The sequence below is a fragment of the Hungatella hominis genome, from assembly GCF_014288005.1.
In the GTDB taxonomy this organism is placed as follows: domain Bacteria; phylum Bacillota; class Clostridia; order Lachnospirales; family Lachnospiraceae; genus Hungatella; species Hungatella effluvii.
On sequence record NZ_JACOPB010000022.1, the window covers coordinates 1 to 57671 of the forward strand.

Annotated in this window: 44 protein-coding genes, 1 pseudogene and 1 riboswitch; of the genes and pseudogenes, 10 read left to right on the forward strand and 35 right to left on the reverse strand. The window is 48.5% G+C overall.

The genetic code is table 11. The annotated features are described in order from the left end of the window. From H8S75_RS28035 to H8S75_RS28045, 3 genes are all read right to left on the reverse strand, one after another. Nucleotides 1-5797: InlB B-repeat-containing protein (locus H8S75_RS28035; protein WP_187024337.1), on the reverse strand; the 5797-nt coding region annotated here is incomplete at its 3' end. A gap of 13 nt (nt 5798-5810) precedes the next feature. Continuing rightward, the gene (locus H8S75_RS28040; RefSeq protein ID WP_187024338.1) at nt 5811-6704 is read right to left on the reverse strand and encodes a hypothetical protein; all 894 of its coding nucleotides are present in this window, start codon (nt 6702-6704) and stop codon (nt 5811-5813) included. 331 nt (nt 6705-7035) lie between these two features. Next, nucleotides 7036-8226: a phosphopentomutase gene (locus H8S75_RS28045; protein WP_187024339.1), complete on the reverse strand. Its 1191-nt coding sequence runs from the start codon at nt 8224-8226 to the stop codon at nt 7036-7038. Nucleotides 8227-8854: 628 nt separating this feature from the next. Between H8S75_RS28045 and H8S75_RS28050 the strand changes: the two genes are divergently transcribed. The 7 genes from H8S75_RS28050 to H8S75_RS28080 all read left to right on the forward strand — a co-directional run bounded on the left by H8S75_RS28050 (nt 8855) and on the right by H8S75_RS28080 (nt 15409). Next, nucleotides 8855-9580: a phosphatase gene (locus tag H8S75_RS28050; RefSeq protein WP_187024340.1), complete on the forward strand. Its 726-nt coding sequence runs from the start codon at nt 8855-8857 to the stop codon at nt 9578-9580. Further along, on the forward strand, nt 9577-10515 hold the full coding sequence (locus tag H8S75_RS28055; protein WP_002605220.1) for a LysR family transcriptional regulator: 939 nt from the start codon (nt 9577-9579) through the stop codon (nt 10513-10515). The genes H8S75_RS28050 and H8S75_RS28055 overlap by 4 nt, the downstream gene beginning before the upstream one ends. A gap of 139 nt (nt 10516-10654) precedes the next feature. Beyond that, nucleotides 10655-11050, forward strand: a complete 396-nt coding sequence (locus tag H8S75_RS28060; RefSeq protein ID WP_187024341.1) for a Fur family transcriptional regulator — start codon at nt 10655-10657, stop codon at nt 11048-11050. A gap of 118 nt (nt 11051-11168) precedes the next feature. Further along, a complete protein-coding gene (locus H8S75_RS28065) occupies nt 11169-11711 on the forward strand; it encodes an NADH peroxidase (protein WP_002605222.1) in 543 nt (180 codons plus the stop codon). 158 nt (nt 11712-11869) lie between these two features. Further along, nucleotides 11870-12406: a rubrerythrin gene (rbr, locus tag H8S75_RS28070; RefSeq protein WP_187024398.1), complete on the forward strand. Its 537-nt coding sequence runs from the start codon at nt 11870-11872 to the stop codon at nt 12404-12406. A gap of 210 nt (nt 12407-12616) precedes the next feature. Beyond that, nucleotides 12617-12793, forward strand: a complete 177-nt coding sequence (locus H8S75_RS28075) for a DUF6774 domain-containing protein (RefSeq protein ID WP_187024342.1) — start codon at nt 12617-12619, stop codon at nt 12791-12793. Between the two features lie 99 nt (nt 12794-12892). After that, nucleotides 12893-15409 carry a PSP family protein gene (locus H8S75_RS28080; RefSeq protein ID WP_243270499.1) on the forward strand — a complete coding sequence of 839 codons (2517 nt, stop codon included), beginning with the start codon at nt 12893-12895 and terminating at the stop codon, nt 15407-15409. Between the two features lie 745 nt (nt 15410-16154). Here H8S75_RS28080 and H8S75_RS28085 read toward each other — a convergent pair. The 17 genes and pseudogenes from H8S75_RS28085 to H8S75_RS28165 all read right to left on the reverse strand — a co-directional run. After that, nucleotides 16155-17349: pseudogene (locus H8S75_RS28085) on the reverse strand (cation:proton antiporter); the annotation flags it as partial. 174 nt (nt 17350-17523) lie between these two features. Further along, a complete protein-coding gene (locus tag H8S75_RS28090; RefSeq protein WP_187024344.1) occupies nt 17524-18420 on the reverse strand; it encodes a fumarylacetoacetate hydrolase family protein in 897 nt (298 codons plus the stop codon). Between the two features lie 307 nt (nt 18421-18727). Further along, nucleotides 18728-19456, reverse strand: a complete 729-nt coding sequence (locus tag H8S75_RS28095; RefSeq protein ID WP_187024345.1) for a glycerophosphodiester phosphodiesterase — start codon at nt 19454-19456, stop codon at nt 18728-18730. Between the two features lie 18 nt (nt 19457-19474). Beyond that, on the reverse strand, nt 19475-20356 hold the full coding sequence (locus H8S75_RS28100; protein WP_187024346.1) for a carbohydrate ABC transporter permease: 882 nt from the start codon (nt 20354-20356) through the stop codon (nt 19475-19477). 10 nt (nt 20357-20366) lie between these two features. Then, entirely contained in the window at nt 20367-21275 is a 909-nt protein-coding gene (locus tag H8S75_RS28105; protein WP_002605240.1) for a carbohydrate ABC transporter permease, read from the reverse strand. A gap of 22 nt (nt 21276-21297) precedes the next feature. Continuing rightward, nucleotides 21298-22650 (reverse strand): ABC transporter substrate-binding protein, encoded by a 1353-nt coding sequence (locus H8S75_RS28110; protein ID WP_187024347.1) that lies wholly within the window; start codon nt 22648-22650, stop codon nt 21298-21300. A 314-nt stretch (nt 22651-22964) separates the two neighbouring features. Next, nucleotides 22965-23594 (reverse strand): YesL family protein, encoded by a 630-nt coding sequence (locus H8S75_RS28115; RefSeq protein ID WP_187024348.1) that lies wholly within the window; start codon nt 23592-23594, stop codon nt 22965-22967. 32 nt (nt 23595-23626) lie between these two features. Beyond that, nucleotides 23627-23995, reverse strand: a complete 369-nt coding sequence (locus H8S75_RS28120; RefSeq protein ID WP_055660154.1) for a DUF1667 domain-containing protein — start codon at nt 23993-23995, stop codon at nt 23627-23629. A 1-nt stretch (nt 23996) separates the two neighbouring features. Then, a complete protein-coding gene (locus tag H8S75_RS28125) occupies nt 23997-25262 on the reverse strand; it encodes an NAD(P)/FAD-dependent oxidoreductase (protein WP_187024349.1) in 1266 nt (421 codons plus the stop codon). Nucleotides 25263-25275: 13 nt separating this feature from the next. Then, complete coding sequence (locus tag H8S75_RS28130; protein ID WP_187024350.1) at nt 25276-26712, reverse strand: NAD(P)/FAD-dependent oxidoreductase; 1437 nt, start codon at nt 26710-26712, stop codon at nt 25276-25278. Between the two features lie 203 nt (nt 26713-26915). After that, a complete protein-coding gene (gene glpK / locus H8S75_RS28135; RefSeq protein ID WP_187024351.1) occupies nt 26916-28412 on the reverse strand; it encodes a glycerol kinase GlpK in 1497 nt (498 codons plus the stop codon). A 305-nt stretch (nt 28413-28717) separates the two neighbouring features. Then, nucleotides 28718-29710 (reverse strand): ABC transporter ATP-binding protein, encoded by a 993-nt coding sequence (locus tag H8S75_RS28140; protein ID WP_187024352.1) that lies wholly within the window; start codon nt 29708-29710, stop codon nt 28718-28720. Then, nucleotides 29700-30677 carry an ABC transporter ATP-binding protein gene (locus H8S75_RS28145; RefSeq protein ID WP_187024353.1) on the reverse strand — a complete coding sequence of 326 codons (978 nt, stop codon included), beginning with the start codon at nt 30675-30677 and terminating at the stop codon, nt 29700-29702. Before H8S75_RS28145 ends, H8S75_RS28140 begins: the two co-directional genes overlap by 11 nt. 35 nt (nt 30678-30712) lie before the next feature. After that, nucleotides 30713-32392, reverse strand: a complete 1680-nt coding sequence (locus H8S75_RS28150) for an ABC transporter substrate-binding protein (RefSeq protein WP_187024354.1) — start codon at nt 32390-32392, stop codon at nt 30713-30715. Between the two features lie 42 nt (nt 32393-32434). Beyond that, a complete protein-coding gene (locus H8S75_RS28155; protein WP_055660142.1) occupies nt 32435-33298 on the reverse strand; it encodes an ABC transporter permease in 864 nt (287 codons plus the stop codon). A 12-nt stretch (nt 33299-33310) separates the two neighbouring features. Further along, the gene (locus H8S75_RS28160) at nt 33311-34267 is read right to left on the reverse strand and encodes an ABC transporter permease (protein ID WP_002605251.1); all 957 of its coding nucleotides are present in this window, start codon (nt 34265-34267) and stop codon (nt 33311-33313) included. Nucleotides 34268-34616: 349 nt separating this feature from the next. After that, nucleotides 34617-37223, reverse strand: a complete 2607-nt coding sequence (locus tag H8S75_RS28165) for a cation-translocating P-type ATPase (RefSeq protein WP_187024355.1) — start codon at nt 37221-37223, stop codon at nt 34617-34619. Between the two features lie 160 nt (nt 37224-37383). Here H8S75_RS28165 and H8S75_RS28170 point away from each other — a divergent pair, with 160 nt between their 5' ends. Beyond that, the gene (locus tag H8S75_RS28170) at nt 37384-37866 is read left to right on the forward strand and encodes an S-ribosylhomocysteine lyase (RefSeq protein ID WP_187024356.1); all 483 of its coding nucleotides are present in this window, start codon (nt 37384-37386) and stop codon (nt 37864-37866) included. Nucleotides 37867-37957: 91 nt separating this feature from the next. Here the strand turns inward: H8S75_RS28170 and H8S75_RS28175 are convergent, their stop codons facing one another. From H8S75_RS28175 to H8S75_RS28185, 3 genes are all read right to left on the reverse strand, one after another. Beyond that, complete coding sequence (locus H8S75_RS28175; protein WP_187024357.1) at nt 37958-39826, reverse strand: alpha amylase C-terminal domain-containing protein; 1869 nt, start codon at nt 39824-39826, stop codon at nt 37958-37960. 65 nt (nt 39827-39891) lie between these two features. Beyond that, nucleotides 39892-41712 carry an ABC-F family ATP-binding cassette domain-containing protein gene (locus H8S75_RS28180; RefSeq protein ID WP_187024358.1) on the reverse strand — a complete coding sequence of 607 codons (1821 nt, stop codon included), beginning with the start codon at nt 41710-41712 and terminating at the stop codon, nt 39892-39894. 53 nt (nt 41713-41765) lie between these two features. Then, nucleotides 41766-42521 (reverse strand): exodeoxyribonuclease III, encoded by a 756-nt coding sequence (locus H8S75_RS28185; protein ID WP_055660132.1) that lies wholly within the window; start codon nt 42519-42521, stop codon nt 41766-41768. Between the two features lie 193 nt (nt 42522-42714). On the opposite strand from H8S75_RS28185, the gene H8S75_RS28190 reads away from it, so the two are divergent. Then, nucleotides 42715-43296, forward strand: a complete 582-nt coding sequence (locus tag H8S75_RS28190) for a hypothetical protein (protein WP_187024359.1) — start codon at nt 42715-42717, stop codon at nt 43294-43296. Nucleotides 43297-43385: 89 nt separating this feature from the next. Here the strand turns inward: H8S75_RS28190 and H8S75_RS28195 are convergent, their stop codons facing one another. The 12 genes from H8S75_RS28195 to H8S75_RS28250 all read right to left on the reverse strand — a co-directional run bounded on the left by H8S75_RS28195 (nt 43386) and on the right by H8S75_RS28250 (nt 56185). Continuing rightward, complete coding sequence (locus tag H8S75_RS28195) at nt 43386-44357, reverse strand: AraC family transcriptional regulator (protein WP_349769007.1); 972 nt, start codon at nt 44355-44357, stop codon at nt 43386-43388. 220 nt (nt 44358-44577) lie between these two features. Beyond that, the gene (locus H8S75_RS28200) at nt 44578-44901 is read right to left on the reverse strand and encodes an energy-coupling factor ABC transporter substrate-binding protein (RefSeq protein ID WP_187024361.1); all 324 of its coding nucleotides are present in this window, start codon (nt 44899-44901) and stop codon (nt 44578-44580) included. Nucleotide 44902: 1 nt separating this feature from the next. After that, the gene (locus H8S75_RS28205) at nt 44903-45652 is read right to left on the reverse strand and encodes an energy-coupling factor ABC transporter permease (RefSeq protein ID WP_187024362.1); all 750 of its coding nucleotides are present in this window, start codon (nt 45650-45652) and stop codon (nt 44903-44905) included. A gap of 170 nt (nt 45653-45822) precedes the next feature. Then, nucleotides 45823-46007, reverse strand: a riboswitch (cobalamin riboswitch). A 22-nt stretch (nt 46008-46029) separates the two neighbouring features. Then, on the reverse strand, nt 46030-46917 hold the full coding sequence (locus H8S75_RS28210; RefSeq protein WP_187024363.1) for an energy-coupling factor ABC transporter ATP-binding protein: 888 nt from the start codon (nt 46915-46917) through the stop codon (nt 46030-46032). A gap of 49 nt (nt 46918-46966) precedes the next feature. Beyond that, a complete protein-coding gene (cbiQ, locus tag H8S75_RS28215; protein WP_187024364.1) occupies nt 46967-47791 on the reverse strand; it encodes a cobalt ECF transporter T component CbiQ in 825 nt (274 codons plus the stop codon). Nucleotides 47792-47848: 57 nt separating this feature from the next. Further along, the gene (locus tag H8S75_RS28220) at nt 47849-49201 is read right to left on the reverse strand and encodes an MATE family efflux transporter (RefSeq protein ID WP_187024365.1); all 1353 of its coding nucleotides are present in this window, start codon (nt 49199-49201) and stop codon (nt 47849-47851) included. Between the two features lie 13 nt (nt 49202-49214). After that, on the reverse strand, nt 49215-49634 hold the full coding sequence (locus H8S75_RS28225) for a MarR family winged helix-turn-helix transcriptional regulator (RefSeq protein WP_187024366.1): 420 nt from the start codon (nt 49632-49634) through the stop codon (nt 49215-49217). Nucleotides 49635-49912: 278 nt separating this feature from the next. Continuing rightward, the gene (locus H8S75_RS28230) at nt 49913-51547 is read right to left on the reverse strand and encodes an AAA family ATPase (protein ID WP_187024367.1); all 1635 of its coding nucleotides are present in this window, start codon (nt 51545-51547) and stop codon (nt 49913-49915) included. 182 nt (nt 51548-51729) lie between these two features. Then, nucleotides 51730-52722 carry a LacI family DNA-binding transcriptional regulator gene (locus H8S75_RS28235; RefSeq protein WP_002605266.1) on the reverse strand — a complete coding sequence of 331 codons (993 nt, stop codon included), beginning with the start codon at nt 52720-52722 and terminating at the stop codon, nt 51730-51732. 200 nt (nt 52723-52922) lie between these two features. Next, nucleotides 52923-53780, reverse strand: coding sequence for a carbohydrate ABC transporter permease (locus H8S75_RS28240; protein ID WP_187024368.1), 858 nt, complete (start codon nt 53778-53780; stop codon nt 52923-52925). 6 nt (nt 53781-53786) lie between these two features. Further along, a complete protein-coding gene (locus H8S75_RS28245) occupies nt 53787-54716 on the reverse strand; it encodes a carbohydrate ABC transporter permease (RefSeq protein ID WP_243270500.1) in 930 nt (309 codons plus the stop codon). A 62-nt stretch (nt 54717-54778) separates the two neighbouring features. Further along, nucleotides 54779-56185, reverse strand: a complete 1407-nt coding sequence (locus H8S75_RS28250) for an ABC transporter substrate-binding protein (RefSeq protein ID WP_187024369.1) — start codon at nt 56183-56185, stop codon at nt 54779-54781. A gap of 331 nt (nt 56186-56516) precedes the next feature. Between H8S75_RS28250 and H8S75_RS28255 the strand changes: the two genes are divergently transcribed. Further along, nucleotides 56517-57641, forward strand: a complete 1125-nt coding sequence (locus H8S75_RS28255) for a glycoside hydrolase family 88/105 protein (RefSeq protein ID WP_187024370.1) — start codon at nt 56517-56519, stop codon at nt 57639-57641. Nucleotides 57642-57671 lie beyond the last annotated feature (30 nt).

The window sequence follows — 57671 nt, forward strand, 5'->3', positions numbered from 1 at the left end:
AATTCAGATTCTTTGCCCTTACATAAACCGGATATCCGCCTTCTTTATATTCCGTAAACTGCGGGATTGTTCCGCTCCAGGTTCTGCCGTTAGTGGAATACTCAATGGTCGTTCCCTTTATGTCACTTGCTTCGGCCGCTTTGATTCCATGGCCTGCTCCGTCATATACATGGCTTAGGCTTTCCGCATCTACCTTGATTTTAAGGTCATCTCTCTTATTAATTATCAACAGTCCCGTTTCAAGACTTACTACATAGTTCTCCGTTACATTAGTTTCTCCTGACAGTATCCTTACGCTGTCCTCTGCTACTCTTACCACCTGCTCTCCGGCTTCAGTTCTCTTATTATTTTCCAGAACTGCACTTACCTTATGATCCTTTAAAGCTCCGGCTGTATTTTCTTCATTCGATACAGTATAAGTAATTTTTGTTACTTCTTTCTCACTTCCGTCATAATCTTCTGTCAGCGATCCCGCATAAACAGTAATTGGGCGTTTTAAAATAACTGCCCTGATTACAGTTTGCGTTTCTTTAAACTTATCCTTTTTAGCCTTAATTCTAACGGAATATTCTCCTGCCTCAATTTCCGATGGATTTTTTGTGACCTTATAACTTCCAATTATATTATTTGTAATCTTAGCTACTTCATAAGTATAATTAGGAGTTATTTCTATTCCACTCCCATTGATTTGAGTAGTCAGACTCTCAATTAAATTTTGTGGTTCTCCATTATAAATGCGGGTAGCGCCTGTTGCATTAATACTCATCGTTGAATCCAAATAAATCTGATATCTTGTCTCGTATCCTGCACACAGCTTTACATTTTCCAGTGATTCATCACTACCAGATGTATATAGAGTCTTCCAGCCTTTTTTTCCATTTGGTAAATCTATTTCTTGAACTATGTTAAAGGATTTATAAGATAAATTGTCCCAACCTGTGTTATCTCTATATATTCCTAGTATTTGATTCGCCAGTTCTTCTATATCATTTACACTATAGGGAACCGACTTATTATTGCTATCCATGCCATTCCATGATAATCTGGTAATCCATTCATCACCACTCATTTGATAATTTTCCTGATTCTGATCATTGATCAAATCAGTAATTTGAATTCCATTAAACCAAACGGTATAGGCAGCCCTTTTTGTGTAAGTCACATAGATAATATCCATGTTTTCCTTAAACACTTTAGGATTATTTTTGTCTATTACAAGACTCAGGTCATAATCTTGAATACTTTTTTCTGGTATATTATATATAGTTCCAAAAGTACCTGTCAATTTCTCGGATTTTGCCAGCTCCTCAGCAGCACTATAATCAGCATCATCAGATACATACTCTACATATTTTACCTCTACAGACAAATTTGTCTTTCTATCATAATAAAGCTTAATGATAAGACTTCCATCTCCAGCAATAATCGGAGAATCCTGTGGTTGTGATGATTTTCCGACAAAGTACTCATCTTTATCATTCTGATACTCAAAACCATCAAAACTCTCAGCATTTATCTGTACTCTATCTCCTGTTTTTCCTTTTCCACTCTCCTCTTTAACTTTTGTATATCGAACTTCTGCTCCCGGCAAATTCTCCTGGTAATGTTCTATCTTATAATTTGCATCTTCACTCTTTGTCTTTACATATACATCAATATTTTCTTTGACATTTGACATCGCATAACTCGTAGCATCAGATGCTACTTTTACGGGTACACGATTAACTGTAACTTCTGATATACTATAACCTTCATCTATAATCCAGCTTCCTGTGGCATTACTACCCCAATCAACATATATAGGTGAGTCACTGGTTATATTTACATGATCATCTCCTGTTATTGCTATCGTATACTGTAATTTAAAGTATACCTTTAATACCAGCTTTCCATCGCCGCTTATCGTTCCCTGCCAACTTTTTATCTGTGAATTATCCAGTATATAACCAGCTTTTTCCGCGATTTTGTCATCTTTGTCTATTTCAACTAATGTCCCGGTAACTCCTGTACGTGTATCATCACGCAGCCTTGTATCTTCTACAAATTTACCATTATCTGAATTCTGATAATAATATGCAACACTATATTTTGTATTCTTATCAGGTGTCCACTGTGCATACAGAATATTATCTCCTGCTAACAATTTATACTGTGAACCTGGAGTATAATAAGTTCCGGTACCCTCTCGCTCAGTATTCCACCCGGAAAAAGAATAGCCAACTCTTGTAAAAGCATTGGAGGCAACGGTTACATTTCTATTAACACTGCCTTTCGTTGGTGTCATTACACCTGTACCGCCATTTGCATCATATGCAAGCTGTCCTGGCTTTAATACTTGAACATATCGGCCATAAAAAGTAGTATTTTCTGTAATACGACCTTCTGTAAACGACGCTTTAATCGTACACTCTCTATCTTTATACCAACCATCAAATTTATATTGATCACCGTCCACAGTTTTATCCGCTACTACAGGTACATTTAAATCCTTTATATTTGTATTCTTTTTTATATTTATTGGATACGATTCAACTGGTCTAAAGTTCTCATCTCCAACCTCTTGAACATCAAAGCTCACCGTACAATTTGTCTCTTCTACTAAGACGGCATAGCCATCAACGTGATAACAAGGTCCTATTTTGTGCTCTTCTGTACCTATGTTATAACCATCACTGCGTATTATATAGGACCAATTAACCGTATATGTGCCTTCACCGCCATCTTCATCATATACGTAAGACTTACCCGCTTTTGTAATAACAGGATATGATTTTGGAAACAGTTTTATATTGCTAACATCAAATTTTGTATTACCCGCTACATTATTGGGGTTGGGTATGTTTATAACGGTACCTGTATTTGAATATTCCCATGTAACTGTATATTTTTGATCTTCAGTACTATCTGGTCTCCAAATATAAAAATACGCTGTTGTATCGTTTGTAACTATAACTTTAAATGTTTCCTGAGTCCCCCTTTTAATAGTAGCCTCACCCTTGTTCACTCCAGAAATAACAACTGAATTCCCCCTATTACTTCCACTAATCTTTGCTATATTAGAATTGCTTGTTGTCCATGTTCCAGAGTTTAATTCGGAATTTAGTGTAATGGACTCTGCCTTGTTGATAGTTACTTCTTTATATACCTTCTTGGCAGCTATTATTGCATATATAGAAAAATGGCTTGCATCGAAAGATATATCTGATACGCTCTTATCTCCCGAAATATCAACAGCTTCAGAGACAGTTTCTACCCCCTGTACCTGATCCGCTTCTACTACCTTAATACTTCTTTCTGTAACATCAAGAGAACCTGTATCTACGTGTACAATCTCTAAACTTTCAGCTTCCGCACTCTTCTCTTCAATTGCCTTACCTGCAAATGTAACTTCTACATATCCATTTTCACTCCAGCTATTATCCAGAGCCTCCAGTTCGCCTGCTTCATTATCCACAAATAGCTTAATATCATAAGCCAGAACCGTATTTGCTGAAGTATCTTCACCAGTCTCCTCTGCCGTCTTTTCCTTAACAGCCTCCTCAACCTTCTCCGTAACTTCCGTCACCTTCGCCACAGTTCCTGCCGGCAGAATTCCTTCTTCTGCATGAAGGCTCACGACTACATCGCCCAGAGTCTTGCTGAAATTAAATTCCGGATGCTCCCCGGTCTCCGCCATCACCACAACGATTTCCTGTTCTTCCTCAATCTCCGGAACAACAAACCGTTTTACGCCTGTATCTGCATTAGAAACAGTAGCTTCGTCATCTTCTACAGCTTCAAGGCTTTCTCCATTTGCAGTTACATGGTCAATAACATAGCCAACCTGTGGTTTTACGGCAAATGTTAAATCTTTTCCTTCTTCTACATTCTTAGCGCCCTTTACAGCAGCCGTACCAACTGGTGTAACCGCATAAGTAACGGCATAGCCTTCTTTAGACACGTCGATATGCAGCTTATCCAAAGTAGTAACATAGGCCTTTGCATAATAGGACTCATCCAATACTACCTGGCCATAGGTCTTGCCGCTGGTGGTTCCTGTTTTCGATACTTCTTCTTTTTCGTCAGCTTCAGGATCCACTACCAGAGAATCGTTCTTCTTTCCGTCTTCTCCGTTAGCAGCATGATCCTTTCCATCAACTGTTGTATCGTCTGCCTTATTATCTTCCGCAGCATTTTTGTCTGCATTATCCTTATCAGAATTATCATCAATTACAGCATCGCCCTGGCCGTCGTCCGGTTTGGATACTTCGCCCTGGTCATCTGCCTTAGCATCAGAAGAATCCTGGTATTCTCCATTGTCAGGAGTCACAGCATCTGCCTTATTGTCCTCACCAGCGCTGTTCCCTTCTTCTCCATCAGGAGTCACTACTGCATCTTTATCAGCATTGCCGCCGTTGCTGCCGTCTTCTGTATTTGTATTGCTATTAACATCTTCGCTATCATGCTTATCGCTGGTATCTGTGTTATCAGCTTTATCGGTTTTATCAGCGGCATCAACTTCATCTTCCTTACCTTCATCAGAAGATACCTTGTCGCTCTCCTTACTTCCCGCATCACCATTGACTGCAGTTGTAAGAATATGAGTATAATGACGGTTCAAGGTCGCTGCCGATACCAGAGAGTCCCCCTGATCGGAACCGCTGTCAGAAGAGCCGCTGTCAGACGCCCCACTATTCGAAGCCCCGCCATCAGATGCCGCCCCACCATTGGAAGCTCCACTCTCAGAATTCCCCGCTTCGGCCTTTCCGCCGTCTTCGGTCTTGTTCGTATCGCTATTCTGCGCGCCGCCGTTCGTTCCGGTATGGTCTTCCGGCTTCTGAACTTGTTCTTCTTTTCCTGTATTCGTATTGGAATGATCGGTATTTTCCCCATCTGCGTTTGCATCCGGGTTCTGAACCGTTCCGTCATTTATTCCGTTTCCATCACTTACATTAGCATCTGGATTCTGAACGCCATCTGCTGCATTTCCATTTTCTCCGTCTAAGCCTGCATCCGGATTCTGAACCTCACCGTTTGCCGCGCCTTCTCCGTCCACATTCGCATCCGGGTTCTGTACTTCGCCGCTTGTGGTACCATTTCCATCAGCCGCATTGCTGTCCGGATTCTCTACGCTTCCATCAGCCGCATTTCCGTCCGGATTCTGCACGCTTCCGTCAACCGTTCCGTTTTCCCCGCCTGCATTCTCATCCGGGTTCTGTACTTCGCCGCCAGCCGCGCCGTTCGTACCCGCACCGCCAGCGCCTCCGTTACCGTTTCCTTCACCGCCAACCGGTGCAGTCGGTGCTTCCGCATCCAGTAAAGTAGAATTCCCCTTTACCGTTACCTTCTGAGTCGTATATCCGTCAATTCTGGAACGGAATGTCACTCTCGCATCAGAATCGTTGATATACAGGAAAATGATATCCTCATCGCCTGTAATCTGATATCCTTCGGGATCGCCGTTAATACGGATAAACATACGAAGCTCTGCTCCGTCTGCATATTCCTCTTCGTCCATATCGTAAGCCGGTGCAAACTCAAATACAGAACCTGTTTCAAACAGCCTCTGATATTCCTTTGCAAGGCTTCGGTCGGATGTATCCACGCCGAGGTCCTCAAAATTAAATTCATCGCCATTATCAATGGCTGCCTGTGCAGAGTCTCTCAAATCCTCTCCGCTCATCACAAATGTAGCATTCTCTTTCTCAAAAGCAGCGGCCACATCCGCCCATGACACCATGTTAAAAGAAGTCATGGTAAGAACAAATGACAGGAATCCCGCCAAACCTCTTTTTAACTTTTTCTTTAATCCCTTCATAGCTTCCCCTCTCTTACCCTTCCATTAGGGCACTCTCTCTATTTTTATGCACATATCTGTCTTCATATAAAATCCATCCGTCACTGCTCTCCAGTGCGGAGGTCATCAGGAGCACCAGCTCCATGAAACTTCGGAAGGCCTGTTTTTCACCGGTTTCCCTCCAGCGTATAACGCCCTGCCAGGTCGAATGTTCCCGGAACAGGATCTTGATCAGAAAGGTGGCTTCTTTCCCGCCTTCCCTGTAAACGGACCACATCTTATCCGATATAATCCTGATGTCTTCGTTCTGTACTCCGGAATCGTCTTCCCTCAGGTTGCCAAGTCCGATAAAGTGCCCCATGGCATCAGCCAGGGCTATGGTTCCTGTAAAATCTTCCAGATAATTGAGGAAGGCGTTCTGAACACTTCCAGCCAGCAGACCGCCCTCGAAGGAGTCTACGGCGATCTGGCAGACATTTGAGGTCTTTTGTGACTGCCTCCGCTCGCCCGGTCCGTTCAGCACCCGTTCTATCCAGTAGGTCATCTGCAGAAAACTCTCAAATTCCTGTTTTTCCTGCCCTTCCAGCCAGGAGATCTCTCCCTGCCAGCTCGTGTTGTATCTGAACTTTACGTTGAGTTTAAATGTGGCCAGCGTACCATCTTCCAGCTGATCATATTCCTGTACGGGAGGTTCAGGAAGCTTCGTTCCGCCAAATCTCCGGTAATCCATCGTTCTCTTCGGATTCGCCAACTCGTCGAATATCCGGTTCATGTGAAGCATCATCTCCAGGTAATTCTCAAACCGGATCCCCGGCGCCGTGCCTGCGTGATATATGATGCCGCTCATACAGCCATTCTCAAATCCATTTACCGATATTTTGAAGTAGCGGGAAGAGTTGCGGTTCATACTCATCTTTGCTATCGTCATAAATTTTTCCTTCTCCCTCTGTTCAGAGCTTTAGTTTATCTATTTTCATTACATTATCTTCAATTAAATATAGTTTTACCCAGTGTCTGTAACCAGTATATACCATATCGGTTACAAATTGGTTACATTTTAAGTTTTTTTGAAAATAAATTAAAATTATTTGTAATGCGTAACCGTAACCTTGTAAACCGCATGAAATCGATGTCTAAACACGCAAAAAAGCGCTGAAAATTTTGTGAGATTACATCTCCTCACGTATTTCCGGCGCTCATTTGAAAGCTTTTATTCAGTTTTGTTCTCATGGACGGTTACAAACCCTGGCGCATCACTTCTATTTCAATTCCTGAAGTATTGATTTTCCAATCGTTCCTTCCGGCATTGTGACCCCAAAATTGTCTGTGATGGTAGCTCCGATTACGGCAAAGGTATCTTCTGACGGGATTCTTCCACTTCCACTCATAGAAGGAGAATATGCCAGAAATGGAACTTTCTCTTTCGTATGATCCGTACCGGTATAGGTCGGATCATTGCCGTGATCAGCCGTTAAGATCAGTAAATCATCTTCTTTTAACTTGCTCAGAACGATCTGCAGCTTCTCATCAAACCGCTCAATCTCTTTTCCGTAACCGATCGGGTCGCGGCGGTGTCCCCACAGCGCGTCAAAATCCACCAGATTTACGAAGCACAGGCCGTGAAAATCCTTATCCATGACTTCAATGGTCTGCTCCATTCCATGAACGCTGCTCTGTGACTTATAAGCCTCCGTAATTCCCTCTCCATCAAAGATATCCTTAATCTTGCCAATGCTTATCACATCGTACCCCGCTGTCTTTAAGGCATCCAGCGCAGTTGGTCCGTAGGGCTTTAACGCATAGTCATGGCGGTTAGGAGTCCGTTTGAACTCGCCCTTCTTCCTGCCCACATACGGTCTGGCAATCACGCGGCCCACCTTCCACTCGTCTCTCATCGTCAGCTCCCTGGCAATCTCACAGCAGCGGTACAGCTCGTCAAGTCCGAAGGTCTCCTCGTTTCCGCAGATCTGAAGTACAGAATCGGCAGAGGTGTAGACGATCATGTCTCCGGTCGCGATCTCATGCTCGCCATACTCGTCTAGAATCTCTGTTCCGCTGGCCGATTTATTGCCCACGATCTTATGTCCCGTGCGTTTTTCCAACTCCTCGATCAGTTCCTTCGGAAATCCGTGCTCGGTAAATGTCTGAAATGGCTTCGTAATATGAAGTCCCATCATCTCCCAGTGTCCGGTCATCGTGTCCTTGCCGGTACTGGCTTCATTCAGTTCTGTGTAATAGGCCAGCGGCTTCTCTGCCGGCTCTGCATGAATTAAGGGATGCAGGTTTGCAATTCCCATTTTTGCAAGATTCGGTATGTGAAAGCTCTCCATCCGCTCATCGATATGTCCCAGCGTATCCGTCCCCACGTCGCCATAGTCCGCCGCATTATCCATCGCTCCGATTCCCAGGGAATCCAGCACAATGGTAAAAATTCTGCGATATTTTTCCATATTGTATCATTCTCCTTCTGTCTGCAACACTATTTATATTGGTTGATATTGGTATTATACTCCATAAAAATCATTTTATAAAAGGACAAATGTCTTAATGAATTATTTTTTCTAATTATGATTGGGAAAAGATAAGCCGTGAGAGCTCTCGCTGAGCAGGCAGACATCTTGTATACAGCGCGCTGCCTCTGTTACAGTTCACTCCCCACCAGGGGCACCGCAGTTCTGTTCGGCCGGGCAGGCTTCCTCAGCCTTTCCAGTGACTTTGCAGGGTATTAGAAGTTCTTAACACGCAAAATTTTTCGTTCAGGTGAAATTCCCACTTGTCTGAGCGCAGCGAGTTTGGGAATTTTACCTGGTTTTTAGAAAGATTCTGCACGTTTAGAACTTCTTATGCCCGAAACCGGAACTGGAAAGGCTGAGGAAGCCTGCCCGGCCGAACAGAACTGCGGTGCCCCTGGTGGGGAGTGAACTGTAACCTGCCTCTTGATTTCTCTGCTTTTTTGGTGACAATTCTGTTTACTTTTATCCAGAATATGGTATATTTGTAATTAGAAAGATTACATTTTAGGCAGACATAAATTGTATAACAAAAAGGAGACGAGGCCCAGGCCTCCAAACGTTATTTATGAAAGATATCATGGATTTACACACCCATACCACCGCAAGCGGTCATGCATACAACACACTTTATGAGATGGCACGCTCTGCCTCAGAGAAAGGTCTCACGCTTTTCGGTTCGACAGATCATGCACCGAAGATGCCGGGAACCTGTCACGAATTTTATTTTATTAATTTTAAAGTCATACCGCGCACCCTGTTCGGCGTAAAGATACTGATGGGGTCTGAACTAAACATTCTGGATTATACCGGCCGTATTGATTTAAGGGAAGGCATACTGGAACGTCTCGATTACACTATCGCCAGCATCCACGAACCCTGCTACAAATGCGGTACCGTTGCGGAAAATACAAATGCCTATTTAGGGGCCATCAAAAATCCTTATGTTAAAATCATCGGCCACCCGGATGACGGACGGTTTCCTATTGATTACGACACGGTCGTAGCCGCAGCCGCGGAACACCACACGCTGCTGGAGCTTAACAGCAGCTCACTGCATTCGACAAGCATGCGGCTCCACGCAAAAGAAAACTACCGGATCATGCTGGATTTATGTAAACACTATAAAGCGTCTGTCATCATTGACAGCGACGCCCACATCGAGGCTGATGTGGGAAATCATAAACTTGCCTGGGAGCTCATTAAAGAGACCGGCTTCCCGGAAGAGCTGATTGTAAACGGTTCTCTGGACCGTCTGCTTCCGTATATCCCCAGGCTAAAGGAGTGCTTATGATAAACTTTCTGAATCTGGAATATTTTCTGGCAGCGGCCGAGGAACTGAACATCACCCGGGCAGCTAAACGCCTATATATATCCCAGCAGTCATTAAGCAATCATATTTCCAATCTGGAAAAGGAGTTTGACGTCCAGCTTTTCAACCGGACGACACCACTGACACTCACCTATGCCGGAAGAGCGCTGAAGCTGCGCGCCAAACAGCTGCTGGAACTAAAGGATGAGACTTACCGCCAGCTGGCCGATATTAAGGATTTTACCACCGGACAGATATCCATCGGAGTTTCTCACACACGGGGACGTTTTCTCCTTCCCGCTATCCTGCCGGTCTACCGTGAAAAGTTTCCGAACATCGAGCTTCACCTGGTAGAAGGCAATTCATCGGAGTTAAGTACTTCCCTGATCCGGGGAGACATCGACCTGATTATCGACCTGCTTCCATTTAAAGCGGAAAATGTGGAGACCGTCACGATCTGTGAAGAAGAGATTCTTCTCATCGTTCCCGATCAGATCCTGGACAGCTTTTTCCCCGGCCGCCAGGAGGAAATTAAGAGTCAGCTGGAAGAAAATGCGGACGTGCGTTTGTTAAAAGATTGTCCATATCTTCTTATTAATAAAGGAAACCGCGTCCGGACCATTGCCGACGAAATTTTTGAGGATGCACAGATCACGCCCTCCATCGTTCTTGAAACGGAAAATATTGAAACCGTACTGGCTTTGGCAGGCAAAGGGATGGGAATCACATTTTATCCCAAGATGTTCATGTCAGGAACCGGGCTTATGACCGATCTGCCAAAGAATAAAAAGGGACTCAATTTCTATTCCCTTCCCAAAGGGCGCACACACGGAATTCTGGCCTTTGGCTACCATAAAGGCCGCTATCTGTCCCAGGCTACGGAAGAATTTATCCGTATCGCCAGGGAAAACATATAAAAACTAATTTAACATAGGAAAAACTACGTTTTTACCTGTATTTTCGACCTTCACAGCATTGACAATCACCATTTGGTAGTGTATTATTAAATAGTAACCATTATCAGTATTATTACTATTTTAATGCAAAGGAGCTGCTATGAAGACATTGAAGTATAGCCGTCAGCGGGAATCCATCAAATCTTGTTTGATGGCCAGGCATGACCATCCGACTGCCGACGCCCTATACACATCAATCCGCGAAGAATATCCAAACATCAGCCTTGGGACTGTCTACCGCAATTTAAACCTGCTGGTGGAGTTGGGGGAAATTCAGAAGCTGACATGTGGAGATGGGGCAGATCATTTTGATGCAGACACATCACCGCACTATCATTTCGTATGCAGGGACTGCGGCCAGGTCTACGACCTGCCTTTAAAAACCCTGGATAACATCAATCAACTGGCTCAGGAATATGCGGCCGGCCATGTTGACAGCCATACAATCTTTTTCTACGGTACCTGCAAAAATTGTTTGAAAAAAAATTTACAATAAGTATTGACAGAAGCAGAAAGATGTGCTAAATTAATATCAGTAATCATTACTGTTATTGATTACAACAAAACAAGTTCAATAAAAACAAATATATAAAAATGAAAAGGAGACATGAATTATGAAGAAATGGGTTTGTACAGTATGCGGTTATGTTCACGAAGGAGAGACTGCTCCGGAATTTTGTCCAGTATGTAAGGTACCGGCAGAGAAGTTCAAATTACAGGAAGAGGATATGTCATGGGCAGCTGAGCATGAATTAGGAGTAGCTCAGGGCGTTCGTGAAGATATCATCAAAGATTTAAGAGCAAACTTCGAGGGTGAATGTTCTGAAGTTGGTATGTATTTAGCTATGTCCAGAGTCGCTTTCAGAGAAGGCTATCCGGAAGTTGGTATGTACTACAAGCAGGCTGCTTACGAAGAGGCTGATCACGCTTCCAGATTCGCCGAATTACTTGGCGAGTGTGTAACTGCAAGCACAAAGAAAAACCTTGAATTAAGAGTTGCTGCTGAGAACGGCGCTACTGCTGGTAAAGTTGACTTAGCAAAGCGTGCTAAAGAGTTAAACCTTGATGCAATTCATGATACCGTACATGAGATGGCAAGAGACGAAGCTCGCCATGGCAAAGCATTCAAGGGTCTGCTTGACAGATACTTTGGCTAATTCATAAATATTCACTTCACCATTTTCAGGGAACGGCATAGCTTGATTATACCGTTCCCTGGTTTTCCATCGGAAGATCCGGATTGGGAACGAATTCACTCATTGAACAGTCGGGTTCATTGGATACCAAAGAAAAAGTAATCAGGAGGGTTTATCACATGTCTAAATATGCAGGAACAAAAACAGAAAAGAACTTAATGGACGCTTTCGCAGGCGAGTCTCAGGCAAGAAATAAATATACATATTATGCTTCTGTAGCGAAAAAAGCTGGCTACGAGCAGATGGCTGCTTTATACTTAGAGACAGCAGATCAGGAAAAAGAGCACGCTAAAATGTGGTTCAAAGAATTCCATGGCATCGGCAGCGTTGAAGAGAACCTTGCAGACGCAGCCGAAGGTGAAAACTACGAGTGGACCGATATGTACAAGAGAATGGCTGATGAAGCCAGAGAAGAAGGCTTCGAAGAGTTAGCCATCAAATTTGAGTTTGTTGGAAAAGTGGAAGCTGCTCATGAGAAACGTTACTTAAAGCTTCTTGACAGCTTAAAGAACGATAAGACCTTCAAGGGCGACGCTCCTCTTGGCTGGAAGTGCCGCAACTGCGGATACGTACATGAAGGACCGGAAGCTCCTGAAGTATGCCCGACATGTGCACATCCGAAGGCTTATTTTGAAAGAAAAGTTGAGAATTATTAATTCTTAATCCATAAAAGCGACTGCGGAATCCGCTGTGCAGGCAGCGGAATAGCCAGTATCTTTGGAGAATAACTCCCTGTGGGAAAGGATCGCAATAGACGGATCCATTTCCACAGGGAGTTATTTTTTTGCCTGCAATAAGGCCCGTCCTGTCTGATTCTGCATTCTATTCCTGATCTGAACCGCATAATCTGTCAGGAGGTGATCCATATGCAATCCTGTGAATTAGTAATCTCCATATCGAGTCTGGCCTGCTGCATTGCCGAAGGAAAAAGTGCCGATGAAATAGCACTTCTCGCGTCTATCCTCTCACAGCTGGGCGATACGCTTGCCACGATTTCCGCGCATCAGGCTTTATGCTGTCCTTCGGAGGATACAAAAAAGTAAAAGTATGCTACAATAGAAGTATCCAAAGCAGTATATCGAATATATTCTGACTTCACCATTTAACGTATATTCTAAAGAGAAAGACTGAGGAGCTGCCAAATGCATAAGCAGGGTAACAAAAGAAAACGCATAATCCTGATTTTACTCCCGCTGTTTCTGCTCATTTTACTGCTGCTTTATTACACAGCAGGTAATCATAAAGCCCCCATCCGTCCAGTTGTTCTTGACAGCAATCCGGTCGGTATGATCTGGCCGGACAGCGGCAATGGGAATCGAAACACTGCCCAGGCAGCCTTTTCCATTAAAAACCCCTCTTCTAAGTCCCAAAGCGTAACGTTTCAGATTACTTATGAGCTTCTCCTGTCTGAAAAACATTTCACATTTGATATAGAGCACCTGTATGTTGAAGATGAGGAGGGAACTTTTCGCGAACTTCCGGGTACCGTAATGGAGATTCCGGGCAATACCACCCTGTCCGTAAGAATCACGGCAGTGGATCACGAAAGCTCGATGGAGCTGACTACGAGAGGTGCTCCAGAGGTCAGGATCATTTCCCCGAATACAGAGAATTCCGGGGAATTACCAAAGGATTATACCACCGATACGAGAAGCACTGTTTTTCAAGACAGAGATAAGAAGCTGGCCTTCCTCTCCAGATATCTGGAAATGCCCTCTGAGATGATCGATGCAGCCTATCACATTGTTTATCAGGATAATTCCAATGGGAGAGTCCCGGGTCCTTCCGATTACGATATCAGGGCGGCCTTCACAGTGGAGGCGGACGATCTCTCCCTCTGGACAAAGGACATGAAGAAAATTCTGCCGGAGCAGGTTGATCCGGGCTGGTGGGAGGACTTAAAGACCTCCGTTTTTACATGGGACATCCCCTCAGACGCCGAGTATTACAAACGGCCTGGCTCTGAAAGCTATATAGTCATCTGCCCTGACCTTCATCTGATCCTGAAAATAGTTTCGTCGCTGTCTCTTCCCCTTTCGCTTGAAGATTCCGCATCCCGGAAGGAATTCCCCGAAGAGCTCCCCGGTTACGATCAGTTCAAGACGCTGGCTGCGGATGCTCTGGGATACGATCATTCTGCCGTGCCTTACATAAGAACTGCGATGACCGAAAAGGTGTACGCAGCAGACGGAACGGAGCTTACACTTATATGTTACCGTGCCATGTTTTGCAATAGCCCATTATATGGGATTCCTGTCCTTGTCATCATTGGAAATGGCGGCACCTCCTGTACGGTTCTCTGTGACGGTTCCTATGGAGATGAGTGGTATCTGGCGGATATTGACGGAGACGGTCAGGACGAGCTTCTGATGCATCATTTAATCAGTATCACCGGAGGGGCCGGCGCCTATGAGAGCGACATCTATCAGATATCCGACGGCAGTCCGGCCAAAATATTCGGCAGCCCTGAGTGGGATGGCGATAATTATTTCGATACATATTTTACCCTTCATCTGTCGGAAGGATATACCCATACGGTACAAAACGGTTATACAGGTTTTTACACTACTTTCACACGCAAAGGCCCGGAAGGAAATCCCTACTTTGACGCGGACGGGAATCTCACCGACGAGGGCAGGGAGAACAATGAAACGGACTGGCTGAGTGCGGATCCTTATTTCTATCTCTTCACACCTGTGGACGCAGACGGCGACGGTGTCTATGAAATCATGACTGCCCAGTACACGTATCTCTATGGACGCTCCGATGGGCTGGGAGCCGCGTATACCCTTCTCAAATGGGACAGCGGCACGGATCAAATGTATATCATGAAAGCCGGCTTCTGGCCCTATGAGGATCACGAGGAGGACGATCAGGACTATTCTGAGCGATGGGAAGAATATGAAAACACCTGGTATAGTAAGGACGTGCCGGAACCGGGCGATTTACTCGATTCCAGGGCGCTTATCAAAGCAGCCAGCGACCAGATCCGCGCGATAGATTTTCGCGTCAGGCAGTTCCCCATCAACGATTCTCTGTACGACACGGAGACAGATAAAATCTACAGGGAGGCCTTTTATAAGGCTGTGACCAACCAGAAACCGGTGCTTTGCAGGGCGTACCGGTCTCTGGATTACGAAGAAGATACGTATCAGAATATTCTTCGAAGCGATCATCTAAGTGATCAGGAGTTTCTAAGACAGGAGCTGAAACAGGACTCCAGCTACTATTATACGGACTATGACGGCGATGGTCTGCCGGAACTGATCGTTCGGAATATGGGACTCTACGGGTTAAAATACGATCCGGAACAGGACCAGGTCTATCTGTTTCTGTCGGTCTACAGCAGTTATTGCTACTTCATGGGGGCCGGACAAATATTCTGGCACAATCCCTGTCTCGCCAGCAAGGATATGTATAGCTACGAGTCAGAGGACAGGAATGGCAACCGGGTTTTTGCGGGATTTAAGACAGTCTTCCACTGGGATGATGATGTTGGGAGCAGTGAGTCCTACTATATATCTACAATGGACTATTCCGATGTGGAGGTAAGTCAAAAGCTGTGGGAGGAACTATTCAGCCTGCTGCAGGAAGCCCGCAGCGAAACGCCCGAGCCTGAGACTTATGAGGAATTTTTCAAAGATTACTATAAGGAATAGCAGAGGGGGACGAATGATGAGCGTAAAATACTGGTTTATTAAGGCGACGACTGAAGCTCAATTGGCAGCGAAAAGGGAAACGCAGACATGTGTCTTGCCTGCGTTTCCCTCCTGCAAATTCTTTATAGAATTCTTATTACTCTCTTCTATTCTTATTTCTTTTTCTTTCTCGCCTTCCCCTTCCTCGGTGCTTTCTCTTTTTCCGGTTCGATCTCGCGTTCGATATCGTAGTCTTCTTCCTGATCTTCGACGCCCGCCTCCAGTTCCTTAATCTGCTCTAAAAGCTCATGCTGCAGGAGTTCCTCGTCTGACATTTCTTTTTTTTTGCGAGTTTCCGTATTTTTTCGGCCTTTTCCATTTCCAGTCTTTTTTCCGTTACTGTCACCACTCGGCTGGTCAGTCATTTTATGCAGGTCTGCTTTGGAATTATCCTCTTCCCCATACTCCTTTTTTCTTTTTGGCGATTTCTTTGAGCTGCATTCTATGCCGTCTTTACTGGATCTGCCATCTCCATTACAGTTCCCGTCTTCCTCCTCCATTTCGCCTCTTTCATTTACATCAGATTCGAGTTTTCCAACCGTATCACGTTCTCCGTCACTCTCATCTTCACTCTCATCTTCACTCCCATCTTCACTTCCATCTTCCCAACTCCCATCGTCTTCCTCATGTTCCTCATTTTCCGATGCGATCAGGTTCTCCTCGTGAATCTCATCCTCCCTCTCCTTTGCCACTTCCTTCATTTTCTCCGTGGTAATGCTGCCGGAGAGGAACAGGGACATCTTGGCGCAGACCGGCCCTACCATCTCATAGAGGACGGAAGAAGAGAGAATAATGGTCAGAAGCAGTTTCCCCATCTCCTCGGGAAGCAGCCTCTGTCCCAGAAACGCCAGACCGATGGCGACACCGGCCTGAGGGATCAGTGCCAGGCCCATATAATTTCGAATTTCCCTGCTGGTTCCCGTAATCAGGCAGCTGATATACGTTCCCAGATACTTCCCGATAATCCTCACGATAAAGTATGCCAGACCCACCGTGCCCACAGTGGTCAGCGCAGACAGATCCAGATTCATGCCCGACATGATAAAGAATATGGACATGACTGGAGGCGTAAAGTTATTAATCTGCCGGTACAGCTTCTTATCGCTGGTAAGATTGATATACGACGCGCCGAAGATCATGCAGGACAGCAGCGGCGAAATATCGAGTGACGCGCAGATACCAGATATCCCCAGAAGCATGGCAATAGCCAGAATCAGCCTGTTGTCCTTGCTTCTGGCCGGTATCAAAAGCCTGCTCAAGAAGTAACCACAGAAAAATCCCAGTCCCAAAGCCAGGATATTATAGACCACCGGCATCAGGACCGTGGACATGGTCAGCTCTTCATTTCCCGTTCGTCCGGCAATGCCTGCCACAATACTGAACGCCAGCAGGCAGACCACATCATCCAGGGCCACGATCTGTAGCAGCGTATTGACAAATTCTCCCTTTGCCTTATACTGGTTAATTGTCATCATCGTGCTGGCCGGTGCTGTCGCCGTCGCGATTGCGCCCAGAATCAACGCAAAATTCCACTCCATCTTGAAGACGCCCACACAGAACAGCGTTACCAGCACGCCGGCCAGCAGGGCCTCGAAAAGCGTAATGATGATAATCCGGCTTCCCGTCTTTAACAGCACTTCCTTCTTAAAAAACTTTCCGACCCCGAATGCAATAAACGCCAGCGCCAGATCGCTGACAAACCCCATGTGGCCGATAATCTCTACCGGTATTAGATTTAACCCGCATGGCCCGATTAAGATTCCTGCCATAATGTAACCGCTGACCTTTGGCAAATTCAGCGTATTGGTCAGCCGCGTCATAATAAAACCGGCAAACAGGATCACTGACAGAATCAGCAATACCCTGGTGCCTTCACTTACCCCTGCTAAATATCCCTGCATTTTTTTGCCCCCTGTTCCCATTTATAGTAACTGTTCCCCCGTGACCGCCAGCACGCGTATTGCTGCACGGAAACGTCAAAAAGAGCAAGGAAATAAAACGAAATTCATTCGTTTCTATCCCTTACTCTTTCTCTCAAAGGTTTTTATTCTATTCTTTTTTAGACACGCTCTAATCTACTCAGAAACCGTATTCTTGATAGAACCGATCCCATCGATCACACACTCCACCACATCACCGGCCTTTAAAAACTTCGGCGGCGTAAAGCCCATTCCGACTCCGGATGGCGTTCCTGTGGAAATGATGGTACCCGCCTTCAGCGTCATTCCCATGGATAACTCACTTACAATATGATCGATATCAAAAATCATCCGCTCTGTATTGCTCTCCTGCCGCACCTCACCATTTACGAGGGATCGAATCGGGAACTTCGGCGGGTATTCCACGCTGTCCGCGGTCAGAATACACGGTCCCATCGGTGTAAAACCGTCCAGACTCTTTCCAAAATACCACTGCTTGTGGGCGTTCTGCACATTGCGCGCGCTCACATCGTTAATAATTGTGTATCCAAAGATATGGTCCCTGACCTGCTCCTTCGGAACCCGGTAAGCCTCCTTTCCGATGATTACGCCAAGCTCCGCCTCATAATCGAGACTGTCCACGATATCGCTGTGACTGGAAATCTCCCCATCCGGGCCAACCGTCCGGTTTACCCTCTTGGAGAAATAGACCGCTTCCTTCCGCACTCCGTCAAATGCTTCCTTCTTAAATCTGGCAGATTCTTCCGCATGCTCCATGTAGTTAAGCCCAAGACAGATAATATCCTGTTCCGGCGCCTCGATCGGAGCCAGAATCCTCACCTCAGAGCGCATAGCCGCCCCTGTGATGCCGTACGGTTCCAAACCGGATACGTGCTCCAGCAGATCCTTTTCCGACTGGCTGAACCCCTTTACGACTTCCATCATACTCGTATATTCCATGCCGAATGCCCGAAGCGGATATACCCACATCTCATCCTTGCTCATAACCCCGATATCTTTTCTTCTGTCAACTTCATATGTCAGTAACTTCAACGTACTTCCTCCCTTACATGAACCACGGTTTTCCCGTATACGGCGAAACCGCGTCCGCGGCGCATCCGAAGACGGCCGGAAATTTTTTCCCAACTTCTTATACTTTAGCAATCCTTTTCCACAGAGTCAAGTAAGAATCCGAATTTTTGTCATTTCTGTGAAAATTGCCTGCACAAAAAGCCCTGTACTTCCATACCGCGTTTCATATAAAGTCCCTTTCTCATATCAAATAAGGATTTAAAACGGTTAAATCGTCTTAAATCCTTATTTCTTTTATTTTTTAACCGGCAGCTTCCGGTCTCTGCAGTCAGCCTTTATGATCCAGCCAGCTCTTGCAGATCTCCGGGTAGTTCGTAAAGATTCCGCTGCAGCCCCACTCGTAAGTGTTCTCCAGGCTTTCCATGTCGTTGATGGTCCAGACATTTACACCGATTCCATGGTCCCTGCAGTTTCTGACGGTCTCCTCCGTAAGTCCCCTGATCCCCGGGTGGTAACAGGCATAACCGCAGCGGCTGCAGTAATACCCCGCATTTCCTAAACCGGCATGCTCCAGTAAGGCTCCGCGCGGAATATCCGGCGCCAGCTCCTTCATCCGCTCCAGAGACAGGTGGTTGAAGGACGAGAACATGACTCTGTCCTCTAAATGGTACTTCTTAATAATCTCCAGGGTCTTTTCCTCAATATCTTCATAATAGTACACCCCGGTCTTAATCTCCACATTTGTCACAAACCCGTACTGGCTGGCCCATTCACAGTACTCCTCAAAGGAGGGAACCGGGCAGAAGCCGTATCGGCCTCCCTTAATTGTTCCTGCGTCCAGCTTTCTTAACTCCTCAAAGGTATAATCCTTCACCAGGCCCGTTCCATCTGTCGTCCGGTCAACGGCTTCGTCATGGATCACCACCACGGTACCGTCCCTGGTCAGCTGCACATCCAGCTCGATTCCGTCGCATCCGGTCTCTGCCGCCTTCTGAAACGACAGCATGGTGTTCTCCGGATATCTTCCGCTGTAACCTCTGTGTGCGTATACTTTCATGTTGATTCCCCCGGTTTCTTATTTCATGGCTGCCTTGGAGTATCCGGTCAGCATGTATTTCTGGAAAATGAAGAACAGGATGATGACAGGTACAACCGCCATCACCGCGCCGGCCATGATCTCATGGTTGTTCATGGATTCAGCACCGGCAAAGGTATTCTTTAAATAGGCAAGTCCGACTGTAAGCACACGGCGCTTCTCACCCTTGGCGATGATCTTCGGCCAGAAGTAAGCGTTCCAGCCATTGGTGAAGGTCACCAGTGTAACCGTAAATAACGTGGAGCGGCACATGGGAGCCAAAATCTTCGTGATAATCCCCACACGGCCCAGCCCGTCGATTCTGGCCGCCTCGATATAGCTGTCGTCAATTGCCATAAAGGTCTGGCGCAGCATGAAGATGTAATACGGCGACACGGCTTCCGGAAGAATCAGACCTAAGAAGGTATCTGACATTCCCCAGTTTGCCATCATGATATAGATCGGAATAAACGTAACCTGAAGCGGAATCATCAGGGCGCCCAGAACGATGATAAAGCAGAAATTCTGGCCTTTAAATCTGCCCTTGGAAAATCCGTAGCCCGCGAAGATACCGGTCACGACCTGTCCGATCAGGATACCGGCCGTCATGACAGCCGTATTGAAATAGTATCTGGCGAAATTGCCTTTTTTTAATACATTGATATAGTTCTCGAAGTGGAATTCCTTCGGCCATAAGGTCGGTACCGGAAGCAGAATCTCCTCCTGGGATTTCACGGAGGATACCAGCATCCAGTAGATCGGGAACACGATGATAATCAGGACGATGATGGCAAGACCCCACTGGACTGCCGTAATCGTCGCCTTTTTTCTCCTGGCGGTACGGTTAATATCCCGTCCGTCCTTCATTGTATGTTTCTCCATGTTGTCCCCCCTATGAATCGTACGTCACGTTGCCGTTAGATACCTTCATGGTAGCCACCGTCACCACCAGCAGAAGCAGGAAGAAGAAGATCGCCACTGTGGAAGCGCGGTCCATCCGGAAGTCTTCCATCGCATAACGGTAAATGTTATACACGAACACTTCAGTCGAACGGTACGGGCCGCCCTGTGTCAGGATATCTACAGACTGGAACACCTTCATGGAAGAAAGGAAGGTGGTGACAAATAAAAACAGCGTGGTCGGCGACAGCATCGGAATCGTAATCTTAAAGAACCGCTGTATCGCATTGGCCCCATCCAGGGAGGCCGCTTCGTAATAGTCCGTGGAAATACCCATCATGGCAGACAAATACACCATCATTCCATATCCCACGCACCGCCATCCGGTCAGCATCAGGACCGAGAGCAGAGCGGTGTGGCGGTTGCCCAGCCAGTCCACTTTACTGATTCCAACCAGGGATAAGAGGTAGTTTAAGATACCGCCGTCCGTATTTAAAATCCATAAGAACACAACGGCTGCGGAGGACATCGCCACGTATTTCGGCATAAAGACGATGGCTCTCATGGCGGAGAACCCCTTCGTCATACGGTTAAAGATCAGGGCGAAGATCATGCCCCCCACCAGCGTGATGAAGATCTCGCCGGCCGAATAGAGAATCGTGACCTTCAGGGAGTTCCAGAGATACTTGGTTCCGGAACCCCCGAACAGCCATTTCCAGTTCTTAAAGCCTACATAATGCCACGTATCATTTAACATGTTCCAGTCGGTAAAGCTGATCCGGAACAGCTCCGCGATCGGATAGTAGGTAAATACCGCCAGGAAAATCAATACCGGAAGTACACAGGCAAAATCCTTCATTGCGGATACTTTTCTTGGATTGATATGTTTTTTCTCTTTCATATGATACCCCCGCCTGACTGCATCAGGAATCTCCTAATACGTCATCAATTTCCTCGGCCATCTTTTCCATGGATTCCTGCGCGTCTCCGCCCTCCAGCATGAGCTGTGCCATGTCGTTCTTCCAGATATTAGCCATCTGGGACCATGCCTTGTGCTGGATTCTCGGCTGAATCAGGTCCAGATTATCGAAAATACACTGGAATGCCGGCTTCTCCTCTAAGAATGCCTTGCCTTCATCGGTTGTGAGTACGGACTTCCTGGTCGGGATATATCCGGTTCCTCTTGCCCATGTTAAGTTTACTTCCTTGCTGCATAAGTACTGCATAAACTGCCATGCCGCGTTCTTCGTCGCCTGATCGTTCTTGGATGGGATTAACAGCACGCAGCCGCCGATCTCCTGGTTCTTCGTCTCGCCTCCCGGAAGCCATGCCATACCGATCTCGAAATTACACTGGCTCAAATAGTTCGTATACAGGGAGCTTGTATGTACAACGGAAAATGCCTCGCCGTCGATAAAGTGCTGACGCATGATGGAGGACGCGTCATCCGCGGTCCCTGTCCAGTATGTATAGCCCTTATCGCACCATTCTTTAATCTTGGCCGCGATCTCCACCGCCTTCTCATCGCCTAAGTCCGTGGTTACCTGGTCATCATTGATGATCTTCACACCCTGATTTAAGTAGAAGGTCTCGTAATACCACTGATCCCACCCCGGCATAATGGTTCCGTATACCGCCGTCGTTCCGTCCGCATTGACCTTGGAGGTCTTCTCAAGGAACGCATCCATGTCATCCCACTTTTCCGGAATATCAATGCCCAGCTCATCCGCCATATCTTTGTTGTAGTAAACGATCTGCGTAGAGATCAGGAAGGGAAGGGATACCTGCTTGCCGTTGTAGCTGGAAGCCGTTATCATGCCTTCGCCGAAGTCCTTTAAATCATAGCCGCTGGCCTGGATATAGGGTGTTAAGTCCTCAGTCAGACCGCCTGCACCATATTCCGCCACGTAAGGAGTATTGGCAACCGTAATTGCCGGAAGATCGGTCCCCGCCGCATGGGCCGCTACCAGAGCCTCATTTAATTTCTTGTAGCTTCCGATGTACTCAGCTTCCACTGTGATCATATCCTGTGATTTGTTGAAGTCGTCCACGACCTTCTGCACGGTCTCGGAATACTGTTCCTCCAGCGCGTGCCACCACTTGATGGTGATCGGCTCCGTCACCTCATACAGGGACGGATCTACCTCCGCCACGGTCTGTGCCTCTGTCTGCGCGCCTGCTAAAGCCTTGCCGGTGGAACCTCCGCCGCTGCAACCACTCAGTGTTCCTGCCATCATTGCAGCCACCATTAATAATGCGATACCCCTTTTTTTCATGTCTTTTACGACTCCCTTCCGTTGCCCTCTGAGACCCTTCCGCCCAAAGGTTACGACTCCTCCCGGCGAAAAAACAGCAATAAAAAAGAGATTGTGCATGCGCCGAAAGCATATTGCTCATATGCATCCTACACTTGCTCCGATCTCAGTCTCTCTCAAGCAACCCATATTCTTTTCTGATAGAACTATGGTATCATAGATTATTCCATTATGCAAGTAATTATTTATCTATTTTGCATAATTTTTTTATTTTTTCTTTTCACTTTTTATTTTGTTTTCATAAAAATTGACTTTTTTTTAACAATTTTTACCACTTACACTTCGTCATCTTTTATGTATTTATAGAAAATAAAACGATAAAAAAATGATGCCACATAGCTGCCAAGGGCAAACCAGAACATAAAAAGCATGGGGAAGAAATACGTTACAACTGCTGTAATTCCATATATCACAAGGATTGTTACAGAAACGTGAAGATTTCCGACGGACATGACGAAAGAATCCCTTATCACCTTTCTGGTATCGACATGAAAGAAAGCGAGCAGGGGAAACAGATAAATCATTGTTAATAAATAGACAAAAATAGCGCCGATCAACAGGAAAAATGCAAAGAAGCGAACCGGCCCCAGCGGGGCGAGAAACTGGCAGCACCATAAATCAAACACCAGAAATGCCCCCACGAGGACTGCGCCGATCCAGAGAATGGTGGCCTGGCCAAAATTCTTCTTAAAGCCCTCCCGGAAGGTCTTCCAGACGTATCCCTCCTCGTCCGCCGTCAGACGAAGCGTATACTGAAACAGGGCGGTGGTCGCCGCGCCCGCAGTCACCACCGGGATGCTGAAAAGGAACCAGAAGAAACAGAGAACACAGATATCCGTCACCCTCTCCATAAATGCCCAGAACCGGTTCTCCGGATTAAAAAATCTGTTGATATTCCATCTCATATGTCTTCTGATTCCTTTCTGCTTAAGGTCTTTTATGCAATTACTGCCTCCACGTTCTTCGTCGCCACGATGGATACTCCCGTTCCGGCGCAGTCCGCTATCACCACATCACCGATCTTCACAGGGGCCGGAATCGTCACCTTACGTATCTCATCCATGCATTCGAAGATCTTACCCTTCGGTATATCATGTTCCGTCTTAACGGATACCATCTCGATGGTTCCGCCATCCACGTGAACGGAAGAGGTAACGATCCTGGTGGGGCTTAATACTTCCTTCTTTGCGTAATCGGCGCCTCTCACACACGTATTGCCGGAGACCTCCACCTCGCCTCCTTCCAGACGAACCGTCAGTGGACAGCCAAGCGGGCAGCCGATACAGATTAACTCTCTAACCTCCATTTTACTCCACCTCCGTACAAATCACAATATTTTTTAAGTCGGAGCAGCCGGAAAAGCTGTCTTTCTTTAACACGACCTGCTCCATCTCACCTGGCGCGAGGACTTTTTTCTTCTTTTTCGACACGCGCACACCGTCGTAATAGACGCTGATAAAGCGGTCCTTATAGACATCGGCCACACGGAATCTCACCGTAACCTTGTCATTCATATGATCGATATCAATCGCCTGGGGAACCGTGTAACGAACCCCGTTTTCCGCTTTCAGGTGAACGATATGACCCGTCTGCTTTTCACTTCCCGCTCCCACATACGCTGCGGCATTGGAGCCGGCCAGAGTCGCCTCCTCGGAAACGTAATCAACCAGATCATGTACATGAAGCACGTTGCCGCAGGCAAACACGCCGCTGGTATCAGTCTCCAGCTGATCATTGACATTCGGCCCCTGAGTCACCCGGTTCATGGATGCGCCGATGCCCTTGGTAAGCTCATTTTCCGGGATCAGTCCCACGGAGAGAAGAAGGGTATCGCAGCTATAGTATTCCTCTGTCCCCGGAATCGGTTTCCGGTTCTCGTCTACCTTTGCCAGGGTAATTCCGGTTACCCGCTCTTTTCCCTGGATATCAATCACGGTGTGGCTGAGCTTCAGCGGGATGCCGTAGTCGTCGAGACACTGAACGATATTTCTCTTTAAACCGCCGGAATAAGGCATCAGCTCCGCAACGACCTTCACCTTTGCACCTTCCAGCGTCATTCTTCTTGCCATAATGAGTCCGATATCGCCGGAACCCAGAATCACGACCTCACGGCCCACGCTGAAGCCCTCGATGTTCATGAGGCGCTGCGCCGTGCCCGCCGAATAGATTCCCGCCGGACGGTAACCCGGGATGTTTAAGGCGCCGCGCGGACGTTCCCGGCAGCCCATGGCCAGGATGATGGCCTTAGCCTTGATTACATGCAATCCGTCTTCCCGGTTGATGACAGTGATTTCCTTCTCTTTATTGATATCAATGACCATGGTATTTAATTTGTAGGGGATCTTCTCCTCTTTTACCATGTCAATATAGCGTGCCGCATACTCCGGTCCGGTCAGCTCTTCCTTAAACGTGTGAAGTCCGAATCCGTTGTGGATACACTGGTTTAAGATACCTCCCAGGCAGCTGTCCCTCTCCAGAATCAGGATATCTTCCGCTCCTGCCCGTTTTGCGGCAACCGCTGCCGCCAGCCCGGCCGGGCCGCCTCCGATGATTACGATATCATGTTGTGTCATATCATTCTCCCCCTTATTTCTGACCGGTCAGCATATTGGATCCGGGCGCATTTTTGCAGACTTCTTCCATTGTAATTCCAAGCTCTCGGGACAGGATCTCCATGGTCCTCGGCGTACAAAAGCCGGCCTGGCATCTTCCCATGCCCTGTCTGACCCTGCGCTTCACGCCGTCCAGCGACACCGCTCCCAGCGTTCTTCTTATGGAATCAATGATCTCACCTTCACTGACCCCTTCACAGCGGCAGATGATCGTGCCGTATTCCGGTCTCTGACGGATCAGCTCCGCCCTCTCTTCCACGCTCATCTTCTCCGGACGGACAATGCCCCTGCGCTCCCGCTTCCAGTCCTTCTTCTGAACGGCTCCCGCCTTGCCGGCTACAAGCTCTGCCAGATAGACGCCGATGGCCGGTGCACTGGTAAGACCCGGAGATTCGATGCCTGCCGCGTCGAAGAACCCCGGTGCATCCTCCGCTTCACCGATAATAAAATCATCGCCATCCTCATGGGCCCGGAGACCGGAGAAAGATGTAATGACCTGACGGAACGGAACGTTCTTTACGCCGATGGAAGACTTCTCTATGACAAATGCCAGCTCTTCCGCCGTTGTGGCGCTGCCTTCCTTATCCTCGATATCCACAGCGGTCGGTCCGGTAAGCAGGTTGCCATGAACCGTCGGTGATACCAGAACGCCCTTTCCCAATTTACCCGGAAGCTGGAAAATGGTATGGCTCACATGGCCGCCCGCTTCTTTGTCCAGCAGGCAGTAGTCGCCCTTACGCGGGGTAATATGTATCTTATTTCCGCTGACCATGTTGTGGAAGCGGTCCGCGTAAACGCCTGCGGCATTGATAATATATTTCGTCGTTATGGCTCCCTTTCCTGTCTCCAGGATGTAGCCTTCTCCGTCTTTCTTAATCTCATTTACTTCAGTCAGAAATTTGAATTCCACTCCGTTGTCCGCTGCGTTTTCGGCCAGCGCGATGGTAAGGCCAAAGGGGCAGACAATTCCTCCGGTCGGTGCGTAGAGTGCCGCCACCACGGTATCTGTCACGTTAGGTTCCATCTTTCTGACTTCATCGCCGGAGATAATCTCCAGTCCCTGGACCCCATTGCGTTTTCCCTTTTCCAGGAGCTCTTTAAGCGCCGGGAGATCGTCGTTTGAGAAGCAGAGAACGAGAGAACCATTTCTCACGTAGTCAAAATCCAGTTCCTTCGAGAGCGGTTCCATCATCTGGCTTCCCTGTACATTGAATTTCGCCTTTAAGGAGCCTGGCGTGGCATCATGCCCGGCGTGAGCGATGGCGCTGTTGGCTTTCGACGTTCCCGAGCACACATCCTCTTCCTTTTCCAGTACACAGACCGACAGCTCGTAGCGGGACAGTTCCCTGGCTACCGCGCATCCGGTTACCCCGCCGCCAATGATGACCGCATCGTAATTCAAACTTTCCATTTTCATTCCTCCTGATTGATCCTCTCGTTCCTGTGAAACGAAGCGTTTTGCGGAGTAAGAACCTTTTCCTTCTACGCAAAAAGAGTAAGGGAAACAAACGGATTACCTCCGTCTATCTACCTTACTCTGTCGTCTCAAGGTTTCATATTTAGTTTCATGCTATCACACCCGGTGACCGGTGTCAAGTACAAATGCTTCTTACTTTACTCTTCCTCTGCCCAGCACAGCGCACACTTGATCGCCCGCTTCCAGCCCTTTACGAGGCGGCGGCGCTGTTCCTCCTCCATGCCGCTCTCAAACGCCCTGGACACCTTCCAGTTCTTTCTGATCTCTTCCTTGTCCTTCCAGTAACCCACGGCAAGACCCGCCAGATAGGCAGCTCCCAGCGCGGTGGTCTCGATACAGTCCGGACGGATAATGGCGGTATTTAAAAGGTCTGCCTGGAACTGCATCAGGAAGTTATTGGCGCAGGCGCCGCCGTCTACCCGAAGCTGTCTTAAGCAGATACCGGAATCCTGCTGCATGGCCTCGATTAAGTCGTACACCTGGTATGCCATGGATTCCACGGTGGCACGGATAAACTGCTCCTTGCTGGTACCGCGGGTCACCCCTACGATGGTCCCCCTGGCATACTGGTCCCAATAGGGCGCTCCCAGACCGGCAAAAGCAGGCACCACATAGACGCCGCCCGTATCGGCTACCGCAGTACAGTATTCCTCCGTCTGCGGCGCGCTTCTCACCATACGCATCTCGTCTCTCAGCCACTGTACCGCGGCTCCCGCCACGAAGACACTGCCCTCCAGCGCGTAACGCACCTCGTTCCCGTCGCTGGCCGCAATGGTGGTAAGAAGGCCATTCTGTGAGTGGACTGCTTTTTCCCCTGTATTCATAAGCAGGAAGCATCCGGTTCCATATGTATTCTTCACTTCGCCCTCGTCAAAACAGCACTGGCCGAACAGCGCCGCCTGCTGATCTCCGGCCGCTCCGGCGATCGGAATCTTTCCGCCCATCACATCGGAGGATGTATAGCCATAAACGCAGCTGGAAGGCTTCACATCCGGAAGCATGCACCTGGGAATTCCGAAATACTCCAGAATCTCGTCATCCCAGCATCTCCTGTGAATGTCAAACAGCATGGTTCTCGATGCGTTCGTATAATCGGTCACATGGATACAGCCCTTGGTCAGGTTCCAGATCAGCCACGTATCCACGGTTCCAAACAGCAGCTCTCCCCGCTCTGCCCGTTCCCTGGCGCCTTCCACGTGATCTAAGATCCATTCGATCTTGCTTCCCGAAAAATAGGCATCCGGAATCAGGCCGGTCTTCTCCCGAATCCGGTTCGCAAGCTCGTCTTTTTTCAATTCTTCAATGCGGTCCGCCGTCCTGCGGCACTGCCACACGATGGCGTTGTAAACCGGTTCTCCGGTCTCCTTATCCCATACGATGGTCGTCTCACGCTGATTCGTGATGCCGATGGCTGCAATGTCGCTGTAATGCGCCCCTATTTTCCCCATCGCCTCCATGGTTACGGACAACTGGGATGACCAGATCTCCATCGGATTATGCTCCACCCAGCCCGGCTGCGGAAAGATCTGTGTAAACTCCTTCTGCGCCACGCTGCAGATCGTTCCCTGCTCATCAAACAGGATACATCTGGAGCTTGTCGTCCCCTGGTCCAATGCAATGACATACTTCCCCATGTTTCTTCTCCCTTCTGGTAACGCGCCCCCGCACACTCTGCGCACAGGTTGCTGTAATAATAAATGGCAGCCGTCACGGCCGTTTCTGAGATGACCGCCCGGTCCCCCGTATAACGGACAGCCATATCCCCGCGGCTTTTCCCGTTTAAGGAGCATGCAGCACCCAAACAGCGTGCAGCACCTGATAAACAAGGAAAGAGCCGGCAAAACAACGGGGTTTACGGCCCCGTGTGTTTAACCTGCTCTGTCATCTCTAAGGTTTCTATATAAACTATGATTATAGTACCACCGGGTTAGGGCTTATGTCAAGAAAAACCTTCATTCAGCGGAAAGTGACACGCCACACTATGGCCGCTGCCCATATCTCTTAATACCGGAACCTCTTCCCGGCACCGGTTTGTCGCATAGGGACAGCGGGTGTGGAACTTACAACCGGAAGGCGGATTATAGGCGCTGGGAACGTCTCCCTCCAATATAATGCGGTTGCGCTTTCTGTTGGCGTCCGGAATGGGTATGGCGGAGAGCAGCGCCCTGGTATAGGGATGGAGCGGCGCTCCGTATAAATCCTGCTTGTCAGCGATCTCAACCACACTTCCCAGATACATAACCGCCACACGGTCGCTGACGTGGCGAACCACGCTCAAATCGTGGGATATAAATAAATAGGTGAGATTCCTCTTCTGCTGCATCTTTTTCATCAGGTTCAGCACCTGCGCCCGCACAGACACGTCGAGGGCCGATACCGCCTCGTCGCAGACCACGAACTCCGGATTCAGGATCAGAGCCCTGGCTATGCCGATTCTCTGACGCTGGCCTCCTGAGAATTCATGAGGAAAACGGTTCAAATACTGTTTGTCCAGTCCCACATCGTTTAAGATGGATATGACCATCTCCTTCCTCTCTGCGGCGCTTCCGATCCCGTAGACCTCCAGAGGGGCGCTGACCAGATCATACACCGTCATTCGCGGATTCAGCGAGCTGTAGGGATCCTGGAAGATGATCTGCATCCGCTTGCGCATCTCCCACATCTGCTTCTTGTCATAGGCGGCAATGTCTTCCCCGTTGTAAATCACCTGACCGGAGGTCATGGGAATCAGCTTCAAAATCGTTCTGCCGAGAGTGGATTTTCCGCAGCCGGATTCACCGACCAGGCCCAGCGTCTCGCCTTTGTGAATCGTCAGGTTGATATCGTCGACCGCCTTTACCACCGGGGGATTCAAGTTAAACAGCCCCTTTTTCCCGCTAAAATATTTTCTCAAATCTTTCGTTTCCAGTAAAACCTGATTCTCACTTCTCATAGTTATCACCCTCATATCTAAAGCAGCTCACCTTCGCACCGCCTGCCTCATAGATTCCCGGCTGTTCCTTCACACACCGCTCATCCGCATAAGGGCATCTTGGGCTGAAACGGCAGCCGACCGGCATCTGTCCTGGCCCGGGCACCGTTCCCTCTATGGTGTTCAGTTCCTCCACATCCTCTTCCAAAGGCGGTATGGAGCTTAAAAGCCCCTTTGTATACGGATGCTTAGGTGTATTGAATATCTCTTTCACCGATCCGTATTCCACAACCTTGCCCGCGTAAAGAACCAGGATATTATCCGCTGTCTCAGCCACTACGCCCATGTCATGGGTGATGAGAATGACCGCCGTATCCATCTTCTGCCTTAAATCCAGCATGAGCTCCAGAATCTGAGCCTGAATCGTCACGTCAAGCGCCGTGGTCGGCTCGTCCGCGATCAGAAGCTTGGGCGCACAGGACACGGCCATGGCGATCATGACCCTCTGGCGCATACCGCCGGAGAGCTGGTGAGGATACTCCTTCAGCCGCTTTTCCGGCGCCGAGATTCCTACTTTTTTCAGAACCTCGACCGCCTCCTTTCTGGCGTCCTTCTTGTTGAAGCCCTGGTGAATCACCAGAGGCTCGATCAGCTGGTCGCCGATGGTCAGAGTCGGATTGAGCGCCGTCATCGGGTCCTGGAAAATCATGGCAATCTCATTGCCCCGGATCTTACACATATCATCTTCAGACAGGGAGAGCAGTTCCCTGCCTTCCAGCTTAACACTTCCCTGGGATATCCGGGCGTTCGTTCCTAAAAGCCGCAGGATCGACAAACTGGTTACGCTCTTACCGCAGCCCGATTCTCCCACGATTCCCAGTATCTCGCCTTTTCCAACCGAAAAGCTGATGCCGTCAACCGCTGTATTAATTCCTTTTTTTGTATTAAACTGGACTGATAAATTGTCCACCGTAAGCAATGAATCCATAAATTTTCCCTCTTAACTTTTATTCTGCGGTTTTTTTACTGTATATCCCAGTTCCAGGCCGACCAGTTCAGGGAATCGAAATTCTCTGCGTTGATGCCTGTGATTCTCTTGTTATGAACAGTTAATGTATTCTTTGTATACAGATAAGCCATAGCGGAACGCTCTTTAACCATCACCTGATACTCATCGAAGTATGGTTTTCTGGCTTCGAAGGTCAGCTCTGCATTGCCCTTGTCAATCAAGTCAGTCATCTCGGTATCTCTTAACTGGCAGAAGTTGACGGAACTTTCCGGATGAATCATCTCACGGCTCTCGCTCGGGTCTAAGGTACCGCCGGAACCAATGGTTCCCATATCGTGCTTGCCGTCTAACATGTTGCTCATAAGGGTCGGGAAGTCCACCTGTTCAATCTGAACCTTAACTCCAACCTTCTGTAAATCCTGTACGATCAGGGCCGCTGTACGCTCGGTAATACTATTGCCTGCCGCAATATAGAAAGTCAGCGTCTGATCAAAGGGGAACTTCGCTTCTTCCAGCATGGTCTTTGCCTTGTCAGGATCGTACCATACAGTCACATCCTTGTTGTAATACGGACTCATCGGCGCAATCGGAGTTACAATCTGCTCGCCCTGGCCCTGTAACAGAGCGTCCACAAGAACCTGTCGGTTAATCGCCATACTCAGGGCCTGGCGTACTTCCTGTGTCAGATACGGCTTCTGGGTATTAAAGATCAACGTGGTATAGGAGGTCGTCGGTATGGACTCCGCAACCAGGTTTTCCTGTTCATTGGCCAGATCCCAGTCATCGATCAAAATGGAGCCATAGCCAATTAAATCTAAGTCTCCATTGATCAGACCTGCCAGCATGGATGCAGAATCCGTCACACGGATTACGAGGCGGTCAATCTTAGGTGCACCTAAGTGGTAGTTTGGATTCTTTACAAATTCCATTCTTTCCCCGTTGATCTCGCTGTCATAGATAAATGGACCGGAGCCTACAGGCTTTGCCCATAAATCAGGGGAGTTAATCTCCTGTGCGGTCTTGCCTTCAAAAATATGCTTCGGAATAATGAATACCGTATCAATGTCCTGAAGGAATGTATCCACGAACATGGAACTCTTTAAATTAAAGGTCACTTCATGATCACCATTGGCGGTTACTTCAATGGAATCCTCGGAAAGCTCCGCACCGGAATCGTCAACACCGGCAATATACTGCAGGTGGTAACGGCTCTTGGCATCCACGCTGGGATCGGAATACATCTGATAGCTGAAGACTACATCCGCCGCTGTAACAGGTTCTCCATCCGACCACACGGCATTATCATATAATTCAAAGGTTACTGCGCTGGAATCATCATTCACCGTCCAGGATTTTGCCAGACGTCCCTCATACGTTCCATCTGCCCTGGACTGTGTCAGACGGTCATAGATCTGGTCACAGATCATACGGGTATAATTGCTGGTAGTGTTCATGGGCATCATGGTATCCCATGCGGTGCTGACCGCAGCCGTGATCACCTTCTCACCCGCTGCCGCACCTGTTGACCCCTGTGCTGCGGTGGTTTCTCCCGCCGCCTGAGTGGTTCCGGAATTTCCTGCTGCCGTTGTACCGTTGTCAGCACTCTTGCCGCCGCAGGCGCTCAGCCCCAATACCATGGCCCCCGCCATGACGATGGCTGTCAATCTTGTTATTTTACTCTTACTCTTTCTCATAGAGTCCTCCTTTTATGTGTAGATATAACATTATTACCTTTTTTAAATTTTGATCTTCGGATCCAGAGCATCCCGGATTCCGTCTCCCAGGAAATTGATGCTGAGTACCGTAATAAGCAGCGCAATTCCCGGCGGCATCCAGATCCAGAGCCGTTTGGAAAGAACCGTAATCGACTGGGCGTCATAAAGCATATTGCCCCAGCTGGCTCCCGGCGGCTGTACGCCCATTCCAAGGAAGCTTAAAGATGATTCCATTAAGATCGCGCTGGCCATCTGAAAGGTGATGGCGATCAGAATCGGAGCAAAGGAGTTCGGCAAAATGTACTTCGTAATAATCTTATAATTGGAAGTACCGATCGCCCTCGCAGACTCCACATATTCCTTTTCCGAGACGGAAAGCACATTGGCATAGATCAGCCTGGCAAACTGGGTCCAGCCCAGCACGCCGATTACGATGGTAACCGACCAGATGGACGGTCCGATCACCGCCACCAGCACCAGGATCAAGACAATTGATGGGAAGGACATGAAGATATCTGCCACACGCATAATGGCGATCTCCGCCTTGCCCCTGAAGTAACCTGCGATCAGTCCCAGCGGGACGCCGATGGCGCAGCTGATAATGGTGGACAATAAGCCTACCAGAAGGGAGGTTCTGCCTCCGTAAACCAGTCTGGCAAAGATATCGCGCCCGATGGCATCCGTGCCGAGAATATGGAGACCGCTCGGCGCCGCGGAAAATGCCGTATAATCCGAATCGTAAGGATTTAAATGCATGATAAACGGAAGCACCACCACAAGAATAATCTCCAGAGTGATGACAAAAAGTCCAACCATGGCCATCTTGTGCTCCGTCAGTTTGCTAAGTACCTCGGAAAGGTAGCTTTCATTCTCTCTTTTTTTCATTCGTCTACCCTCCTATTTATAGCTGATACGCGGATCTAAAAGCCCGTAGGCCACATCGGTTAAGATATTGGCGATCAGAACCGCCGCCGCAATCATGACGGTGATTCCCATAATAACCGGATAATCCCGGCCATTAATGGCGGTAACCATCAAAGACCCGACACCTGGCCATCCGAATACCTGCTCCGTAATTACGGCGCCGCCGACCAGCGATGGGATGGACATACCCACCACCGTGATTACCGGAATCAATGCATTTTTCAATCCATGTTTGTAGATAACGCCCCATTTTTTCAGACCCTTAGATCGAGCGGTCCTGATATAGTCCTCCTGCATGACCTCCAGCATACTGCTGCGCATGTGGCGGACCCACCCGCCGATCTGCTGGAAGGACAACACAAGACAGGGCATGATCATATGGCGCATCAGTGCCGCTCCTGATTTCACTCCCGCCGAATCGTACATTCCTCCTGAGGGAAGAATCTTGAATACGATGGCAAACAGATAGATAAACACCAGACCCACAAAGAAGTTCGGAGTCGCCATCATTAAGAGCGAAATACCGCCCGAAACGTAATCTCTCTTTGAATTCGGTTTGGATGCCGCGTAAATTCCCAGGGGAATCGCTACAATCAGAGACAGCAGAATCGATGCTCCTGCCAGACATGCCGTAGCCGGAAGACGCTCTCCGATCATGGCTGCCACCGGTCTCTGGGTGCTGTAGGAGAAGCCCAAGTCCCCATGAAGCAGCAGATTCAGCCAGCTGAAATACTGGATGACCACAGGCTTGTCAAGCCCGAGGGCGATCCGTTTTCGTTCCAGTTCCGCAGGAGATATCTTGGGATCCGCAAGAAGTGCGTCCAGAGGTGATCCGGGGGCCAGATTCAGAATAAAATAGGCCAGCACCGTAATCCCTAAAAAAGTAGGTATGGCAATCAGAAGCCGTTTTGCTATGTATTTCCACTTCATCTTCTCTTGTCCTTTCGTAATCCTGTCACGAAATCTTCATTTTACCGGGACCACCGCGCATAACGGCCCCTTCTCCTCCCCCGGACTGTCCGTTCCTGAAGGTTGAATAACCACGTTACAGAATAAAACTATAATAGTATTATCGTATCGCATTTTGTGTTTTTTCTCAAGTAGTTTCTAATATTTACAGTTATCTCCCGAAAAAGGGTGATATGAGCATTTCTGGCATTGGAAACCAGCGGATTTTGGTACTACTTTGCCGCAGAAAGGCGTTCCGAAACCAATTTCCGGAACGCCTGTTATTTTTTAAAGCACAGCCGCTTAATAAGTATACATCAGATTCCCGACTTTACCGCATACTCTCCCGCACCGTCTTAAACGCCTGGATCACCAGTGTCGGCACCACCGCAAATATAACAATGGTGAGCAGCTGTCTCACCGATAGATCAGCTACGGAGAACAGGGTCTGAAGCCCAGGCACAAACAGAACCGCGGCCAGAAGCACCACCCCCGCCTCAAACGCCATGATACTGTATAAATTGCTCATCAGGCCAATCTTAAAGATGGAGTGAGAGCTGCGGCAGTTGAAGCCATGGAACAGTCTCGCCAGGGTCAGGGTGGAAAACGCCATGGTACTGGCCGCCGCCTCGCTGCCCGTGGCCAGGCCGGTATGATAGGCGGTCATCGTGCAGACTGCTATGAGCGCCCCCTGGAGGAGAATCTGAAGGATGAACCGTTTCGTCAGAATTCCTTCCTTCGGATTTCTCGGTTTTTTCGTCAGAAGCCCCGGTTCCGCTTTCTCCATACCGATGGCAATGGCCGGAAGGGAATCCGTCACCAGATTGATAAACAGGAGGTGCACCGGCGCAAATGGTGTCGGCAGCGCCATCAGGGATGTATACAAGACGCTTAAAATCCCCGCCATGTTGCCGGACAGCAGGAATTTGATTGCATTTCGGATATTGCGGTATACATTTCGGCCGTTGGCTACGGCCTTGATAATAGTAGCAAAATTATCATCCGTCAGGATCATGGAAGCCGCGTCTTTTGAGACCTCCGTTCCCATCTTTCCCATGGCCACGCCGATATCGGCCTTCTTAAGAGCGGGTGCGTCATTGACGCCGTCTCCCGTCATGGCCACAATATGGCCCTTTCGCTGCCATGCGCTGACGATTCTGATCTTATGCTCCGGGGATACCCGGGCGTACACGTTGATCCGTTCCAGATTCCGGTCCAGCTCCTCATCCGCCATGTCGTCCAGCTCAGGACCGCTCACGGCGATTCCGCCTTCGTTTAATATTCCGATCTTCTCCGCAATGGCCGCCGCCGTGATCTTATGATCCCCCGTAATCATGACCGGCCTGATTCCGGCACGTCTGGCATTTAAGACTGCATTTTTCGATTCCGGTCTAGGCGGGTCCATCATCGCTGTCATTCCTAAAAATATGTATCCGGATTCCGACTTCTCCGTCAGAATCTCCTTTTCTCCCATTTTTTTGTATACAAAGGTGAGAACACGCAGCCCCTGCCGCGAAAAATCGAGATTTTGCGCAGTAATCCGCTGGCGGTCATTTTCCCGCATCACGCGGACGCCTTCTCCTGTCAGGATCGATTCACAGCGGGGAAGCAGAATATCCAGGGCTCCCTTGGTAAACATCACCCGCACGCCGTCAATGCGGTGCACGGTAGTCATCAGCTTCCGGTCAGAGTCAAACGGAAGTTCTCCGATTCTCGGCATGGAATGCCTCAGCTCTGTTTCCTGGATTCCGAGTTTCCGCCCCATAACGACGAGGGCCGCTTCCGTTGGATCACCCAGCATTTTCCCGTCCGCGCAGGAAGCATCATTCGTCAGGACCGCATCATAAAGCAGATACCGCTGAACCAGATTTTCCAGGCTGAGATTTTCTGGCGGATAGAGGCGGTTGTTTACATAAACTTCCTCCACCGTCATTCTGTTCTGTGTCAGGGTTCCCGTCTTGTCGGAGCAGATAACCGAGACGCATCCCAGGCTCTCCACGGCCTTTAAGTCCTTGATAATCGCGTGTTCCTTCGCCATTTTCTGCGTTCCCATGGCCTGCACGATGGTGACAATGGAGCTGAGCGCCTCCGGTATGGCCGCCACCGCCAGCGCCACCGCAAACATCAGCGAATCCAGCACCGGCATCTTCCGGTAAATGCTGAGTCCGAATACAAGAGCGCAGATGATCAGGATTCCCGCCGCCAGATGGCTGCCGAACTGATCCAGACTGATCTGAAGCGGCGTCTTTTTCTCCCCTGTGCTGTTCATCAGCGCGGCGATTCTTCCGATCTCTGTGTTCATGCCGGTGCCGGTAACCAGAACGGTGCCGCGCCCCGCTGCCACCAGAGAGCCGGAAAATACCATATTGTGCTGTTCTGCCAGCGCTACCTTTTCAGTCCTGATCTTTCCTGTCTTCTTTTCCACATTGATGGATTCTCCCGTCAGGGAACTCTCGTTCACTAACAGGGAATACGTCTCCAGGAGACGCCCGTCTGCCGCCACCATATCCCCGGCCTCCAACAGGAGAATATCTCCCGGCACCACGTCGGAGGACAGAATCTCCTGCCTCCGGCCGTCACGAAGGACCCCCGCCATGGGCGCGGAGAGGGATTTTAAACTGTCTAAAGACTTTTCTGCTTTCTGGTGTTCTACGGTGCCCAGAACCGCATTTAAAAGGAGCACCGCGAATATGACTGCGGTGCTCTCCACATCTCCCGATATCATGGAGATGACTGCCGCTATGATTAAAATGATGACCAGAAGATCCTTAAACTGGTCCAGAAATACCTGGAGGGCACTCCGTTTTTCCCCCGCCCGAAGGGCATTCGGCCCAAATTCCTCCTTCCGCACTGCTGCTTCCCGGGAAGAAAGCCCGGATCTCGCCGCCTCTAAGCGCCCCAGTGCTTCTTCTTCTGATAAATGAAACCATTCTTCCATGCTGACGCTCCTTCCCCATCTCTCCTACTATGGTATGAGTTAAAAATTGCTTTTCATGCATGAAATTTGTTAAAAGCGGACAGCTGCCCTTCCATTTCCCGTTTCCATCCGTTATACTGATACAGGCAAGTATTTATGAACTGCTGAAAGGAGACGTTTTATGGATAAAATAACGAGCTTTACCATCAATCATTTAAAACTTCTTCCGGGCATCTATGTCTCGAGGAAAGATACCGTCGGCGGCCATACCGTCACGACCTTTGATTTACGTATGACCCAGCCGAATTATGAGCCGGTTATCAATACCGCTGAAATTCATACCATAGAACATTTGGGCGCAACATTTTTAAGGAATCACGCGGAGTACAGCTCCCGTGTCCTCTATTTCGGCCCCATGGGCTGCCGCACCGGTTTCTACCTGCTCCTGTCCGGGGATTATGAGTCAAAGGACATCGTCCCGCTCATGACAGAGCTTTTCGAGTTCATCCGCGATTTTGAAGGCGAGGTCCCCGGGGCCGCTGCCAGAGACTGCGGAAACTACCTCGATATGAATCTGGGGATGGCGAAGTATATCGCGGGTAAATACCTGGATCAGGTTTTATATGGCATTGATGAGAAGCATCTTGTGTATCCGGAAGACTAAAAAAGTCAGAAAGAAGAGCAGGCTGAGATCCTGACAGATTGATATCTGTCCAGACTTAAGCCTGCTCTTCTTTGTTAAGCGTTTACCGCTATCATCTACCCACAAACACCACAATCGTCCTGGGCGGAACCTCAAACTGCCTGGTCTCCATCACCGGCATTCCACCGTCCAGCTCACCGCCATCCGCAGACACTGAAACCTCCGAGTACATTCCATTGCTGTCTTTTTCGTCGGTATTAAACACAATATGCCATTTCTGCTTCTTAGGCAGATTGGGCAAATCAAACGCATGGGGCTCCCAGTGCATATTATATGCGACAAAGAAACTGTCATCCGCGGTCCCATCCGGTTTCTTTCCATATTCTCCGCAGTACATAATGCCGATCTGCCTCCGGAAATTCTCAAACTCCGGCCGCCACGCCTTTACGCCATGGTAGGAAACATCCGGCCTGCCGCAGGATAAGTAATCCATAACCTTCGGCTCTGTGGCCATATGGAATACCGGATGGCATTTCCGGAAAGCGATCACCGCCTTCGTAAATTCAAAGATATCCCGGTTGGTTTTCAGAAGATTCCAGTTCAGCCACGAGACCTCATTGTCCTGGCAGTAGGAATTGTTGTTGCCGTCCTTGGAATTGCCGAACTCGTCTCCGGCCAGCAGAAGCGGCGTTCCCTGGCTTAAGAACAGCATCAGGAGTGCATTCCTGATCTGCTTCTTCCGCAGCTCCACAATCTTTTTTCGCCTTGTGTGCCCTTCCACACCGCAGTTCCAGGAGTAATTATAGGGATTGCCGTCCTGATTGCCCTCGCCGTTAGCCTCATTATGCTTTGTATCATACGACACCATGTCCATCAGCGTAAATCCGTTGGTATTGGCCATATAATTGACCACACCGAACTCCGCAGGATTGCGCCTGCTTCGGAAGATCAGATGATTCATCTCATCCTCATCGCCCTTTAAGGCCCGGCGCATGTCTACCAGAAAACCATCGTTATACTCTGCCAGATGCTTCTCATGCCCGCCCGGAACACCGAGCCAGGAGGTGGCAAACAGCTTTGTGCCGCTTAAATACGGGTCGCGTCCGATCAGATCATTGGGAGTAAATCCCACCAGATGAACCCCATCCACATGAAATTCCTCCGTCCAGTAACGGACCGCATCGAGGACAAACGCAGGATTTTCCTTCCCAGTAAAGTAAAGCTCTATAATCAGTTCCAGGCCCTCTTTATGAAACGTCTTCACAAGGTTTTTGAACTCCGTTACCGGGTGTTTTTCCTTTCCTGAACAATAGGAAGCCTTCGGTGCGAAATAATAACCGGTGGTATATCCCCAATAATTCAATTTTCCAGTGGGTTTATCCACAGCGTAAGGATTTCCATCCACATGCTCCGGCATCATCAGCTCCGAAAATTCATTTACAGGGAGAAGCTCCAGACTCGTAACTCCCAGCTCTTTTAGATACGGAATCTTTTCAATCAACCCGCGGAAAGTCCCCTTGTCTTTCACTCTGGATACAGGATTTTTAGTAAATCCCCTCACATGCGCCCGGTAAAGAATCATCTCTTCATATGGAATCTTTAAAGGCTTATCTCCCTCCCAGTCGAAGTCCTCCGCAACGACCGGCGATCTCATGGGACGCTCTGCCGCAGATAAATCACCCCAGACCTCTCTTCCGGTAAACTGTTTTCCGTAAGGGTCGGCAAGCAGCTTTCCGTCAAGCTCAAAACAGTACTCCAGCCCTGAAAAATCGCCGAAAACGGTCATGTTCCAGACATCCCCGCGCTTTGCCTCCTGCGGAAAATGCAGCCGTGCATATTCTGTCTCCTCCCCGCTGTGGTATAATAGAAGATCACACACCTCTCCCTGTGCGGCTACACACACATGAATCCCGCCATCAACTCCGGTAAGTCCCATGGAATAAATTCTGTTGTCCTGCTTAGCAATTCTATATCCTTCCATACCGCTTATCTCCTCTATCTGCCGGTGGTTTCATTTCTCGTTCCGGCGGTCCGCCATAAGACGAGTTACTGCTTCTCGATCTGTTCCGCCAGATCGTTAAGAATCATCCAGCGTTCCATCTTTTCTTCGAGAAGCTGTTCCTGTATTCTCTTTTCTTCCATCAATTCATTCAATTTCGTATAATTGCTAACACTTTTTTCAATCTGTGCGTCCAGATCGGCGATCTTTTCTTCCACAGCTGCTATGGTATCCTCTATTGTGTCCCATTCTCTCTGTTCTTTAAATGAGAACCGGAGTTTTTTCTCCCCCTTGGGCTTTTCGGTGGTCTTCTTCCCCTCTTTTCCATCGGAAGACTTCTTGCCGGTCCCCATTCCCGCTGACTGCATCCCCTCCGGATACTTCTCCGCAAAAGCCGCCTGATAATCCGTGTAACCGCCCTCATACTGAGTCACCCGGCCCTCGCCCTCAAATGCAAAGATCCGCCGTACTACACGGTCCAGGAAATACCGGTCATGGGAGACCGTGATAACAATTCCCTGAAAGCTGTCCAAATAATCCTCAAGAATCGTCAGCGTCTGAATGTCCAGGTCATTGGTCGGCTCGTCCAGAAGCAGGACGTTGGGCGCTTCCATCAGGATGCGAAGCAGATATAACCGCCGTTTCTCTCCTCCCGAAAGTTTGTCGATCACCGTATACTGCACACTGGAGGGGAAGAGAAAGCGCTCCAGCATCTGAGACGCGCTGATGCTGCCGTCCTTTGTCTTCACATACTCTGCGGCACCGCGAATATAGTCGATTACCTTGACGCTTCCGTCCATAGCTTCATTTTCCTGGGAGAAATATCCCATCTTGACGGTCTGTCCGACGGTCACATTACCCGCGTCCGGCTCCAGCCATCCGGCTATAATCTTCATCAGCGTGGATTTTCCGCTTCCATTGGGACCGATGATGCCGATGCGGTCATTTTTCAGGAAAATATAGGTGAAATCTTTCATCAGAACCTTGTCGCCATAGGCCTTGCTGATGTCCTCCAGCTCCACTGTCGTGCGGCCCAGCCGGCTGGAAACGGAGTCCAGCTCCACGTTCTGATCCGCCTCCGGCCCCTTCTGATCCCTCAGTGTTTCAAACCGTTCAATATGGGCCTTCTGCTTGGTTGATCTGGCCCGTGCGCCGCGCTGCATCCATTCCAGCTCCACCCTTAAGAGGGACTGGCGTTTGCGTTCCGTGGCCTGTTCCATATCGAGGCGCTGGGCCTTCAGTTCCAGATAGCCCTCGTAATTGGCCTGATAGCTGTATAATTTTCCCTTGTCCAGCTCCACGATCCGGTTCGTCACACTGTCCAGGAAATACCGGTCATGAGTTACCATTAAGAGCGCTCCGTTAAACCGGCGCAGATACGTCTCCAGCCAGTCCGCCATGGCGCTGTCCAGATGGTTGGTTGGTTCGTCCAATACCAGTAAATCCGCCGTGGAAAGAAGGACGCTTACCAGCGCCACCCGTTTTCTCTGGCCTCCCGAAAGGGTCTCCACGCGGTCGTCAAAATCCGTGAATCCCAGCTTTGTGAGCATCGTCTTTGCCTGGCTCTCTAAGTCCCACACATGAGCGTGTCCCTCATTTTCACGGACAATGCTTTCCAGGATCGTATCGCCGTCATGAAACTTCGGATTTTGAGATAAAAACCGGATATCCAGATTACGTCCGCGCACCACGCTTCCGTCGTCCGGTTCCTCCAGCCCTGCCACAATCTTCAAAAGCGTCGATTTCCCCGTTCCATTGATTCCGATAAGGCCGATCTTCTCTCCCTCATTGATGCTGAAGCTGGTATCGTCAAAGAGCAGCCGCTCGGTGTATGATTTTGTCAAATGTTCTATCGTTAATAAATTCATCTTTGTAATTCGTCTCTCCGTTCCTTATTCATCGCCCCATAGAATCCACGCTTCTATTCAATCACCAGTTCCACCGGGCAATGGTCGGAGCCGAGTATCTCCGTATGGATATCCGCACTGACCAGCCTGTCCTTTAACGATTCTGATACGCAGAAATAGTCAATTCTCCAGCCTGCGTTCTTGGATCTGGCGCTGAACCGGTAGGACCACCAGGAGTAAATCTCCTCTCTGTCCGGATAGAACCAGCGGAAGGTGTCGATAAATCCGGCCTCCAGAAGATCTGTAAACTTGCCGCGCTCTTCGTCTGTGAAGCCCGCATTCTTCCGGTTTGTCTTCGGATTCTTCAAGTCGATCTCCTTATGTGCCACATTTAAATCACCGCAGAAAATAACCGGTTTCTTCTCTTCCAGCCCTTTTAGATACTGAAGAAATGCATCCTCCCACGTCATACGGTATGGCAGGCGCGCCAGCCCGTCCTTGGAATTGGGGGTGTAGCAGGTGACAACGTAATAATCAGGAAATTCCGCCGTTATTACACGGCCCTCATGATCATGTTCCTCTATTCCGATGCCGTACGCAACAGATAGCGGCGCCTCCTTCGTAAACATGGCAGTTCCCGAATAGCCTTTCTTCTCCGCGTAATTCCAGTACTGATGGTAGCCCGGCAGATCCAGTTCAATCTGTCCCTCTGAAAGCTTGCTCTCCTGTATGCAGAAAATATCCGCCTTAACTTCGTGAAAATAATCTAAAAAACCTTTACCTACGCAGGCGCGCAGGCCATTAACATTCCATGATATCAATTTTTTCATTTAACAGTCTCTCCTTAGACAATAGATAATGTTAGTATAGCATTTTCCAGGACAATAGAAAAGATTAATCTTGGTGGAAATTTTCAGATGAAAAATCCATTAGATCTGATCCATAAGAATCATTCTCAAGTTGATTCTGCTCTGTCGGAATGATATACTGCCACTGAATACATGAAAAGGAGGGCTTATCTATATGAAGCATTTAATCAGGCTGGCCGCACTCGCGCTGTCAGTATCCATGGGTATTTCCGGCTGCGCGTTTGCACCGGCGTCATCCGCTTCTTCCGAGACAGTCTCTTCTACATATGAAAAAGATACGGATAACGGAGAAACCTTCTCCGCCGAATCAGCAGATAGCGAGGAAACTTCAATTGATGATATCGAGGAAGCTTCCCTTTCGCCTTCGGAGCAGTCCATTGAAACGGAGGAAGAAAACGCTTCAGAAACAGAATCCGGGAGAGCGGCCGCATTTGCTTTAAAAATAAAAAAGGCGGTTGCATCGTCTGATCTGGAAGGTTTTGCAGATCTCTGCGGCTATCCGGTCTACATATCCCTGGAATCAGGGGATGGCCGCGAGCTTGAGACACGGGATGACCTGATCGCCCTCGGCTCAGATACTCTGTTTACCCAGAAGATGAAGGACACCATCGCGGCAGTACAGGAATCGCAGCTTGACTCCTACGGCGCTGGCGTAATGATGGGCGAAAACGGGGCGGTTGTGTTCAATGATGTAAATGGAACGATGATGATTACGGGAATCAATTTATCTGACTGATCTGAGGAGGAACAGAGCGGGGGCACGCTGTCCCCCGGAGTTTATTTCATTCATAGGACAAACTTTCCTATGGATGAAAAAATGGGTGCTCAGATAACCGGCACCCATAACTGAATATCACTTTCCCCCTTTTCGTCCAACCGTTCCCCATACCTTGCAAAATCATACCGTCTGCCGTCGTCAAACCGACAGGTGGATTCAGGAAACCACTCCCCATAGATGTATTCCACCGCCGGCTGAAGGCTGTCCTCATTCCTTCCGCGGAAGGAAAACACAGCATAACGGCCGGCTGGGAGTGTAAATTCCTGCATTCCCCTGGGAACCGTGTGTTCTTCGGCGACCTCTGCTCCCGCAATATACCGGAACACCTTATCCATTCCCTGGCAGGGATAATAAGAGTAGTCATTTACCCCAATCAGAAATTCCTCGTCCGTGCGGCCGGAGATCCGGTCCTTTTTCGCATGAAGCCGCCTCCAGCACCTACCGATTACAGAGAAACCGCCCTTTGTGGAACCGCAGCAGCCGACGATGGATATCGTCTTTGCCTCCGTCATGGCCACCTCAAGTATCCTGTCCCCCCGCAGTTTTTCCCGGCGGGAGGCATCGTATTTCAGCTGCAGCGGGAAGAAATCACCCTTCTTCCGGTATTGGGATGGACTGTGTTTAAAATACTTCTGAAACGCCCTTGAAAACGAGCGCTGCGTTTCGTATCCGGAAGCCAGCGCAATTTCCAGAACAGGCAGTTCCGAAAACACCAGCATCCGGGCCGCCTCAGTCAGCCTGCGCCTCATAAGATAGGTATGCATGGGAAAACCGGTAACAGATGCAAACATGCGGTGCAAATGGTATCTGGAATAGTTGAAAGCCGCAGCAATACTTTCTAAATCCAGCCGATACTCCATCAGATGTTCTTCGATATAGTCAATGACTGCAGCTATTTCTTCTATATTAGTTGGTGTGTGATTCATCTTGTCACTCCATTTGTCACCCATTCTGCTCCCCATCTTACCATTCCTGTCGGCCGCCTTATCGTAATTCGCAGCCTCCAATTCACTCGCCATAATCCCCGCCTCCTGTCTTTTCTCTATCATACCAGAAAACAAGAACATTTTTGTCACATTTCTTGCTGCCTGCATACTTTCCGACAGTCCAGTTTTTTCCATTCTACTTCCTTTTATCTCCCGTTCACGCCTTCTGGCTGTCAGGCTTGCAGCCGGAGGCCAAAAATAAGCCGGGAAATTCTATCAGAAGGAATTTCCCGGCTCTATAAAACTGCTTGTTTTATTTATTTTCTTTTTTTGTCATCCATTTCTTCCGCTCTACGAAACGTCCCATGACAAAGGCCATGATGCCGACGCCGATTCCAGTCTGAATGCAGAACAGCAGGCTTTCCACCTCGCCCGGGAGTTCGCCCTGAATCAGGGTTTCCATTACCGGGGTGAACCACGGCTCATACTCTTCTCCACGGATCTCCGCCACCATCTGGCTTCCCGCATCGTCGGATCCGCCGAATTCTGCGCCTTTTAACGCGAATAGCGGAATAATTGCGATCAGGCAGGCAATGGCCAGTAAAACGGTTACAATCATTTTTTTATTCTTATCCATCTTATTTTGCCTCCTTTGCAAATCCGATACTGGAAAGCTCCGGTCCGGCGTAGGATTCCAGCGCTATGATGATAACAGTGGTGAGAAGTCCCTCAATGATGGCCAGCGGCAGCTGTGTCGGCGCAAACACGCCTAAAAACTTCGCCGCAGACAGAGCCACACCGCCCTGCTCTGCAGGATAGGCCAGCGCCAGCTGAAGGCTGGTAACGCAGTATGTAAACAGATCGCCAAGGGCAGCCGCAAGAAATACGGATACGTAGCGGTTTACCTTTAACTTTCCGCATAATTTATAGATCCCAAAAGCCACGAACGGACCAGCAACCGCCATAGAGAAGGTATTGGCACCCAGCGTGGTGAGTCCCCCGTGTGCCAGTAAAACCGCCTGGAAAATCAATACGATAATTCCAAGGATGCTCACTGCCGACGGCCCAAACAGGATCGCCCCGAGACCGGTTCCGGTCATATGGGAGCAGCTGCCCGTAACAGATGGAATCTTCAGGGACGAAATCACAAAAATAAACGCCCCGGCCATGGCAAGCACGGTGATGTTCTTTCTGTTTTCACCCAGTGTACGGCGGATGGAAAAAAATCCGGCGGCCAGGAACGGCACACAGACAGCTCCCCATACCAGGCAGTAGCCCAAAGGCAGATACCCCTCCATAATGTGCATCGCATACGAGACAGGCAAAACGCCGAACGTAAATGCAAATGCGACTGCAAGTGTCATGATTCTTTTTTCTTTCTTCGTCATCTCTATTCTCCCTTCAAAAAAAATAAGCACCTCATCCGATGATTCCCACTCATCAGACCGGTACTTTGACGACAGCCTCTTCTTCGCTCTTATCCCCTGTCTTCACAGAGATCTCCGGTTTTCCGGACGCAAAAAAAGGCTTCGGCCTCCGGTCATCGCTCGTAACCGGACGCATCGTATCGCAACAGGCAGGTCTTCTGACTCAAGGTTCATCACAGCAGCTCATCTTCCCGGTTACCCAGTGATTTATCGAGCCCTGCTCCTCTTTTACAGCGGCGGGACCGTAAGGGATTTTCACCCTTTTCCCTATTATCCTGCGGAGAATTTCACAGGCACCTCTTGCGTAATTCTATTGTACACGAAAACGGCTCCGGCTGTCAAATACATTTAACGCCGTCGGCTCTCATTTTCAAACTGCCTGCTTCCTGCTGCCGGCACAGCAGCCGTTCCAGTTCCTCTGCATCTTTTGCATATGAACCGTCAGGCACAAGCCCATGGGCCGCCAGCCGGCTGCACACATCCATCAGGACCGGCTTTCTTAAGTTCGCCTGCGATACCACGCTTTCATCCTGGAAAATGCGGCGCGGCGAGTCATCCGCAATCAGACGGCCTCCGGCAAATACCAACGCCCGGTCCGCCCATCTCCAGACAAAATCCACATCATGGGTTGAAATCAAAAGAGTTTTCCCCATATTCCACAGCTTATCCAGAACCGCCTCGAATATTGCCGTATTCAGAGGGTCCAGCGAAGCCGTCGGCTCATCAAACAGGAAGAGTTCCGACTCCATTGCGACAATATCTGCGATACAGACCCGTTTCTTCTCACCGCCGCTGAGATAGTGAGGCGGCCTGTCTTTCATCTCTACTAAGTTCATACAAGCAAGGGCCTCATCCACTCGCCGTTTCACCTCCGCGGCCGGAAGCTTTAAATTCATGGGCCCAAATGAAACCTCCGCGGCCACTGTTGATGCGATAATCTGATTATCCGCTTCCTGAAACACAATTCCAACGTGCTTTCGCAGCTCATTCCGGTTCTTTTTTGTGATTTCGGTACCCCGGTATAAGATTTTCCCGGAATCCGGTGACAGCACGCCGTTCAAATTCAGAAAACACGTGGATTTTCCTGCTCCGTTGGAACCCAGTACCGCGATCCGCTCACCCTTTCTGACCGATAAGTTCACATCCTGCAGGGCCGTTTTCCTGCTGTCATAGGAATAGCAGAGATGCTCTGTCTCCAGAATCACATCTCCTTTGTTCTCGTCCACATACTCACCACCTTTTCTCTCATTTTCTCTGTATTACTCCGATGTCGGACTACAGAAAAATCCACACAGCTGCAATCAGCAGTAAGTATCCTGCTGCCGCTGCCGCCTGGCTTCCCCTGATCCGCTTCTCTTCCTCCAGGAAACAGAGATCCCCGTCGTAGCACCGGGATAATAGAGAGTCATAATACGTGTCCGCCCTTTTTAACGATGCCACCAGCAGATTGCCGGCGGTGCTTCCGAAGGTACGGCAGGATGTCCTAAAATCGCAGGTTCCCAGCCGGGAAACAGCGGCCTGTTTCATCTGACTGTGGGTGTCGCTCAAAACGAAAATAAAGCGGTAAATCAGATACATCAGTTCCACAATCATTTTCGGTACGTGTATGCGCTTTAAGACTCCGATCATCTCACTGGCCGGCGTGGCAAGCGTCATCATGTACATGGCACTGACCGCCCCCAGCGCTCTGGCAAACAGCAGCACAGCCTGCAAAAGCCCGGCCTTCGTCACGTAGAGCGAAAACCATGGAACGCTTATATACCAGTCGCCGCAGGGCTTACGCGAAATACCTATGGCAATCGCTACGGTCCCCATAAAAAGAAAGGCGAGAGGAATCGTAAGCAGCTTTAAATACCGTGCAGGCGATAAGCCTCCCGCCATAACCGTAATGCAGGCCATGGTAAAGATTACAAATACCGACACCGACAGCTTGTCCGCCGCGATGCACAGACAGAGCGCCGCCATCCCCACCGCCATCTTAAGCCCCGCATTCCAGCTTCTGAGCCGCGACTCACAGGCATAGAAATCAATCGAATGCGCCGCATCGTGTTTATGACCTCTGTGAATTGGTTTCACCTCCCTTGATCTATTTACCGGCATTGGCCGATATGACCCATTATATAACGGGAGGAGGCGTATGGCAAATAAAATGGTAATTTATCCCTTCTTCCCTTCACGCTTCCGATACCATCCATACCACACCGTAAAGAACACAATCCCATACACCGAAGCCAGCGGCACCGCCAGTCCGATATCAAACAGGCTGGCCCCTTCCTTCAGGCTGAACACATACGACAGCGGCACCCTCACGAGAAACGACGCCGTTATTCCCTGCAGCATAACGGGAAGCGACATGCCGTGGCCGTTAAAGTAGCCGATATAACTGAATACAATACAGGTAAGTATGGCCTCCGGGCTGAATCCCTTTAAGTACTCCGCGCCCCGCACAATATAAGCCTCATTGGAGGTAAACAGCGACGCCGGGATATCCCCTCTGAAAAACGTAACCGCAAAGATAAACACGCCGACGCAGACGCCGAGGCCCATTCCCGTGAGCATCGCCTTCCTGGCCCGTTCCTCTTTGCCGGCCCCCACATTCTGAGCCACAAAGGCCGACATGGACTGCATCAGCGCAGAAGGGATCAGCATGACAAAGGAAATGACCTTCTGGGCGATTCCATACCCGGAGGACGCCTCAAGACCGATTCCATTTACAATCGCGCAGAGAATTAAAAATGATATATTTGTCAGCATTTCCTGAAGCGCCAGCGGTATTCCCAGCTTTAAAAACACCAGAATCTCACGGTTAAAGCGGATATCACTTTTCTTAATGGTAAAAGGCAGCTTCTGCCTGCGGATGATAAGCAGAGACAGGACCACGCTGACCGCCTGGGCCAGAATCGTAGCCAGTGCAGCGCCCGCCACATTCATGTGAAAGACTGCCACGAAAAGCAGATCTCCAATAACATTTACAATACAGGCAATCAGGACAAAAATCAGCGGCAGCTTCGAATTTCCCAGTCCTCGGAAAATGCCGCTTATCACATTATAAGCTACCACGAATACAATCCCCACACCGCAGATTCTCACATACTGCACCGTCAGGTCGTAGGCCTGTTCCGGGGCATTGAGCAGCGATGCAAAGACAGGAGCCAGAAACAGAAGCAGGGCCATGATGACCGCAGTAAAAATCACAAAAAAGCAGACCGTCCCTCCAATTACGCCGCCGATCCGTTCGTTCCGCTTCTCTCCGAGGTAACGGCTGATTAAAACCGTCACGCCCATCACAAGAGCGGTAATCACAAATGTAACCAGATTGATGATGTTGCTCCCCGTCGCCACCGCCGAGATACCCGCATCGGTTCCAAACTGCCCCACGACGAGTAAATCCACCGCCCCGTACATCGCCTGCAGGATCAACGCTCCCAGCACCGGTACCATAAATTTGACAAGCTTCCCCACGATACTTCCCTGAGTAAAATCGTCCGATAATGTGTTATTCTTTGACATACGTCTCTCCTTCCTAACGTTCCAGGTTCTCCAGCATTTTCTCTGCAACCTTCATAAATGTATTTAAATCTTCCCGGGAAATTCCCTCAATGAGCACTCCCTCCGTCTTCTGGATCTCCTGCTGCAGCGCCAACCGGATGTCCTCCGCCGCCTCCGTAAACTGAATTTTCTTATATCTCCCATCCTCTTCACTGCTGACCCGCTGTATCATCTTTCTGCTCTCCAGCGTCTTCAAAAGCTCCGTAGCTGTCGATGGCCGCAGTCCGAACTCTTTCTCAATGTCTTTCTGATACAGCGGCCGGTCTTTGCCGTCAACCAGGATAAAATCCAGAATCCGCCCCTGAACCTCTGTAATCCCGAGATTTTTCCCCATCTTTTCCGATCTGCGCCTTAGGCGTATGGAAATTTTATTGATCAGTTTTCCTGTATCCATTGTGCTTCCCCCTGTGCTTGGCTGAATGTGGAATCTATATAGTTCGGTTCCTAACTATTAGGTTATAACACATTTTCGGTAAATGTCAAGTGCAAGATTGATTCATCAAGATGCTAATGAAAGACCTGTCAGAACTAAAAAAAGAGCTGTCGCAGCTATGATTTTTCAATCACCGGGGGCGACAGCTCCAATTTCTGTGTATAAATATGTTTTCTTCCATTGCATACACGCTTTCTGCCATTTCATACCCGACAGTCAAACGGCGTGTTTATCAGCAGTTACATGTATATGGTCTTAAATGCCATATCACAGCGTTTCTTATTATGGGCAAGTCCTACACAAACGACTTCTCCCTTTAAGCCACTGTAATACTTTTGCTCCAGAATCTGCTCCAGGGCTTCCTTTTTTAACTGTTCCAGATTTTCACCTTGTTTAAATTCTACGATAACATTAACGTGATTGGCCGAAAGCGGAATCAGCGTTATATCGCTTCGCCCGTACCCGGCTTCTATATTACTTGTTACTTTATAGGTACCGCGTAATGTAATGCACATGCCGAGGAACAACATATGGTAAGCATTTTCTTTTCCATCCATATAACTGGTACAGGACATAACTATATCTTGATATATCATAAAAAAATCAGCCATATCTTTGTTCATCAAACAGGAAAACATGCGGATTAAATCCTGCCCGTTAATTCCGGAAATTTCTGTAATCAGCACCTGGAATTCGCTCATCACCTCGTCATTTGGTATTTTGACAACTGCTGAATTACCATCAATCCACGCTGTCACGGTTATATAACCGGCATTTACCAGAAGCCCCCATAGACTATAGTTACTCTCTCTTTCAATGTATGAGGTATCCAGAGTCAGCCATACTGTGGCTTCACTGCCGTTTGCAAGTAAATCAAAGCTATCCCAAAAATTTTTATCAGCATCGGACATCGCCTTGCGGATTAAAAAATTTGTCGATGTTTTTATCCAGTAATTCTCCAGCCGGCCGCGTTTCGCATAATTTAATATCGACCAGGGATTATACATTTCTATACCGCCAATGTGGTATCCATCATACATTTTTTTTACTTCTTCTGTGAGTTCCAGGCCACAGTAGTCTAACAGCTCGCTTACTTCTTCTGTATTAAGGCCGAAATACGGTGCATAGTCCTGGTCAATCACAGTATAAATCTGAGGATTATTCAGCTGGGAGAATATACTTTCCTTTGCCACTCTTTGAATCCCGGTAAGAAGTGCCTGTTCCAAAAAGGGATTTCCTTTAAGCGCCGTTCCGTAAAAATTTGCGAAAAACGTTGCCGTCTCACCATGATAACCATATTCATAACTGCTCATGATGGGCTGATCGTACTCATCAATTAATAAAATGGGCGCAACTTTGTAATGGGATTTCACCACACTCGTCAGATCCTTTAACGCAGTAACAAACTGAATATATGTTGAAGTATCATCCCTTAGAATATCAATCATCTGGTAAAAATCCTGTTTCTTGTAGGGATTCAGAGTATCCCAGTCATTTCGCAGGATTTCTTCATAGCGGAGATATTCATTATATAACTCTTTTTTCAGCAGGGAAAACATTTCCCGGCTTGTAATGCCCTTACAATCTTTAAATGTCAGGAATATAACTGGCCGGGAGTTCATTTGTTCTGCATATTCCGTATCCATAATTGCAAGCCCGGAAAATAAAGATTCACTCTCCTTCGTTATATCAAAAAAGTCACGAATCATAGTCATATTAAGGGTTTTTCCAAATCTGCGCGGCCTTGCAATAAGCGCTACTTTATCCTTCATTCGCAAAAAATCCCTGATCATGAGGGTTTTATCCACATAGTAGAAGCAATTTTCCCGAATTTCTGTGAAGTCGTCATTTCCAATTGGCAGTGCCTTCTTCATTATTACTCCCCTTTCAATATTCAAACGAACCAGTGATGATAAAAGTATAACTTTTTTTCCTTCCAATTACAAGGCTTCTGTACGGAGGACTTTTGTATAATAGATGCACCTTTTTACCAAACAGAAAGCGCCTCTCCCGCGAGTCAGGCCCGCGCCGGAGAGGCGCACACAATGCGAAGCACCTAAGCATTTAAATTCTTCACAGTTTCCCGTATTATCAGTCTGTTTTCCAGATAGACCCGCCGGTTATCGATAATTCCGTCCTCCAGACGGCGCAGCAGAATCCGCGTCCCTTCCCGGGCGATCTCGCCCATGTTCCGCTCCACGGTAGTCAGTTTCATATTCGCATAGCCCGACAGATCCCAGTTGTCGAAGCCCACCAGCGACACGTCGTCCGGCACCTTTAGGCCGACCTCGGTGACTGCCTCCCGGGCGCCGAATGCCATCTCATCGTTAAAGCTTAAAATTGCCGTAAGATCCTGTTCCAGAAGCCGCTTGGCCGCCTGATATCCGCTGGCATAGCGGTATGTACCGTGTTCCACCGGCAGACTGTCGGGATCCAGACCGTGTTTTGTCATGGAGGCGCGCCAGCCGCGGTGACGCAGCCTGGTGGAATCCAGATTCGAATTCCCTTCGATAATGCCGATTCTCCGATGCCCGTTTTCCAGAAGGCAATCCATGGCTTTTTCCATGGCTCCGGCCTCATCGGTGGTAACGTTAGGCACATCCAGAAATACCGTCCGGCAGATGGCTACCATGGGAATCCCCTTATTCAGGACTTCATCCATGAATTCCAGATCGTCGTCCTTCTGCGTAAGCACAATAATTCCATCCAAAAAGGAGGGATTCAGCGTTCCCGGCTCATGCATATCAATACCTTTGACAATGACATTATATTTGCTCCCCACCACGCTGTAGACCCCGGTCAGCACATCGTGCAGAACGAAGGGGGAACTCATCTTGCTGATGGTGGAGAAGTAAAGACCAATCACGTAGGACCGTGACATCTTCAGCTGAATCGCCGCCTGATTCGGCACGTATCCCATCTCTTCCGCGATTTTCAAAATACGTTTCTTTTTATCGGACTTGTCCGCATTCGGATCATTTAAGGCTCTGGATACCGTAGAGTAAGACACTCCCGCTTTTTTTGCCACATCCTTGATCGTAACTGCCATATCCCACACTCCCTGCCACAAATACGTAATAGATTTAGTATACCTTTGACGTCCGAAGATTGCAACACCTTAATTCTCTGAGTTTTACTTTAAAGGGAGGCAGAGGTTACAGCCGGGGCGACCGGGAAGCAGAGACCGACCAGGCTGTGAACTGCACCAAACAAAAAAGGACGGAGGTACAGCAGCCTCCGCCCATTCACTTAACCCTTTACGCCGCCTGCCGCAATACCGTCGATAAACTGATCCTGAGCCAGCAGGAACACGATCAGAGACGGAATAATGGAAATCAGGGACATGGCCAGCACACGGTTCCACTCAAAGCCGGTATCTGCGTCCATGGACATCTTAACAAAGATGGATGCCGGGTAGCGGGCCGGTGTGTTGACATAAAGCAATGGTCCCATAAAGTCATTGGAAGACCACATAAACTGAAATAATGCACACGATACAATTGATGGCTTTAGCATCGGCACGATCACATACCATAAGGTCTTGACAGAACCGCAGCCGTCGATGGTAGCCGCTTCCTCCAGCTCCTTGGGAATATTTCTTAAGAACTGAATCAGCATGAATACGAAATAGGTATCCGTCGCAAACATTGTCGGTACGATCAGCGCCAGATAAATCGGGGAATCGATCCAGCCAAACTTATTGAACAGGACGAACTGCGGCACATTTAACACGACCTGGGGAAGGAACAGTGTGGACATCAGAACTGCAAAGAGCAGCTTTTTTCCCCTGAATTCAAACCTGGCAAAGCCGTATGCCGTTATGGTGGCGGATACAATCGTGAATACCACCTTCGGCAAAACGATGGAATACGTATTAATCATGGCTTTAAAGATATCAATATCACCGCCATAGCTTTTCAGCGCGTTCTTATAACCATCCAGCGTCGGATTCTTCGGTATGAAACCAATCCCGCTGAATATCTCATTATTCGTTTTAAAGGTAGCCCCAACCATCCAGATCAGCGGATAAATCATGATGAAGCCCACTACGATCAGCACTATGTAGCGCACGATCGTATTGACAGTCTTTCTTGTCTCTCTCGTCATCTTTTTTTACCTCCCGTCCTCATCTGAATAGTAGACCCAGTGCTTCTGGCTGAAGAATGCAATGGCTGTAAACGTCATAACAATCAGGAACAGCAGCCATGCCTGAGCGCTGGCCAGACCCATCTCGTAGCTCTTGAACGCATTGTTATAAATCAGCATGGAGATCAGCATAGTCGAATTACGCGGTCCGCCCTGGGTAATGATGAACGGTCCGTTGAATTCCTGGAACGCCTGACACAGCTGGGTAACCAGGTTGTAGAAAATAACCGGGGTAATAAGCGGAACCGTAATGCTGAAGAACTGTCTCCATTTCCCGGCGCCATCGATGGCTGCCGCCTCATATAAATCCTCCGAAACACCCTTTAAGGCCGCCAGGAAAATCACCATGGCAGAACCAAACTGCCAGACTCTCAGCAGGCAGATTACAAACAGCGCGTGAGACGGGCTGGCCAGCCAGTTCGGTCCCTCGATGCCCATGTAACTCAGCAGCATGTTGATAATACCGTCATCCTTAAATACTGCTTTCCACAGCACGGCGATCGCGATGGAGCCGCCCAGAATCGACGGAATATAGTAAGCCGTACGGAAGAGATTGACTCCCTTTAGCTTAAAGTTCAGAATATATGCAATAAATAGCGCAAAAACCAGTTTAAGCGGTACGGTCATGAAAGCGTATTTCATCGTAACCACAAAGGCTTTTACAATCTTCTTAGTATGGATAATCTCGTCATAGTTCATCAGGCCAACTTTGGAAACTCCGTCAAACAAATGATAGTCCGTAAAACTGTATACAAGTGATGATCCAAACGGATATACCTTAAAGATAAGAAATCCAATCAGCCATGGCAGTATGAAGAAAAAGCCTTTGTTTTCTTTTACGATCTTTTTAAAGCTCCTTCTTTCTGCGGTTGTACTCTGAGCCGCTGGTTGCTTCATACCGTTACCTCCTCTTTCTTACGCAGCGGCCCCCGTTGCCGGCGGCCGCTGATTGTCACTCACTATTTGCTTAAAACTTTATTAACACCGTCAATCAGTACTTCGGTTGCTTCATCAAGATCGTAATCGCCGTAGCTTAAGCCTGCCATTACATCCCAGTAAACGCCCTCGTTTGTTGCCTTTAACGCACTCGCCTCAAATTTTGGATCCAGTGGGAAAGAGACATAGCTTAAAACCTTGGAGTTTGCTTCTGCCACTAATTCATTTAACAGACCGTTGTCTTCACAGATCTTAAGTCCTTCTGCGGAGCACGGAATTCCTCTCTCGGAACCGAGTATCTTGACGCCCTCTTCCTCATTTAACAGGAAGTTCACTAAAGCCGCACATTCAGCCGGATGCTTTGTGTTTTCAGAAATACCAAAGCACATGGAAACCTTCGCAAAACCGCCCTTATAGTCGCCCATGTCGGCAAATTCCTCGCCTACTACGAATTCCTGGCCTTCATTTAACGCGCCCTGCTGCTTGGTAGCTGCGGAATCCCATTCGAAGATGCCTGCGTATTTACCTTCCATCCACTTCGGATTCTTGTCGAAGGAAGCCGCGCCGTCGCCTGCGATGGTGGCGATGGACGGAATTACATGATCCGCTTCCAGAGACTGGATAAATTCCAGACCGTCCTTGATCTCATCTTCAGAGTACTGAAGCTCATTATTCTCTACCCAGGCTTTTCCGTACTTGGACTCTAAGTAGTAAACCATGAAGATTGTTCTGTCATACTCGTTCATAGCCAGCGGATAGTAATCGCCGCCAAGCTTTTCCTGGAATACCTTTCCTGCTGCTCTTAAGTCGGCTAAGGTCTTCGGTGTCTCGATTCCGGCCTGATCGTATGTAGTCTTGTTCCAGTAGAAGATTCTGCCTGTCATGGAGATCGGAACGCCCTGCAGTTTGTCTGCTACCGTACACTGTGCCAGGTAATCTTCCGAGAACTGGGACAGATCGAGAATATCAGATAGCTTATTCAGATCATAAAACGCACTTCCGTCTGAGCTGAAGGAAGTAATCCAGTTCCAGTTAATCTGGTTTACATCGGGTGCTGTGCCTGTGGCAAACTGTGAGGACATCTTATCTTCCCAGCCATCCCATGCGGAATAAGAAGTCTTTACCGTAATATTCGGATACTTCTTCATAAACGCATCGACTGCAGCCAGAGTGGCTTCGTGCCTTGAATCGCCGCCCCACCAGCTGAAGGAAATCTCAATGGGATCTGTGGTGTTCACTGTCAGGCCTTCCGCCTCCGCCGGTTCCGCCGTAGTCTCCGCCTCCGTTTTTGCAGCTTCTGTTTTTGCAGCCTCTGTCTGAGCAGCGGTTGTCTCCTCTGCCTGCTTTGCTCCGTTGCCGCAGCCTGCCAGTCCTGCTGCCATCGCAGCCGCCATTACCAGTGTTAAAGCTTTTTTCCAGTTCTTTCTCATAAGACAGTCTCCCTTTCTTTCTTAGGCGCTTTTCTCATTGCTTTGATTTTGCAAAGGTTTGCAACCTGTTTCTTAAAAATATGCATATCTGCTACATTCCAGCCCCTCGTTTGTGTCTTTTTGCCAGCAAATATACATTGTCTCGTTGATGTTTTTATCTTATCACCATTCTTTTCCCATGTCAATTGTGTATTATGCATATCATTTTATCAACTTTTTATATATATTTACTAATTTTATTTTTTAAAATATATGATATTATAATAGAAACTGCAAACGTTTGAATTTTCAATCTTTTATTTTTCTCATATACAGAAAAGGAGTATTCAATATGGAAATACTGGACCGCTATATTCATCAATTATTAGATCAGAGTACCCCTGAATCACCGATCTGGTATAAGGAAGAGAGCGATGCATCGGCTCCGGCCAAATGGAACTATATGGATGGCTGCATGATCAAGGCCATTCTCGAACTCTACCACATTACTGAAAACAGCAGATACTTAGAATTCGCCGATCACTTCATCGATCACTTCGTCCGCGGGGACGGCTCCATTGTTTCCTACGACCCGGAAGAATATAATCTGGACAATGTAAATGCAGGCAAGACCCTGTTCGATTTATATAAGCTGACCGGAAAAGAGAAATACCGGAAGGGAATTGACACCGTGCACAGCCAGATCCTCGGCCAGCCCCGCACCTCTACCGGCAACTTCTGGCACAAGCTGATCTACCCCAACCAGATCTGGCTGGACGGGCTCTACATGGCGCTTCCCTTCTATATGCAGTATGAAGTGGAATACAATGGCTGCAAAAACTGCATGGACATTATCAATCAGTTTAAAAATGTCCGGCAGCTGATGCGGGAACCGCTGAATGGTCTTTACTACCACGCCTATGACGATTCCCGGAAGATGTTCTGGTGCGACAGGGTAACCGGACTCTCCGATAACTTCTGGCTCCGCGCGCTGGGCTGGTTCTCCATGGCGCTCATCGACACCATGGAAATCATGCCGGATTCCTTAATGGAACAGCGCACCGAATTAAACACCATATACCGGGAACTGATTGACGCCATGCTACCTTACCAGGACGAAGCGACCGGCATGTGGTATCAGGTCGTGAACCGCGGCGGCATCAGCCCCAATTACTTAGAGACCTCCGGTTCCGCCATCTTCGCATACGCCATCATGAAGAGCGTCCGCCTGGGCTATCTGCCGGACACGTATCTTCCATTTGGCGAGAAGGCATTTCAGGGCATCTGTGACAAGTATCTCTCCGAAGAAAACGGCGAATTACAGCTGGATGGCATCTGCCTCGTAGCCGGCCTCGGCAACACCGAGAACCGGGAAGGCACCTTTGAATATTATATGCGGGAGCCTATTGTAAAAAACGAAGCGAAGGGCATCGCACCGCTCATTCTTGCTTATATTGAAATCTTGATGCGGAAGTAGGTTACAGGTTTCATTTCCCTTGCAACGGTA

Coding starts and splice junctions, on each gene's coding strand:
- H8S75_RS28040 (WP_187024338.1), bottom strand. CDS start 6,704: ATGACGATAGCAAAGATGAGTATGAACCGCAACTCTTCCCGCTACTTC.
- H8S75_RS28045 (WP_187024339.1), bottom strand. CDS start 8,226: ATGGAAAAATATCGCAGAATTTTTACCATTGTGCTGGATTCCCTGGGA.
- H8S75_RS28050 (WP_187024340.1), top strand. CDS start 8,855: ATGAAAGATATCATGGATTTACACACCCATACCACCGCAAGCGGTCAT.
- H8S75_RS28055 (WP_002605220.1), top strand. CDS start 9,577: ATGATAAACTTTCTGAATCTGGAATATTTTCTGGCAGCGGCCGAGGAA.
- H8S75_RS28060 (WP_187024341.1), top strand. CDS start 10,655: ATGAAGACATTGAAGTATAGCCGTCAGCGGGAATCCATCAAATCTTGT.
- H8S75_RS28065 (WP_002605222.1), top strand. CDS start 11,169: ATGAAGAAATGGGTTTGTACAGTATGCGGTTATGTTCACGAAGGAGAG.
- rbr (WP_187024398.1), top strand. CDS start 11,870: ATGTCTAAATATGCAGGAACAAAAACAGAAAAGAACTTAATGGACGCT.
- H8S75_RS28075 (WP_187024342.1), top strand. CDS start 12,617: ATGCAATCCTGTGAATTAGTAATCTCCATATCGAGTCTGGCCTGCTGC.
- H8S75_RS28080 (WP_243270499.1), top strand. CDS start 12,893: ATGCATAAGCAGGGTAACAAAAGAAAACGCATAATCCTGATTTTACTC.
- H8S75_RS28095 (WP_187024345.1), bottom strand. CDS start 19,456: ATGAAAGTATACGCACACAGAGGTTACAGCGGAAGATATCCGGAGAAC.
- H8S75_RS28100 (WP_187024346.1), bottom strand. CDS start 20,356: ATGGAGAAACATACAATGAAGGACGGACGGGATATTAACCGTACCGCC.
- H8S75_RS28105 (WP_002605240.1), bottom strand. CDS start 21,275: ATGAAAGAGAAAAAACATATCAATCCAAGAAAAGTATCCGCAATGAAG.
- H8S75_RS28110 (WP_187024347.1), bottom strand. CDS start 22,650: ATGAAAAAAAGGGGTATCGCATTATTAATGGTGGCTGCAATGATGGCA.
- H8S75_RS28115 (WP_187024348.1), bottom strand. CDS start 23,594: ATGAGATGGAATATCAACAGATTTTTTAATCCGGAGAACCGGTTCTGG.
- H8S75_RS28120 (WP_055660154.1), bottom strand. CDS start 23,995: ATGGAGGTTAGAGAGTTAATCTGTATCGGCTGCCCGCTTGGCTGTCCA.
- H8S75_RS28125 (WP_187024349.1), bottom strand. CDS start 25,262: ATGACACAACATGATATCGTAATCATCGGAGGCGGCCCGGCCGGGCTG.
- H8S75_RS28130 (WP_187024350.1), bottom strand. CDS start 26,712: ATGGAAAGTTTGAATTACGATGCGGTCATCATTGGCGGCGGGGTAACC.
- glpK (WP_187024351.1), bottom strand. CDS start 28,412: ATGGGGAAGTATGTCATTGCATTGGACCAGGGGACGACAAGCTCCAGA.
- H8S75_RS28140 (WP_187024352.1), bottom strand. CDS start 29,710: ATGAGAAGTGAGAATCAGGTTTTACTGGAAACGAAAGATTTGAGAAAA.
- H8S75_RS28145 (WP_187024353.1), bottom strand. CDS start 30,677: ATGGATTCATTGCTTACGGTGGACAATTTATCAGTCCAGTTTAATACA.
- H8S75_RS28150 (WP_187024354.1), bottom strand. CDS start 32,392: ATGAGAAAGAGTAAGAGTAAAATAACAAGATTGACAGCCATCGTCATG.
- H8S75_RS28155 (WP_055660142.1), bottom strand. CDS start 33,298: ATGAAAAAAAGAGAGAATGAAAGCTACCTTTCCGAGGTACTTAGCAAA.
- H8S75_RS28160 (WP_002605251.1), bottom strand. CDS start 34,267: ATGAAGTGGAAATACATAGCAAAACGGCTTCTGATTGCCATACCTACT.
- H8S75_RS28165 (WP_187024355.1), bottom strand. CDS start 37,223: ATGGAAGAATGGTTTCATTTATCAGAAGAAGAAGCACTGGGGCGCTTA.
- H8S75_RS28170 (WP_187024356.1), top strand. CDS start 37,384: ATGGATAAAATAACGAGCTTTACCATCAATCATTTAAAACTTCTTCCG.
- H8S75_RS28175 (WP_187024357.1), bottom strand. CDS start 39,826: ATGGAAGGATATAGAATTGCTAAGCAGGACAACAGAATTTATTCCATG.
- H8S75_RS28180 (WP_187024358.1), bottom strand. CDS start 41,712: ATGAATTTATTAACGATAGAACATTTGACAAAATCATACACCGAGCGG.
- H8S75_RS28185 (WP_055660132.1), bottom strand. CDS start 42,521: ATGAAAAAATTGATATCATGGAATGTTAATGGCCTGCGCGCCTGCGTA.
- H8S75_RS28190 (WP_187024359.1), top strand. CDS start 42,715: ATGAAGCATTTAATCAGGCTGGCCGCACTCGCGCTGTCAGTATCCATG.
- H8S75_RS28195 (WP_349769007.1), bottom strand. CDS start 44,357: ATGGCGAGTGAATTGGAGGCTGCGAATTACGATAAGGCGGCCGACAGG.
- H8S75_RS28200 (WP_187024361.1), bottom strand. CDS start 44,901: ATGGATAAGAATAAAAAAATGATTGTAACCGTTTTACTGGCCATTGCC.
- H8S75_RS28205 (WP_187024362.1), bottom strand. CDS start 45,652: ATGACGAAGAAAGAAAAAAGAATCATGACACTTGCAGTCGCATTTGCA.
- cbiQ (WP_187024364.1), bottom strand. CDS start 47,791: ATGCCGGTAAATAGATCAAGGGAGGTGAAACCAATTCACAGAGGTCAT.
- H8S75_RS28220 (WP_187024365.1), bottom strand. CDS start 49,201: ATGTCAAAGAATAACACATTATCGGACGATTTTACTCAGGGAAGTATC.
- H8S75_RS28225 (WP_187024366.1), bottom strand. CDS start 49,634: ATGGATACAGGAAAACTGATCAATAAAATTTCCATACGCCTAAGGCGC.
- H8S75_RS28230 (WP_187024367.1), bottom strand. CDS start 51,547: ATGAAGAAGGCACTGCCAATTGGAAATGACGACTTCACAGAAATTCGG.
- H8S75_RS28235 (WP_002605266.1), bottom strand. CDS start 52,722: ATGGCAGTTACGATCAAGGATGTGGCAAAAAAAGCGGGAGTGTCTTAC.
- H8S75_RS28240 (WP_187024368.1), bottom strand. CDS start 53,780: ATGACGAGAGAGACAAGAAAGACTGTCAATACGATCGTGCGCTACATA.
- H8S75_RS28245 (WP_243270500.1), bottom strand. CDS start 54,716: ATGAAGCAACCAGCGGCTCAGAGTACAACCGCAGAAAGAAGGAGCTTT.
- H8S75_RS28250 (WP_187024369.1), bottom strand. CDS start 56,185: ATGAGAAAGAACTGGAAAAAAGCTTTAACACTGGTAATGGCGGCTGCG.
- H8S75_RS28255 (WP_187024370.1), top strand. CDS start 56,517: ATGGAAATACTGGACCGCTATATTCATCAATTATTAGATCAGAGTACC.